General features: G+C 67.7%; 58 protein-coding genes, 2 tRNA genes, 1 other RNA gene and 1 pseudogene (1 of these 62 only partly in view). 43 read left to right on the top strand and 19 right to left on the bottom strand.

Annotated features, from left to right (window positions below; all coding sequences use genetic code 11):
• A partial coding sequence (locus tag VF651_10480; protein HEX7966130.1) for a hypothetical protein occupies positions 1-564 on the top strand: 564 nt, incomplete at its 5' end.
• Between the two features lie 262 nt (positions 565-826).
• Here VF651_10480 and VF651_10485 read toward each other — a convergent pair.
• Complete coding sequence (locus VF651_10485) at positions 827-1,534, bottom strand: putative 2OG-Fe(II) oxygenase (GenBank protein ID HEX7966131.1); 708 nt, start codon at positions 1,532-1,534, stop codon at positions 827-829.
• Positions 1,535-1,623: 89 nt separating this feature from the next.
• Between VF651_10485 and VF651_10490 the strand changes: the two genes are divergently transcribed.
• Entirely contained in the window at positions 1,624-2,181 is a 558-nt protein-coding gene (locus tag VF651_10490) for a 2OG-Fe(II) oxygenase (GenBank protein ID HEX7966132.1), read from the top strand.
• Between the two features lie 5 nt (positions 2,182-2,186).
• Here VF651_10490 and VF651_10495 read toward each other — a convergent pair whose 3' ends face one another.
• A complete protein-coding gene (locus VF651_10495) occupies positions 2,187-3,908 on the bottom strand; it encodes a sulfotransferase (GenBank protein ID HEX7966133.1) in 1,722 nt (573 codons plus the stop codon).
• Entirely contained in the window at positions 3,905-5,728 is a 1,824-nt protein-coding gene (locus VF651_10500) for a sulfotransferase (GenBank protein ID HEX7966134.1), read from the bottom strand. The genes VF651_10495 and VF651_10500 overlap by 4 nt, the downstream gene beginning before the upstream one ends.
• A 46-nt stretch (positions 5,729-5,774) precedes the next feature.
• On the opposite strand from VF651_10500, the gene VF651_10505 reads away from it, so the two are divergent.
• Entirely contained in the window at positions 5,775-6,419 is a 645-nt protein-coding gene (locus tag VF651_10505; protein ID HEX7966135.1) for an aspartyl/asparaginyl beta-hydroxylase domain-containing protein, read from the top strand.
• Between the two features lie 36 nt (positions 6,420-6,455).
• On the opposite strand, the gene VF651_10510 is transcribed toward VF651_10505, so the two are convergent.
• The 3 genes from VF651_10510 to VF651_10520 are packed head-to-tail and all read right to left on the bottom strand — an operon-like array spanning position 6,456 to position 9,618.
• Positions 6,456-7,160 carry a hypothetical protein gene (locus tag VF651_10510; GenBank protein HEX7966136.1) on the bottom strand — a complete coding sequence of 235 codons (705 nt, stop codon included), beginning with the start codon at positions 7,158-7,160 and terminating at the stop codon, positions 6,456-6,458.
• A gap of 22 nt (positions 7,161-7,182) precedes the next feature.
• Entirely contained in the window at positions 7,183-8,499 is a 1,317-nt protein-coding gene (locus tag VF651_10515; protein HEX7966137.1) for an aspartyl/asparaginyl beta-hydroxylase domain-containing protein, read from the bottom strand.
• Between the two features lie 57 nt (positions 8,500-8,556).
• Positions 8,557-9,618, bottom strand: coding sequence for a hypothetical protein (locus VF651_10520; protein ID HEX7966138.1), 1,062 nt, complete (start codon positions 9,616-9,618; stop codon positions 8,557-8,559).
• Between the two features lie 83 nt (positions 9,619-9,701).
• Here VF651_10520 and VF651_10525 point away from each other — a divergent pair, with 83 nt between their 5' ends.
• From VF651_10525 to VF651_10545, 5 genes are all read left to right on the top strand, one after another.
• The gene (locus VF651_10525; protein HEX7966139.1) at positions 9,702-10,949 is read left to right on the top strand and encodes a 2OG-Fe(II) oxygenase; all 1,248 of its coding nucleotides are present in this window, start codon (positions 9,702-9,704) and stop codon (positions 10,947-10,949) included.
• A 191-nt stretch (positions 10,950-11,140) separates the two neighbouring features.
• A complete protein-coding gene (locus VF651_10530; protein ID HEX7966140.1) occupies positions 11,141-14,020 on the top strand; it encodes a 2-oxoglutarate dehydrogenase E1 component in 2,880 nt (959 codons plus the stop codon).
• On the top strand, positions 14,017-15,258 hold the full coding sequence (gene odhB, locus VF651_10535) for a 2-oxoglutarate dehydrogenase complex dihydrolipoyllysine-residue succinyltransferase (protein HEX7966141.1): 1,242 nt from the start codon (positions 14,017-14,019) through the stop codon (positions 15,256-15,258). Before VF651_10530 ends, odhB begins: the two co-directional genes overlap by 4 nt.
• A 102-nt stretch (positions 15,259-15,360) precedes the next feature.
• A complete protein-coding gene (gene lpdA, locus VF651_10540; GenBank protein HEX7966142.1) occupies positions 15,361-16,794 on the top strand; it encodes a dihydrolipoyl dehydrogenase in 1,434 nt (477 codons plus the stop codon).
• Between the two features lie 77 nt (positions 16,795-16,871).
• Positions 16,872-17,924, top strand: a complete 1,053-nt coding sequence (locus tag VF651_10545; protein ID HEX7966143.1) for a polysaccharide deacetylase family protein — start codon at positions 16,872-16,874, stop codon at positions 17,922-17,924.
• A gap of 9 nt (positions 17,925-17,933) precedes the next feature.
• On the opposite strand, the gene VF651_10550 is transcribed toward VF651_10545, so the two are convergent.
• Complete coding sequence (locus VF651_10550; GenBank protein HEX7966144.1) at positions 17,934-18,905, bottom strand: glucosaminidase domain-containing protein; 972 nt, start codon at positions 18,903-18,905, stop codon at positions 17,934-17,936.
• Positions 18,906-18,949: 44 nt separating this feature from the next.
• Positions 18,950-21,046, bottom strand: a complete 2,097-nt coding sequence (locus VF651_10555) for a bifunctional (p)ppGpp synthetase/guanosine-3',5'-bis(diphosphate) 3'-pyrophosphohydrolase (GenBank protein ID HEX7966145.1) — start codon at positions 21,044-21,046, stop codon at positions 18,950-18,952.
• Positions 21,047-21,144: 98 nt separating this feature from the next.
• Between VF651_10555 and VF651_10560 the strand changes: the two genes are divergently transcribed.
• The 21 genes from VF651_10560 to VF651_10660 all read left to right on the top strand — a co-directional run bounded on the left by VF651_10560 (position 21,145) and on the right by VF651_10660 (position 35,483).
• Entirely contained in the window at positions 21,145-21,711 is a 567-nt protein-coding gene (locus VF651_10560; protein HEX7966146.1) for a YfaZ family outer membrane protein, read from the top strand.
• A gap of 18 nt (positions 21,712-21,729) precedes the next feature.
• Positions 21,730-22,473: a YebC/PmpR family DNA-binding transcriptional regulator gene (locus VF651_10565; protein HEX7966147.1), complete on the top strand. Its 744-nt coding sequence runs from the start codon at positions 21,730-21,732 to the stop codon at positions 22,471-22,473.
• A gap of 10 nt (positions 22,474-22,483) precedes the next feature.
• The gene (ruvC, locus tag VF651_10570) at positions 22,484-22,996 is read left to right on the top strand and encodes a crossover junction endodeoxyribonuclease RuvC (GenBank protein ID HEX7966148.1); all 513 of its coding nucleotides are present in this window, start codon (positions 22,484-22,486) and stop codon (positions 22,994-22,996) included.
• Positions 22,993-23,580, top strand: a complete 588-nt coding sequence (ruvA, locus tag VF651_10575) for a Holliday junction branch migration protein RuvA (GenBank protein HEX7966149.1) — start codon at positions 22,993-22,995, stop codon at positions 23,578-23,580. The genes ruvC and ruvA overlap by 4 nt, the downstream gene beginning before the upstream one ends.
• A gap of 7 nt (positions 23,581-23,587) precedes the next feature.
• Positions 23,588-24,622 (top strand): Holliday junction branch migration DNA helicase RuvB, encoded by a 1,035-nt coding sequence (ruvB, locus tag VF651_10580; GenBank protein ID HEX7966150.1) that lies wholly within the window; start codon positions 23,588-23,590, stop codon positions 24,620-24,622.
• An 86-nt stretch (positions 24,623-24,708) separates the two neighbouring features.
• Positions 24,709-25,089 (top strand): tol-pal system-associated acyl-CoA thioesterase, encoded by a 381-nt coding sequence (gene ybgC, locus VF651_10585; GenBank protein ID HEX7966151.1) that lies wholly within the window; start codon positions 24,709-24,711, stop codon positions 25,087-25,089.
• Positions 25,086-25,775 (top strand): protein TolQ, encoded by a 690-nt coding sequence (tolQ, locus tag VF651_10590; protein HEX7966152.1) that lies wholly within the window; start codon positions 25,086-25,088, stop codon positions 25,773-25,775. The genes ybgC and tolQ overlap by 4 nt, the downstream gene beginning before the upstream one ends.
• A complete protein-coding gene (locus VF651_10595) occupies positions 25,772-26,221 on the top strand; it encodes an ExbD/TolR family protein (GenBank protein HEX7966153.1) in 450 nt (149 codons plus the stop codon). The genes tolQ and VF651_10595 overlap by 4 nt, the downstream gene beginning before the upstream one ends.
• 2 nt (positions 26,222-26,223) lie before the next feature.
• Positions 26,224-26,961: a cell envelope integrity protein TolA gene (locus tag VF651_10600; GenBank protein HEX7966154.1), complete on the top strand. Its 738-nt coding sequence runs from the start codon at positions 26,224-26,226 to the stop codon at positions 26,959-26,961.
• Between the two features lie 11 nt (positions 26,962-26,972).
• Positions 26,973-28,280 carry a Tol-Pal system beta propeller repeat protein TolB gene (tolB, locus tag VF651_10605; GenBank protein ID HEX7966155.1) on the top strand — a complete coding sequence of 436 codons (1,308 nt, stop codon included), beginning with the start codon at positions 26,973-26,975 and terminating at the stop codon, positions 28,278-28,280.
• 48 nt (positions 28,281-28,328) lie between these two features.
• Entirely contained in the window at positions 28,329-28,847 is a 519-nt protein-coding gene (gene pal / locus VF651_10610; GenBank protein HEX7966156.1) for a peptidoglycan-associated lipoprotein Pal, read from the top strand.
• Positions 28,844-29,614 (top strand): tol-pal system protein YbgF, encoded by a 771-nt coding sequence (gene ybgF, locus VF651_10615; GenBank protein HEX7966157.1) that lies wholly within the window; start codon positions 28,844-28,846, stop codon positions 29,612-29,614. Before pal ends, ybgF begins: the two co-directional genes overlap by 4 nt.
• A gap of 4 nt (positions 29,615-29,618) precedes the next feature.
• Complete coding sequence (gene queE / locus VF651_10620) at positions 29,619-30,314, top strand: 7-carboxy-7-deazaguanine synthase QueE (GenBank protein ID HEX7966158.1); 696 nt, start codon at positions 29,619-29,621, stop codon at positions 30,312-30,314.
• 12 nt (positions 30,315-30,326) lie between these two features.
• On the top strand, positions 30,327-30,995 hold the full coding sequence (gene queC / locus VF651_10625; protein HEX7966159.1) for a 7-cyano-7-deazaguanine synthase QueC: 669 nt from the start codon (positions 30,327-30,329) through the stop codon (positions 30,993-30,995).
• Between the two features lie 75 nt (positions 30,996-31,070).
• Positions 31,071-31,146 (top strand) — tRNA-Lys (locus VF651_10630).
• 97 nt (positions 31,147-31,243) lie between these two features.
• Positions 31,244-32,263 carry a class I fructose-bisphosphate aldolase gene (locus VF651_10635; GenBank protein ID HEX7966160.1) on the top strand — a complete coding sequence of 340 codons (1,020 nt, stop codon included), beginning with the start codon at positions 31,244-31,246 and terminating at the stop codon, positions 32,261-32,263.
• A 204-nt stretch (positions 32,264-32,467) separates the two neighbouring features.
• On the top strand, positions 32,468-33,289 hold the full coding sequence (locus VF651_10640; protein ID HEX7966161.1) for an ABC transporter ATP-binding protein: 822 nt from the start codon (positions 32,468-32,470) through the stop codon (positions 33,287-33,289).
• Positions 33,286-34,056, top strand: a complete 771-nt coding sequence (gene mlaE / locus VF651_10645; protein ID HEX7966162.1) for a lipid asymmetry maintenance ABC transporter permease subunit MlaE — start codon at positions 33,286-33,288, stop codon at positions 34,054-34,056. Before VF651_10640 ends, mlaE begins: the two co-directional genes overlap by 4 nt.
• 11 nt (positions 34,057-34,067) lie before the next feature.
• On the top strand, positions 34,068-34,538 hold the full coding sequence (gene mlaD, locus VF651_10650; GenBank protein HEX7966163.1) for an outer membrane lipid asymmetry maintenance protein MlaD: 471 nt from the start codon (positions 34,068-34,070) through the stop codon (positions 34,536-34,538).
• Between the two features lies 1 nt (position 34,539).
• Positions 34,540-35,184 carry an ABC transporter substrate-binding protein gene (locus tag VF651_10655; protein HEX7966164.1) on the top strand — a complete coding sequence of 215 codons (645 nt, stop codon included), beginning with the start codon at positions 34,540-34,542 and terminating at the stop codon, positions 35,182-35,184.
• Entirely contained in the window at positions 35,184-35,483 is a 300-nt protein-coding gene (locus VF651_10660) for an STAS domain-containing protein (GenBank protein HEX7966165.1), read from the top strand. Before VF651_10655 ends, VF651_10660 begins: the two co-directional genes overlap by 1 nt.
• Before the next feature lie 69 nt (positions 35,484-35,552).
• Here VF651_10660 and VF651_10665 read toward each other — a convergent pair whose 3' ends face one another.
• The 6 genes and pseudogenes from VF651_10665 to VF651_10690 form a co-directional block, all read right to left on the bottom strand.
• On the bottom strand, positions 35,553-36,434 hold the full coding sequence (locus tag VF651_10665) for a VacJ family lipoprotein (GenBank protein ID HEX7966166.1): 882 nt from the start codon (positions 36,432-36,434) through the stop codon (positions 35,553-35,555).
• 63 nt (positions 36,435-36,497) lie between these two features.
• Positions 36,498-38,057 carry a M48 family metalloprotease gene (locus VF651_10670; protein ID HEX7966167.1) on the bottom strand — a complete coding sequence of 520 codons (1,560 nt, stop codon included), beginning with the start codon at positions 38,055-38,057 and terminating at the stop codon, positions 36,498-36,500.
• A 124-nt stretch (positions 38,058-38,181) separates the two neighbouring features.
• Complete coding sequence (locus VF651_10675) at positions 38,182-39,579, bottom strand: outer membrane protein transport protein (protein ID HEX7966168.1); 1,398 nt, start codon at positions 39,577-39,579, stop codon at positions 38,182-38,184.
• A gap of 93 nt (positions 39,580-39,672) precedes the next feature.
• Entirely contained in the window at positions 39,673-41,025 is a 1,353-nt protein-coding gene (locus VF651_10680) for a PhoH family protein (GenBank protein ID HEX7966169.1), read from the bottom strand.
• Between the two features lie 182 nt (positions 41,026-41,207).
• Positions 41,208-41,669 (bottom strand): annotated as a pseudogene (locus tag VF651_10685) (peroxiredoxin).
• An 11-nt stretch (positions 41,670-41,680) separates the two neighbouring features.
• A complete protein-coding gene (locus VF651_10690; protein HEX7966170.1) occupies positions 41,681-42,211 on the bottom strand; it encodes a glycine cleavage system protein R in 531 nt (176 codons plus the stop codon).
• Between the two features lie 132 nt (positions 42,212-42,343).
• On the opposite strand from VF651_10690, the gene dapA reads away from it, so the two are divergent.
• The 9 genes from dapA to VF651_10735 all read left to right on the top strand — a co-directional run bounded on the left by dapA (position 42,344) and on the right by VF651_10735 (position 47,958).
• The gene (gene dapA / locus VF651_10695; protein ID HEX7966171.1) at positions 42,344-43,222 is read left to right on the top strand and encodes a 4-hydroxy-tetrahydrodipicolinate synthase; all 879 of its coding nucleotides are present in this window, start codon (positions 42,344-42,346) and stop codon (positions 43,220-43,222) included.
• A 37-nt stretch (positions 43,223-43,259) separates the two neighbouring features.
• Complete coding sequence (locus tag VF651_10700; GenBank protein ID HEX7966172.1) at positions 43,260-43,646, top strand: hypothetical protein; 387 nt, start codon at positions 43,260-43,262, stop codon at positions 43,644-43,646.
• Positions 43,647-43,701: 55 nt separating this feature from the next.
• Positions 43,702-43,792: transfer RNA gene (locus tag VF651_10705), tRNA-Ser, on the top strand.
• Positions 43,793-44,061: 269 nt separating this feature from the next.
• Positions 44,062-44,151: signal recognition particle sRNA small type (ffs, locus tag VF651_10710), an RNA gene on the top strand.
• A gap of 94 nt (positions 44,152-44,245) precedes the next feature.
• Positions 44,246-45,835 (top strand): DNA polymerase III subunit gamma/tau, encoded by a 1,590-nt coding sequence (gene dnaX / locus VF651_10715; GenBank protein HEX7966173.1) that lies wholly within the window; start codon positions 44,246-44,248, stop codon positions 45,833-45,835.
• 43 nt (positions 45,836-45,878) lie between these two features.
• Positions 45,879-46,190 carry a YbaB/EbfC family nucleoid-associated protein gene (locus VF651_10720; GenBank protein ID HEX7966174.1) on the top strand — a complete coding sequence of 104 codons (312 nt, stop codon included), beginning with the start codon at positions 45,879-45,881 and terminating at the stop codon, positions 46,188-46,190.
• A gap of 1 nt (position 46,191) precedes the next feature.
• Positions 46,192-46,791, top strand: a complete 600-nt coding sequence (recR, locus tag VF651_10725; protein HEX7966175.1) for a recombination mediator RecR — start codon at positions 46,192-46,194, stop codon at positions 46,789-46,791.
• Positions 46,791-47,603, top strand: a complete 813-nt coding sequence (locus tag VF651_10730) for an FkbM family methyltransferase (protein HEX7966176.1) — start codon at positions 46,791-46,793, stop codon at positions 47,601-47,603. Before recR ends, VF651_10730 begins: the two co-directional genes overlap by 1 nt.
• A 10-nt stretch (positions 47,604-47,613) precedes the next feature.
• Entirely contained in the window at positions 47,614-47,958 is a 345-nt protein-coding gene (locus VF651_10735) for a histidine triad nucleotide-binding protein (GenBank protein ID HEX7966177.1), read from the top strand.
• A gap of 65 nt (positions 47,959-48,023) precedes the next feature.
• On the opposite strand, the gene rsgA is transcribed toward VF651_10735, so the two are convergent.
• Positions 48,024-48,935 carry a ribosome small subunit-dependent GTPase A gene (rsgA, locus tag VF651_10740; GenBank protein ID HEX7966178.1) on the bottom strand — a complete coding sequence of 304 codons (912 nt, stop codon included), beginning with the start codon at positions 48,933-48,935 and terminating at the stop codon, positions 48,024-48,026.
• Between the two features lies 1 nt (position 48,936).
• The gene (locus VF651_10745) at positions 48,937-50,184 is read right to left on the bottom strand and encodes a M48 family metallopeptidase (protein HEX7966179.1); all 1,248 of its coding nucleotides are present in this window, start codon (positions 50,182-50,184) and stop codon (positions 48,937-48,939) included.
• A gap of 91 nt (positions 50,185-50,275) precedes the next feature.
• Here VF651_10745 and orn point away from each other — a divergent pair, with 91 nt between their 5' ends.
• Entirely contained in the window at positions 50,276-50,839 is a 564-nt protein-coding gene (gene orn / locus VF651_10750; GenBank protein HEX7966180.1) for an oligoribonuclease, read from the top strand.
• Here orn and VF651_10755 read toward each other — a convergent pair.
• On the bottom strand, positions 50,787-51,707 hold the full coding sequence (locus tag VF651_10755; GenBank protein ID HEX7966181.1) for a DMT family transporter: 921 nt from the start codon (positions 51,705-51,707) through the stop codon (positions 50,787-50,789). The two genes, orn and VF651_10755, sit on opposite strands and share 53 nt — an antisense overlap.
• Positions 51,708-51,790: 83 nt before the next feature.
• On the opposite strand from VF651_10755, the gene VF651_10760 reads away from it, so the two are divergent.
• From VF651_10760 to VF651_10775, 4 genes are all read left to right on the top strand, one after another.
• Positions 51,791-52,744, top strand: a complete 954-nt coding sequence (locus tag VF651_10760) for a pyridoxal-phosphate dependent enzyme (protein HEX7966182.1) — start codon at positions 51,791-51,793, stop codon at positions 52,742-52,744.
• Entirely contained in the window at positions 52,744-53,310 is a 567-nt protein-coding gene (locus VF651_10765) for a hypothetical protein (protein ID HEX7966183.1), read from the top strand. The genes VF651_10760 and VF651_10765 overlap by 1 nt, the downstream gene beginning before the upstream one ends.
• Positions 53,311-53,382: 72 nt before the next feature.
• On the top strand, positions 53,383-53,874 hold the full coding sequence (locus tag VF651_10770; protein HEX7966184.1) for a DUF2147 domain-containing protein: 492 nt from the start codon (positions 53,383-53,385) through the stop codon (positions 53,872-53,874).
• Positions 53,871-54,479, top strand: a complete 609-nt coding sequence (locus VF651_10775) for a DUF2238 domain-containing protein (protein HEX7966185.1) — start codon at positions 53,871-53,873, stop codon at positions 54,477-54,479. The genes VF651_10770 and VF651_10775 overlap by 4 nt, the downstream gene beginning before the upstream one ends.
• On the opposite strand, the gene VF651_10780 is transcribed toward VF651_10775, so the two are convergent.
• Positions 54,476-54,745: a hypothetical protein gene (locus VF651_10780; protein ID HEX7966186.1), complete on the bottom strand. Its 270-nt coding sequence runs from the start codon at positions 54,743-54,745 to the stop codon at positions 54,476-54,478. The two genes, VF651_10775 and VF651_10780, sit on opposite strands and share 4 nt — an antisense overlap.
• A 17-nt stretch (positions 54,746-54,762) precedes the next feature.
• A protein-coding gene (locus VF651_10785; GenBank protein ID HEX7966187.1) for a DUF3147 family protein crosses the window boundary here: on the bottom strand, positions 54,763-54,969 show its 3' portion. 147 nt of this gene lie beyond the right edge of the window; 207 of the gene's 354 nt are visible here — the last part of the coding sequence; the start codon falls outside the window, past its right edge; its stop codon occupies positions 54,763-54,765.

The raw sequence follows: 54,969 nt of genomic DNA on the forward strand, positions 1-54,969 counted from the left end.
GTCAATATCGGCGGCATCACCACCAACGGTATCGACCTGGCGACCCACTACAAGCTGCCCTCGACCTCCGTGGGCGACTTCAAGGTGGGCCTGGATTGGACGTTCCTGCGCAGCTTCGTGCAGGTCGTGCCGAACAGCGCCGATCCGACCGGCTTCACTCCCACGGAGTTGGCCGGCACCACGACGGCGTTCGGCGGGTTCCCGAAGCAGAAGGCGAACCTGAGCCTCAACTGGAACTACGGCGACTTCACCGCGGTGTGGAATGTGCAGTACATCTACTCCATGACCGAGGGTTGCCCGAAGGCCGGCTTCGCGGATGGCCTCTGCTCCAATGTGGGGCTGACGGCGGCCGATTCGTCGAACTACGTTGGCAAGACGATCTACCACGACTGGCAGGTTGGCTACCATGTGGACAGCTGGAACACCGACCTCACGTTCGGTATCCGGAACGTCTTCGATAAGCAGCCGCCGACCGCGCTGACGGCGTTCGCCAACAGCTTCCTGCCGGCGTTCTACCGTGTACCTGGCCGCGAGTTCTACGGCCGTGTCTCGGTGAAGTTCTAATAACGAACCGTCTAAACGGTCAATTGAGCGGCCCCGAAAGGGGCCGCTTTTTTTATGGGCTCTTGGATATCAGGAATGCGGGATGTCGGCGTGTCGCGGGGGATACGGAGTGCCAGGGGGCATCCTGGATCTCGTCAGCCCTCGCACGAGCCGGAGCGCGGTATATCACCCATACGCGCCCGGTGCGGGAAGCGGAGTCCGCTAAGCGATCCTATGTCGGCGCAGCGTGGCAGCGTGGGTTGCGCCCGATATCTGCGATGGGTCAGGTGCGCAGCCGCAATACCGGGTCATCGCCGCCGGTGCCTGCCTCGCGCACCCACGCATTGAATGCCACCGTGATACGCTCGCGCTGCCCATAGTAGGGCGCCACCTCGTGCATCAGGTAGGAGGGGAACAGCAGGAGCTGGCCCGCGCGCAGGTTGAAGGCGATGTCACCCATGCCGTAGGGCGGCTGCCAATGGGCGTTGCCGGGGTCCAGATACATGCCGGCGGTCGTCCGGGCCTCGGAGAAACGCAGGGCACCGCTGTTGGGCTTGTCCGGAACCGGCACCGAGTCACCCGGGTCCACGCAGTAGACACCAGACCAGGAGGCCATGGGATGGTTGTGCTGGGCGGTGTAGCCGCCGTGGCGCGTCAGGTGGTACCAGCTGTGGTGATGGATGCGCAGCTGCTGCATCTCTTCCATCTTGTAGCCATTCAGCTGCTGCACCACGTAGCCTACGTGCTGCAGGCAGAACTGAGCCAGCGCCTGGATCTCCGGTTCCGGGTTCTCGAACAGCGAGAAGTCGCTCTCGTACACCGCCACCTTCATGACGGCGGTAGGAGCTGAGCTGCGCCTGCGGCCCGGGTCGGCTTCCCAGCGCAGGAACAGCTCACGCAGGCGCGCGTTGAGCGCCCCCGGATCCGGCAGGGCGCTGTCCACGATCGGCGAGGCGAACGCCGGGAAGATGTTGATGCGCGGTTGTGCCATGGCTGACCTTCGCGTGCGGCTTGCAATGCCGTGCCGGGGTATTCATATTAAAGGGCGGAATCCAGGGGAACAACGGCTTCGGAGGCGGCATGCAGGCATCCCGCAGGCATCTCATCGACGGTCGGGAAGTGCGTGTCTACGACGGCCTCCTGTCCCAGCAGGACATCCTGCGCTTGACCGCCATGTTCGACGATGGCGCCTTCACCCGCACTGAATGGGCCCGGCCCGAGACAGCCGCGGTACGCCACTGGGCGCTGAACATCCCCCATGATACCGCCCTCAAGCTGCCGGTCTATGCGCCGACCCTGCAGGCCGCCCAGGATACGGTGCCCGGCGGGGCCTACAAGGTATACCGCTGCTACTGCAATCATGCCGCCTACGGCGACATGCTTTTCACCCACACCGACTGCGAACCGGGAGGCAAGGACCTCACGGCACTCTGGTACGTGGCGCCGCAATGGGACTTGGAGTGGGGTGGAGAGACACTGTTCTTCGACAAGGACCGGGACGCGGCAGCGGTGGTGAGCCCGCGGCCGGGGCGCCTGGTGATCTTCGATGGCACCATCCTGCATGCGGGCCGGCCGCCCAACCGGGCCTGCTACGCGCCGCGCTATACCCTGGCTTACAAACTCGAGCCGGCGGCCTAGCCGCCTCAGGCCTCGTAGCCGAAACGCTCGATGTAGGGCCTGAGGACCGGAAGCACCCTCTCCAGCTGCGAGCGGTAGCGGCGCCAGCGCTCGACCGCATCGGCATAGACGGGCTGGACGACCTGATGATAGCTCGGAGTGTAGATGCGGCCACGCTTCTTCGCATGCTGGATATGGTCCTGCATGGCCTCTTCCCATCCCAATCCCAGGAAAGCCAGCAGCCGCCGCAGCTCAGCGTCTTTGTCGGCGATAAGCGCCTCATAGCGGAGTTCATGCACCTCGAGGGGCAGCGCATCACGAAAGTGGATCCACAGGTCCATGACGCAGCTATACGTCAGCGCGGTATTTTCCAGGTCCCGGAAATTGTCCAACGCCGGATTGTTGCCGAAAGCCTGCATGAAACAAGACAGGGCCACATCGCACGGATGGCGCAGCGCAAATATGAAGCGGGCGCCCGGGAACAGGAGCTGGATGAAGGCCGCATGCGCCGAATAGAAAGGGTTCTTGTCCACCACCAGCATGTCATGCGCGACCGGCCCTAGCAGTTTGTCGGCCTCCTGCCAGTAGGCGGCGCGCAGATCCCTTATCTGGTCCGGCGTGAGCGCAGCCAGGGCCTGCGGATACCCGCCTGGGAGACGACGCACCTGCTCCAGCACCTTGTCGATGATCGGTTCTTCCTCGAGTACGTTGATGCCGGGGTGCGCGTCCAGCATCGTATCCAGCAAGGTGGTCCCCGATCGCGGGAAACCGACCAGGAACACCGGGCTCCGGCGGTCTTCGAGCGGGGGCTTCGGCCAGCCGCGGGGTGTGGCGCCGCTGAAGAACATCAGGCTCTTCTGCAGGGAGCTGACGAACTCGTCGGCGCCGCTTCGCAGATGAGGCCAGACCTCCTTGCTCAAGGCATTACCCGCCATGAAGTGCGCATAGGCGTCATCTTCGCGGCCTAGCTGGTCATAGTCACGGCCCAGCTCGAATTCCATGGAGCGCCGCACCACAGGGCTAAGGTCATCGCGCTTGAGCTGTGCTTCAAGCCGCGCCGCCGATCCGGCGTACTCTCCGCGACGCCGTTCGCAACGGGCCGCCACGAGGTGCAGGTTCTCCTGCCGCGGATCGGTCCCGAAACCTCTGGATAGGGCCCATTCAGCTTCGTCCAGGAGGTTGGTCTGTTCATAGAGAGTGGCGAGGTTCGACCAGACATCCGCATTGCCAGGGTCGAGTTCGGTCGAGCGACGATAGGCATCGATCGCGCCTACATAGTCATGCTTGCGATTCAGGGCTATCGCCAGGTTGTTGTGCACCACCGCCTCGGCGGGGGCGATGCGTATCGCTTCGTTGTAAGCGGCGATCGCTCCGTCGACGTCACCCATCTCCTTGAGTGCGAGGCCGAGGCTGTTCAGCAGGTTCGGGTCATGGCGTCCCGCCTGCTGTGCGGCTTGATAGGAGGAGATCGCTTCATGCCAGCGCTGGGATTGGAAATACGCGTTGCCCAGTGTCTCGAGCAGGCCGCCGTCGCGGGGCCAGCGGCGGACCGCGGCTTCAAGGCGCGGCAGAGCCCGCCCGGCGGCGCCCTGGTCAAGCAATAGGCGGCCGGTCATGTATAGGGCGCCGACGTGCTCCGGCTCGCGGCGCAACAGGTCTTCAGCCATGCCGAATGCGCCCGCGGCATCGCCCCTCTCATAGGCATCGACTGCCGCGTTGAACAGCTGCGCCGTGGAGACCTCGCTCACAGCCGGTTGTCCAATGAGCACAGCTGCGACTGCAGGGCACCGAGGCCCTCCAGCACTGGCTTGAGTGCTTGCTCATGCCGGCGCCACTTGTCCGGCATGGGCGCGCTCAGCGTATAACGCGAGGGCGGCAGGCCTCCCGCGAGGGAGCGCTGTAGTTCCGCCGGAGGCGGCAGGCCGATGAAGGCGGCGGCACGCTGCACCACGCCGGCGGGATCACGCACCAGCTCGGCGTAGTCCAGCACTCGCCAGCGTTCCCGCGGGAGTTTGGATAGTTCATCGACTATGGCTTGGTTCGCCGCGCGCCATTGCGCGGCTACTACGTCCGCGGGCGGCCTGCCGCGCAGTTCGCGCCAGCCGTGCGGCAACAGCAGGGACCAGGGCGGGCCCGGCCAGTCAGGCAGGTCCGGATAAGTGACGAAGCGGCCCGACTGCCATGCATCCAGCATGCTGCCCAGGTTCTCCGCGGCACTGCGGTGTATGAACAGGAACACCGCGTCCGGGAACAGCTCCTTCAGGAATGGGATGCGCAGCGCGTTCTTCGGCGTCTTCTCCAGGAGGCGCACGCCCGGTGGAGGCTCGTCCAGTGTCAGCCAGCGGCGCCCCTGGTGGTCGCGCAGCTGCAAAGTGAAGTTCCTGAGGACACCATCGCGGTTATCGGGCGTGGCATCCTCCCCGGTGAGCGAGTTGGAGGCGAAACCGCGGTTTCGGGGCGAGAGTGCGGCGATACTCTCGATCTCCGCATGGCTCTCATCGCCTAGATTCCACAACCCGGGGATGCGGGCGAGGGTCTCGAACAGCAGCGTGCTGCCGCTGCGCGGCGCAGCCACGACGATCACCGGCCGCGTGAATGCCGGCACCGGCGCGGCGGCGAGCCAGGCCTGGAAACCTTCGAACATGCCGGACAGGAACTTCTGCAGTACCACGTTCACCTGGGTGCTGTTGCTCGGCAAGCGCAGTCCGGCACCGAGCTGGCCGGCGCGCTTCAACGTATCCTCGATGAGCACGGCGTAATGGGCATGATGGCGCGGTTCACCGCCGAAGCGCGCCCACAGCGCCTGCCATTCGTTGGCGAAGTCCAGCATGGCGTTCTCGAGGCCGGCGTGTTGGGCAGTGCGGGCTGGGGCGCTCCGCAGGTCGCCTACCAGTTCATGCATCGTGCCCTTGACCGCGGCGGGGTGCGCCAGCGGCTCTGGGGCATGGGACTCGAACAGGAGAGGCGCGTCGGCGCCTTCCCGGTATTCCACCGGCTGGGTCGGCAACTGCGCCGCCGCGGAGGTCACCGCACCGGTGGACGCGAGCTGCCAGAAGGCGGCGCTGCCTACCGTATCCATCACCAGGTGCACGCGGCGGATGCCGCTGCGGTTGACCACATAGTGCGGACGCCAATTGTCGAAGATCCACGCCTCACCCTCGCCCATGTGGATTTCGACCCCATCGCAGTTGAAGCGCACGCTGGGGTCCGTGACGATCGGTACATGGATGCGGATGCGGTCGCGCCAGTAGAAGTCGATGTCGGTATGGGGCGTCACCTCTGCACCCGGTTCCAGGCGCATCAGGCGCGAACGGCCCAGCACGGTCTGGAAGCTCGCCATCACCTGGCGCAGGTAATCGCACTGGGCCAGACGCGGGGCGGGTGCCATGGCGCCGTGGGTATCGTCGTTCTCACCGCCGCGGTGGGAGACCAGCACCAGCGCCGAGTTCCCGGCGAAGCCCTGGGGATGGGCCCGCCACTCGCTCTCCGGGATGCGGTCCACCTCGGCCTTGAGGCGGGCCACGTCGAAGCGCAGCGGAAGCTTGATGAAAGGGGCGGGGAGACGCATGCGGGCCATTGTACCGGGGAGGGATGTCCCACGGTACACTTCGCGTATGGACCTTGGCTTCGACAAGCGAGCACACGTCACCACCTGCCGCAGGCTGCCGCTGCCGGTGGACAGCGCACGCTTGCAGCGTGAGGTGGCGGCGCTGCCGGCGGAACTGTGGGGCAACGTACGCGCACCGGTGCACCGCGAGACCCAGTCGTTGTTCCTCAAGGGCCATGCACCGGCATTGGGCATTCCGGAAGACCCAGAACAGCCGGCCCTGGCGGCCTGCCCCTACATCCGCGAGCTGCTCTACGGCCTCCTGCCGGGCGTGCCAGGCAAGTGCCTCCTCGCTGCGCTACGTCCCCGCGGCATCGTCTATCCCCACATGGACGTGGAGAACGACTATTTCGTCCACTCCTTCCGCGTGCACCTGCCGGTGTTCACCAACCCGCAGGTGCGCCTCTACTGCAACGGGCGTTTCTTCCGCATGGCAGCAGGCGAGGTCTGGACGCTGAACAACCTCGCGCCCCATGCGGTAGTGAATGATCATCCCGACGAAGCGCGGGTGCACCTCATCTTCGACGTCTTTCCGTCGCCGGAAGCGGTCGCGCGCGTGGATGCGGCGGGGGAGGCGGAAGGCATGGAGGAACCGGAGTTGTTCGCGCGGCTCTCGGGTACGCGGCCGGCCGGCGCGCAGGTGATGGACTAGATGCAAGACCCAAGATGGGCCTATCGCCTCTAGCTATCAGAATCCGTAACCGTAGCTCTCGATGATGGCCCAGTCCCGCTCCGCCACCAGTTCCTTCAGTTCCCCATCGTAGTAGTTGCGGTAGTCACGCCGCGGCGAGGCGTTGACCGCCGGTGCCTCGGCGATGGCTCGCGAGAGTTCCGGCGTCACCGTGGTGCCGCAGCTCTCCAACAGGCCGGGTAGCTCCTCCCGGAGCTGCTCCATGCGCCCCATGCGCAGGCCGGTGGGGGAGCCGCCGACGAAGCAGAGATACCGTGTGAGCCAAGTGAGATAACCGGCATCGGGGTCGGTGAAGCCGCGCATCACGGCGCGCGTGATGCCGCTGCCCTGGTTTCCTTCGCGGCTCTCGGGCAGCGACTGCGCGATCTCCTCGCGCATCGCCGCTTGCAGCGGGTGGCCGAGGTGCAGCAGGTTGTGGATGGTGTCGTGGAAGTCCGCTCGGCCCTGCTCCGAGACGGCGCGGAAGATAGGGTTACGCTGCGGATTCGCCAGGTTGAAGGCGTACCAGGACACATACCAGTCCCAGGGATTGCGGATGAAGGCGAAGGCAGGCAAGGCCTTCAGCTCCGCCGGCGCCTCGCTGCGCGGCAGGTGATAACCGATCATGCGCGCACCGGGCAGGTGAGCGAGCAGCAGGCGGTTCACGAACTGCCCGCCGGTCTTGTGCACGTGGATGAACAGGAACTTCGATGTCGCGATCATGCCGCGGCTCTTGCGCTGGACTTCAGGTCGCGCCGCCGTAGCTGCGGTTGAAAGCCGTGATGCCGGCCACCAGCGCGGTGATGCCCTCACGTTCCGCTGCCGTCACCGCCGGGTTCCATAGGTCCAGGATGAGCACGGCACGGGTGTCCGGGCTTCGGTTCCACGCTTCGTGCTGGAAGCTGTCGTCGAATATGAGGCACTCGCCCTCCTTCCAGCCGCGGGTCTCGTGACCCACGCGGATGGCGCAGTCGGGAGGCACGATCAGGGGGAGGTGGACCACCAGTTTGTAGTTGGCGAGCCCGAAATGCGGCGGGATGTGCGCGCCCGGTTGCAGGATGGAGAACAGCGCCTCCGGAGCATGCCCCGGTATCGCAGGCGAAGGCACGGCGGCCAGTGCTTTCAGGGTGGCGGGACAGCGTGCGGCGTTCGCCTCGACGCGCTGTCCGGCCTTGTATATATGGAAGGAGGTCCAGGCGGCGGACCCGTTCAGTGCGGCCCACTGCTGCGGAGGAGTGCCTTGGGGTATCTGCACGTACGGCGCCATGCCTTGCCCAGAGACCATCGCCGCCTCGAGTTCCTGGCGTATCGCGCCGGTCGCCGCTTCCAGCTCCGGTACCCACGGGAACTCGGTCCGGTCGAAGAAGGCGCGTGGCGGCACACCCGGCATGTAGATGTACGCCGGCTGTTGCAGCGAATGCTGGTGCTGTGGAGGACGGATGCCGGCGTAGATCTCCGCCGCTTCGCGAACCCGCACCAAGGCTTCAGGGCCGTGGCGTTCGAGCACCGGAGCCAGTTCGGCCTCGATGAGCATCAGTTGCGCCTTGCTGAGGCTCGCAGCCGCGTGCATCACCAACCGGCGGGTGGGGGAACTCGCATCGTCGTTGCGCAGCACCGCGTCCGGGTTCGGGAATTGGCGCCATGCCTGCCAGTATGCCGCCAAGGCTTCATCCTTCCGCCCCAACTCCTCCAGCACCACGCCCTTATGCATGGCGGCGGTCTTGTGATCCGGCTTGAGCGCGAGGGCGCGGTCGAGGCAGGTGAGCGCCTGCTGCAAGTCGCCGCGTTCCTTGAGCACCAAGCCGAGGTTCTGGTGCAGGATCGCGCGGTCAGGCGCCGCGCGCAGAGCCTGTTCCAGGTAAGCCTGGCTCTGATTCAGTTCTCCGCGCCCGAGCGCCTGCACCGCCAGGAAATTGAGCGCACGCACATGGTAGGGCGCGGCCTCCAGGATCTGGCGGTATATCTTCTCTGCTTCATGCAGGTCGCCACGCTCGGCCAGTTGTCTGGCGCTGTCGGCGAGCGTCTGTATCTGCCAAGCGGCTTCGGAGGCGGGCTGGTTCACTGATTGCGCCTTCAGGCGTTGGTAAAAGATGGGTATTCTTGCACATCCATGCGATTTTCAGGGCGTGAGGGCCTGTTCCCCGGCCAATCCCGGGGAAGCCGCCCGGAACAGCGTCTCCGACCAGAGCAGGGCGGCGCGGAGTTCCGGGCCGTGGCGCGCGACGATGTCACGGCCTTCCGCATCGCGCTGGGCGCTGTCATAGGCGGAGAAAGGATCCTTGGCGTGGGTGTTCCACACCGGCCCCGCCACTGACGCCTCCGCGTCGGCAGCCGTGAGCGGCAGCTCCAGGAAGCCGGCGGCGGCCTGCACCATGGCGGCAGGTTCCGCCAGCAGCCGGGCGCTGTCGAGGCTCCTCAGCCTCGCTCCTGCGGCCGAGGCAAGCAACTCCTGGAACTTCAGCATCTGCGCATGCCAGATCACCACGAGGGACTGCAGGTAGTCCAGGCGGTCCAGGGCGAGCGCGGGGAAGCGTCGCGCGTAACCCGTGTCCTGGTCGAAGAGCCGGAGCAGGGCCGGCGTCTTCTGCTTGGTGTCCTCGGTCTTCTTGAGGTTGGAGACCAGGAAGGTCTCCAGGTCCGAATGCAGCAACAGGCCCTTCGCGCGCGGGCGCAACTCCAGGGCCTCAGCCGCCAGGTTGTGGGCCACGTGGGTCGGCTTGATGAGCACCGACTCGGAGGGCTGCCAGGTCTTGGCCAGCAGCCTGAGCGCGAGGTCGAGCAGCTGCGGCCCCTGCGGGTACCAGGCCTGGCCGCGGGCCTGTACGCCGCGCTTGAGGTCCGCGATGCGGCGCAGCACCCAGGGTTCCCGGAGGGCCAGTACGCGTCCCTCCAGCTGCAGCGAACGCGCCAGCAGTGATGAGCAGCAGAAGGAGGAATGGAACAGGAAGGCGGGATCATGTTCCGGCGCCGGCTGGGCCGCGACGGCGCGGGCCACCGTGTCCAGCGGGAAGCCGTGCAGGCGGTCGCCGGTGTAGGCGATGCGGTTGTCCAGGAACGCCGAGATGCGGAAGGTCTCGGGTGTCGCCTCCAGGAAATGCAGCTCGCCGCGCTGCATGTCGATGTCATACAGGTGCCAGGCGGGGTTGCGGGCGATGTCGTCCGCGGTGACGTCGAGGGCCATGCCGGCTGCTCTGGGCGGCGGTGTTGGCATACTATATCAAGGAGTGTCACGCCTGATTTAGGGCAAGGGGCCGGCAGGGGAGCATGAGCGAGCCAAGCGCCAAAGCCGATGCGCGCCAGCTGTTCCAGCAGGGCGCCGCCGCGTTCACCCAGCGCCGCTATGCCGAGGCGGAGCCGCTGCTGGCGCGCGCCGCGGAGGCGAGCGACGGCGAGGCCCAGAACCTCCTGGGCGTGATGTGCCTGAACGGCATGGGCGTAGCGCTGGACATGCGCCGCGCCGCGGCGCTGTTCGCCGCCGCTGCCCAGGACGGGCTCAAGGAAGCCCACTACAACCTGGCGAACCTCCTGTTCCATGGCCTCGGCACTGCCCGCGACGAGGCCGCTGCGCAACGGCACCTCGTCGCTGCCGCGCGCGCGGGCCACAAGCCGGCGCTGCGCTCCCTGGCTCAGGTCTACCACGCCGCCGGCGATGCCGGCCGCTGGCCTGCGCTCGCCACACATTGTTTCCGCCTCGCCGCCGAGGCTGGCGATCCCCTGGCGCAGTACAGCTATGGCCTGCGCCTGCACCGCGGCCACGGCGTGGCGGCGGATCCTGCCGCCGCATCCTATTGGTTCGCCGCCGCCGCCCAGGCGGGCATCTATCTCGCCCGCGCGCGCCTCGCCGGGATGCGTCCTCCGGGCGCGGCGCCGGCTTCCGCATCCCAGGACATGGGGGAACTGGAGCCTTGTCCCTTACCGGAACTGCCGGAGCCCAGGCCGGTGCGGGAAGTGGCGTTCATGTCGGAGCACCGGGCGGCCCTGGATGAATATCTGGAAGATCACCTCATCAACGTGGCGGCACCCAGGCTGGCCCCCTCCGGCGTGGTGGATCCCCATACCGGCGCGGCGGTGCAGTCGGAACTGCGCACCAGCCACTCCATGCACTTCCAGCCCTCCATGTACGACGCGCCGGTCTATCTGGCGCTGCGGCGCATCGCCCGCATCGCCGGGCTGCCGGCCGGGCACGCGGAGCCCCTGGGCGTGCTGCGCTACGGCCCCGGCCAGGAGTACCGGCCGCACTACGACTACTACAGTGACGACCAGCATGAGGCGCAGCGCCTCGCCACCGTGTTCGTCTACCTCAACGACGTGGAGGAGGGCGGCGGCACCGACTTCCCGCGCCTCGCGGTGAAGGTGGACCCCGAACGGGGCAAGGCGGTGAAGTTCCTGAACTGCGATGCCGGCGGCAAGCCGAACCCCGACACGCTGCACGCCGGCCTGCCGGTGATCCGCGGCGAGAAGTGGCTCACCACCCTGTGGTTCTGGGACCGCCCCTTCCTCTGGTTTGGCTGAAATCCCCGGGGTTTCCCGCGCGGGGCACGCCGCGCCTTTCCTAGGCAAGGTCCATTGGGCTACACTATCCAACTGCGGCCTGAGCGGGTATCTCTTAGGGAGATTGCCGTAAGTCTCTTGAATACGTTGCCATTTTCATAGTCGTCGCGGGCGCGTCATCCGCTGGCCGTCCGCTGAACTGAATGGCGAAAATGAGCGAATCACTGCAAGCGCGCCTGAACACCACGCCTCTCTCCGGCGGCAACGCCCCCTACGTCGAAGCCCTCTACGAGCAATACCTGCAGGACCCGGTGTCCGTGCCGCAGGCCTGGGCCGACTATTTCCGCGGCCTGCAGTCCGGCGCGCGCGAGACCGCCCGCGGCCCCATCGAGGCCGAACTCCTGTCTCGCGCCCATGCGCCGCGTGCCGCTGCCGCAGGCGGCGGCCTGGATCCGCTGGCGGCGGAGAAGCAGGCGGCGGTGATCCGGCTGATAGAGGCCTACCGCGGCCGCGGCCACCTGCACGCGAAGCTGGACCCACTGGGCCTCACGGAGCCCGCCAGCGCGCCGGACCTCGAGCTCGAGTTCCATGGCCTGAGCCAGGCCGACATGGCGACCGTGTTCAGCACCGTCTCCCTCACCGGTCCGGACCGCCAGCCGCTCAAGGACATCTGGCAGATGATGCAGCAGGTCTACTGCGGCACCATCGGCTTCGAGTTCATGCACGTGACCAACGCCGAAGAGCGGCTCTGGCTCAAGAGCCGCATCGAGGGCAGCCGCGCGCGCGCGGCGCTGAGCGCTGACGAGCGCCTCACGGTGCTGCGCAACCTGACCGCCGCCGAAGGCCTCGAGAAGTACCTGCACACCAAGTACGTGGGGCAGAAGCGCTTCTCGCTGGAGGGCGGCGACTCGCTCATGCCGCTGCTGCACGACGTGGTGCAGAAGGGCGGCGCCGCCGGCATCCAGGAGATCGTGGTGGGCATGGCCCACCGCGGCCGCCTCAACGTGCTCATCAACCTCCTGGGCAAGTCCCCCAAGGAGCTGTTCCTCGAGTTCGAGGGCGTGCACGAGCACAAGGAAGGCGACGGCTCCGGCGACGTGAAATACCACATGGGCTTCTCCTCCGACATCAAGACGCCCGGCGGCAACGTGCACCTGGCGCTGGCCTTCAATCCCTCGCACCTCGAGATCGTGAACCCGGTGGTGGAGGGCTCGGTGCGCGCCCGCCAGGATCGCCGTGACGACGTGAAGGGCGAGAAGATCCTGCCGGTGCTGGTGCACGGCGACGCCGCCTTCGCGGGGCAGGGCGTGGGCATGGAGACGCTGCAGTTCTCCCAGACCCGCGGCTTCAGCACCGGCGGCACCTACCACGTGGTGCTCAACAACCAGGTCGGCTTCACCATCAGCGACCCGCGCGACTCGCGCTCGACGCAGTACTGCACCGACCTCGCCAAGATGCTCGAGGCGCCGGTGTTCCACGTCAACGGCGACGACCCGGAGGCGGTGATCTTCGTCTCGCGCCTCGCGCTCGACTACCGCCAGACCTTCCACAAGGACGTGTTCATCGACCTCGTGTGCTACCGCCGCCACGGCCACAACGAGGCCGACGAGCCCTCGGCCACCCAGCCGGTCATGTACCAGCACATCAAGAGCCACGCCACGCCGCGCGCGCTCTACGCCGCGTCGCTGGCGGGGTCGGGCGTGCTCGACGCTGCCGCGGCCGCCGCGCTCACCGAGCAGTACCGCAAGGACCTGGATGCCGGCAAGCTGGTGGCGCCGGGCATCACGCCCTACGTGGCGAACGAGTTCAGCGTCGACTGGTCGCGCTTCCAGAATCGCAGCATCAGCGAGCCGTTCGAGACGAAGATCGACAAGAAGCGCATGCAGCCGCTGATGGAGGCCATGAACGCGGTCCCCGCCGGTGTGGAGCTGCATCCGCGCGTCGCCAAGATCTATGACGACCGCCGCAAGATGGCGGCGGGCGAGCTGCCGATGGATTGGGGCTTCGCCGAGACCCTGGCCTACGCCAGCCTCGTCAGCGAGGGCTGCGCGGTGCGCCTCACCGGCCAGGACAGCGGCCGCGGCACCTTCTTCCACCGCCACGCGGTGCTGCACAACCAGAAGGACTACAGCACCTACACGCCGTTGCAGCACATCGCGCCCGCGCAGAAGCACTTCACGGTGGTGGATTCGCTGCTCTCGGAAGAGGCGGTGATGGGCTTCGAGTACGGCTACAGCACCGCCGACCCGGACGCGCTGGTGATATGGGAGGCGCAGTTCGGCGACTTCGCGAACGGCGCGCAGGTGGTGATCGACCAGTTCATGGCCGCGGGCGAGGCCAAGTGGGGGCGGCTGTGCGGGCTCACCCTGTTCCTGCCCCACGGCTACGAGGGCCAGGGCCCCGAGCATTCCTCGGCGCGCCTGGAGCGATACCTGCAGCTCTGCGCCGAGCACAACATGCAGGTATGCGTGCCCTCGAATCCCGCCCAGATGTTCCACATGATCCGCCGCCAGGCGCTCAGGCCTTTCCGCAAGCCGCTGGTGGTGATGACGCCCAAGAGCTTGCTGCGCCACAAGCTTTCGGTCTCGGCGCTCGCCGACCTCTCGGGCGGCGGCTTCCAGCCGCTCATCCCAGAGGCCGGGGACATCAAGGCCGCCAAGGTGCAGCGCGTGGTGTTCTGCTCCGGCAAGGTCTACTACGACCTCATCGAGGCGCGCCACGCCGCGGGCCTCGACGACACCGCCATCGTGCGCATCGAGCAGCTCTATCCCTTCCCGCAGGCGGAGTACGCCGAAGTGCTGGCCGGCTACCCGAACGCCCGCGACATCGTTTGGTGCCAGGAGGAGCCCGGCAACCAGGGCGCCTGGTACCAGATCCGCCACCGCCTGCAGGAGCCGCTCAAGCAGAAGCACGAGCTGCGATATGCCGGCCGGCCGCACGCCGCGTCCACCGCCGCGGGATACATGCAGCTGCACGTGCAGCAGCAGAAAGCGCTGATCCAGGACGCGCTCGGCACCGCCAATGAGGCGAAGCAGGGCGCCGCGGCCAAAGACAAGACCAAGCCTAATAAAATCTTGACGGAGAAGGCATGAGCATCGAAGTAAAGGTCCCCCAGCTGCCCGAGTCCGTGCAGGACGCGACCCTCGTCAGCTGGCACAAGAAGCCCGGCGATGCGGTGAACCGCGACGAGAACCTGGTGGACATCGAGACCGACAAGGTGGTGCTGGAAGTCCCGGCGCCGGTGTCGGGCGTGCTCAAGGAGATCCGCGTCAAGGACGGCACCACCGTCGGCGCGGGCCAGGTGCTCGCGATCCTGGAAGAGGGAGCCGGTGCCGCCGCGGCGCCTGCCGCCAAGGCCGCGCCCGCACCCGCTCCTGCCCCGGCACCTGCTGCCGCTCCGGCTCAGGCCAGCGCACCTGCCGGTGGCGCCGACATGCCCCTCAGCCCCTCGGTGCGCCGCCTCGTCGAAGAGAACAAGCTGGACCCGTCCCAGATCAGGGGCACGGCCCGTGACGGCCGCCTCACCAAGGGCGACGTGCTGGACTACATGGCGAACCGCGGCGGCGCGCAGCCTTCCGCTCCGGCCCCTGCCGCCTCGCCTGCGGCGCGCGCTCCGGCACGTAGCGGCGCCCGCGAGGACCGCCGCGTGCCCATGACGCGCATGCGTGCCCGCATCGCCGAGCGCCTGACCCAGTCCCAGACCAGCACCGTGATGCTCACCTCGTTCAACGAGGTGGACCTCTCGGCGGTGATGGCGCTGCGCGCCAAGTACAAGGACAAGTTCGAGAAGGAGCATGGCGTGAAGCTCGGCTTCATGTCCTTCTTCGTCAAGGCCGCCGTCGAGGCCCTCAAGAAGTACCCGGTGGTGAACGCCTCCGTGGAAGGCAACGACATCGTTTACCACGACTACTGGGACATCAGCGTCGCGGTCTCCACGCCCAAGGGCCTGGTGACCCCGGTGCTGCGCGACGCGGACCAGATGAGCTTCGCCGACGTGGAGAAGACCCTGGGCGACATGGCCGCGCGCGCCCGCGACGGCAAGATCGGCATCGAGGAACTCACCGGCGGCACCTTCACCATCACCAATGGCGGCGTGTTCGGCTCGCTGATGTCCACGCCCATCATCAATCCGCCCCAGAGCGCGATCCTCGGCATGCACGCCACCAAGGACCGGGCGGTGGTGGTGGACGGCCAGGTGGTGGCGCGCCCCATGATGTACATCGCGCTCACCTATGACCACCGCATCATCGACGGCAAGGAAGCGGTGCTCACCCTCGTGTCCATCAAGGAATCCCTGGAAGACCCGGCGCGCCTTGTGCTCGGGATCTGATGCCCATATCAAAGTGACGGCGACGGCCCCTGCCGAAAAATCCATCCTGGATTTTTCATATATCCAGCCAGCCGTTGTTTCTAGAAGACAAAGGAAAACGCCATGAGCCAGAGTTTCGATGTGGTCGTGATCGGCGGCGGTCCCGCGGGCTACGTGTCCGCGATCCGCGCCGCCCAGAACGGCCTCAAGACCGCCTGCGTGGACAACTGGAAGAACCCGGACGGCAAGCACGCCTTCGGCGGCACCTGCCTGAACGCCGGCTGCATCCCCTCCAAGGCGCTGCTCGAGTCCTCGGAGATGTACCACAAGGCCACCCACGAGTTCGCGTCCCACGGCGTGAAGGTGGGCACCGTCAGCATGGACATCGCCGCCATGCAGGCGCGCAAGGGCAAGATCACCTCGAGCCTGACGGGCGGCATCGCCCAGCTCTTCAAGTCCAACAACGTCACCGGCATCCGCGGCACCGGCCGTCTGCTCAAGGGCAACAAGGTGGAGGTCACGGACTTCGACGACCCCAAGAAGAAGGAGATCATCGAGGCCAAGACCGTGGTGCTGGCGGCGGGCTCCGAGCCCGTGGAGCTCAAAGTCGCAGCCTTCGACCGCAAGGACATCGTGGACTCCTGGGGAGCGCTGGAATTCTCCGAGGTCCCCAAGCGCCTCGGCGTGATCGGCGGCGGCGTCATCGGCCTCGAGCTCGGCAGCGTGTGGCAGCGCCTCGGCGCGCAGGTCACCATCCTGGAGGCGATGGACAGCTTCCTGTTCATGGCCGACCAGCAGATCGCCAAGGACGCGGAGCGCCAGTTCCGCAAGCAGGGCCTGGATATCCGCCTGGGCGCCAAGGTCACCGGCGCGGAGAAGGGCAAGTCCGGCATCAGCGTGAGCTACGACGACAAGGACGGCAAGCAGAAGCTCGAGGTAGACAAGCTCATCGTGGCGGTGGGCCGCCGCCCGGCGACGAAGAACCTGCTCGAGGACGGCACCGGCGTGCAGCTGGACGAGCGCGGCTTCATCAAGGTGGATCACGAATGCCGCACCGGCGTGCCCAACGTGTGGGCCATCGGCGACTGCGTGCGCGGCCCGATGCTGGCCCACAAGGGCTCGGAGGAGGGCGTGATGGTCGCGGACCTCATCGCCGGCAAGGTCTCGGAGATGAACTACGACGTGATCCCGTCCATCATCTACACCTGGCCGGAGATCGCCTGGGTCGGCAAGACCGAGGAGGAACTGAAGAAGAAGGGCACCCGCTACAAGGTGGGCACCTTCCCCTTCGCCGCCAACGGCCGCGCCAAGGCCATGGAGGCCGCCGCCGGCATGGTGAAGATGCTGGCCCACGCGGACACCGACGAGATCCTGGGCGTGCACATCGTGGGGCCCATGGCCTCGGAGATGCTCTCGGAAGCGGTGGTGGCCATGGAGTTCCGCGCCAGCGCCGAGGACCTGCAGCGCACCATCCATGCGCACCCGACCCTGTCGGAATCCATGCATGAAGCTTCCCTCTCGGTCGATAAGCGCGCCATCCACGCCATCAACAAATGAACATATCCATTTGACGATATTGAGAAGGCGCCGCGAGGCGCCTTCTTTTTATATAGGGGGCGGAGTAGGGTAGCGGCATGGGGAGACTGATCGCATCGCTGCTGTGCCTGCTCGCCTGCCTGCCTGTGCCCGCCGGGGCGGCGGAGGTGCCTTCCCATGCCGTGGTGTTCATCTACCACCGCTTCGGCGACGACCGCTACCCCAGCACCGACACCAAGGTCGGGCAGTTCCAGGCGCAACTCGATTGGCTGGCCGATAACCACTATGAGGTTTGGCCGCTGCCGCGCATCGTCACGGAGCTGCAGGCCGGCCACGCACTGCCGGACCACGTGGTGGCCATGACCGTGGACGACGCGTTCCAGTCCTTCTACGAGAACGCCTATCCCTTGCTCAAGTCTCGCGGCCTGCCCTTCACGGTGTTCGTCAGCACCGACGGTATCGACGCCAGACAGGCCGACTTCATGACCTGGGAAGAGTTGCGGGAACTGGCATCGAACGGCGGCACGCTGGCGAACCATACCGCCGATCATGGCCACCTGCCGTTCCGGCGCAAGGGCGAATCGGACCTGGCCTGGGCCGACCGGATGCGGGCCGACATCGGCAAGGCCGAGGGACGCCTCGAGGCGGAGTTGGGCAAGGACGTGAACCGGAGTCCCAAGCTCTTCGCCTACCCTTACGGCGAGTTCAACGAAGACCTGGTGAAGCTGGTGAACGGCATGGGCTACGTGGCCTTCGGCCAGCAGGCCGGCGTACTGGCGGCACCCCTGGATCCGCGCGCACTGCCGCGCTTCCCCATCAGCGAGCACTATGGGTCCGTGGACGAGTTCGCCATCAAGGCGGCGGCCCTGCCTTTACCCATCAAGTCCGTGACGCCCTGGGATCCCGAGATCCGCGGCAACAACCCGCCCAAGCTGGAGATGCAGTTGGAGCCCGGCATCGTGCCCGCCTCCGCGGTGCACTGCTACCAGAATGGGCCGGAGATGGTCTTGAGCTGGCTCGACGCTGAGAAGACCCGCTTCACGATCCAGGCGGACAAGCCCCTGGATCCGGGCCGCGACCGCTACAACTGCACCGCTTACCGGAAGGGCAGGTTCTTCTGGTATTCCCACATGTGGCTGCTTGCGCCCTAAGCCGAAAAATCAATTCGTGGGATCGAGAGTCAGCGCGCTGAGCTTGTCCAGCTCGTTGCTGTGCAGCATCTGGCGGATGTCGTTCACGTAGATGTCGCCCGCGGCGGAATAGCGGTCCAGGGTGCCGGCCAGGGCGAAGGGGTCCAGCGGCTTGCCGGCAGAGCGCATGTCGGCACGCAGGTCCCGGAAGTCGGTGTAGGCGAAGCCGATGTTGATGTTGTGCAGGTAGGCCCGCACCGAGGTCTCGATGTCGGGGTACACCCGCACCATGTGGGTGGCATCGGTGCGGCGGTTCAGCGGCACCGAGCCCGCATCCTCGTCCCAGGTCCAGATGCCGAACAGGTTGTTGGACTCCAGCGCGAAGCGCGAGGTGCCCCAGCCGCTCTCCTGCGCCGCCTGGGCCAGCACCAGCGTCACCGGCACCACGTCCACGCGCCTCAGCAGCGTATCGCGGCTGGCGGGCTCGTTGAGGTCTCCGTCCACCCGGTAGCGGTCGGCGATGCGCGCCACCTCGCGTCCGGCATCGCTCTGCACGTCCACCGCGCCTTGGCCGAACTGCTGCAGCAGGAACACCCGCTCGTTCCAGATGCGCGAGTTCTCGGCGAGCACGATGGGCAGCAGCGCGCGGTAGAACACCGTCTTCTTCTCGGCCTTGTCCAGCGTGTCCAGCCCGTAGGGCAGGGCCTGCACCGCGAAGGGCGGCACCGTGTCCTGCGGCGGCCAGTCGTAGTCCTCGCTGGAGAAGATGTTCTTGAGCGCCTCGGCGGACGGCGGCTTGATGGGGATGAGCTGGACGTTCTCGATGGAAGGCACCTGCGCGGCGCGGATGTGCTGGTACTGGCGTGCGATGAACCAGGCCACCGTGAGCGGCAGCAAGCCGAACAGCGTGTACAGCACCACGCGGCCCAGGCGGGCCAGCTTGGACGGAGCCGGTTTCTGCGGGGCCCGGCCCGGGCGGCGTCTCTTGCGGGTGGAACGCATGGCCGGACTGTATTACAGCCACGACCTTAAAGATATCTTGAAATTTAGCGGCCTTGCGCTACCCGCGCGGCGCGTTGCACGCCGGGTATCTGCGTGAGGCGCTGCAGGAGCCGCGAGAGCTGCGGCAGTCCGGGTACGCTCACGGTGAGTCGCAGGCGTAACATTCCTGCGTCCGCGTCGGGATGGGTGTCCAGCGTGATGAGCCTGAGCTGCTCGTCAGCCAGCAGTGCCATCACGTCGTTGAGCAGGCCGCGGCGGTCACGTGCCTCCAGCTCCAGTTCCGCCGGATGGCCCAGGGCGCTGTCCGCGCCCCAACGCAGGTCCGTGAGCCGCTGCGGCGCGCGCACCGTGAGGCGCGCCAGGCTCGCACAGTTCATGCGGTGCACGGTGATGCCGTGGCCCTGGGTGATGTAGCCGCGGATCGCCTCGCCCGGCACCGGGTGGCAGCAGCGTGCCAGCGACACCAGTACCGCACCCTCGACGCCTGGCAGCACCACCGCGGGACCGTGTGGCTTGCGCGTGCGCGGCACGCGCGTCGGGCGCGGCGGTGCCGGCGGGCGCTCCTGCGCGAGCTCGCGCTGGATCGCGCCGGCGATCTGGGCAGGGGAGAGGTCTCCCGCGCCGAGCGCCGCGAACAGGTCTTCCAGGCTCTCGAAGGGGAAATGCTTCAGCAGCCGGTCGTGGCGGAAGTCCCGCAGTGCGAGCCGGTCCAGCTCCCGTTCCAGGCTGTCGCGTCCATAGCTGACGTTGAGGCCGCGGTCCTGTTGGCGGAAGTAGGCGCGCAGCTTGTCACGGGCGCGCGGCGTGTTGAGGTACCCCGCCTGGGGGTTGAGCCAGTCGCGGCTCGGCTCGCCGTTTCGGGCGGTCTGGATGTCCACCTGGTCGCCGTCCGCCAGCACCTGGCTGATGGGCGCCATGCGGCCGTTGATGCGCGCACCGCGGCAGCGGTGGCCCACGTCGGTGTGCACGTAGTAGGCGAAGTCGAGGGCGGTGGCGCCCCTTGGCAGGTCGAACACGTCGCCCCGCGGCGTGAGCACGTAGACCCGCTCCTCCACGAGTTCGGTGCGGAAGCGCTCGATGAAGTCCTCGTCCGCCCCCGGCGCCAGCAGTTGGCGCATCCAGCCGATGCGGGTCTCCAGGGCCGGGTCGTAGCGCACGCCCTCTTTGTAGCGCCAGTGGGAGGCCACGCCGAATTCCGCATGGCGATGCATGTCGCGGGTGCGGATCTGGATCTCCAGGGCGCGCCCGCCCGGACCCAGCACCGCGGTGTGCAGCGAGCGGTAGAAGTTGTCCTTGGGGGCGGCGATGTAGTCGTCGAATTCCCGGGCGATGTGGCGCCACAGGCCGTGCACCGCGCCTAATGCGGCATAGCAGGCGGGCACGTCGTCCACCAGCACGCGCAGCGCGTTGAGGTCGTACATGTCCTCGAAGGAGAGGCCCTTGCGCTGCATCTTCCGCCAGATGCTGTAGATGTGCTTGGGCCGGCCCACCACCTCGGCGCCGATGCCGGCGGCGGCCAGCCGGGCGGCGAGCTCCTCCGAAGCGGCGGCGAGGTAAGCCTCCCGGTCGCTGCGCCGCTCCTTGAGCCAGGAGGCGATATCCCGGTATTGCTGCGGCTCGAGGTAGCGGAACGCCAGGTCCTCCAGCTCCCACTTGAGCTGCCAGATGCCGAGGCGGTTGGCGAGGGGCGCGTAGATGCCGCGGGTGGCGGCGGCCAGGCGCCGCTGCTCCGCCGCCGGCAGGGTCTTGGCCTCCCGTAGCGCGTGCAGCCGCTCCGCCAGGCGGATCACCATCACCCGGCCGTCGCGGATCACCGCCAAGAGCAGCTTGCGCAGGTTCTCCGCCTGGACGGAGGAGAGTGGTGCTTCCTGCCCGCCCACTGCATCCAGGCCGGGCAGGGCCAGCACCTCGCGCGCGAGCCGCGCCGCGTCGGGACCGATGTGCGTATCCAGGCTGTCGGCATCGAGCAGGCCCGTCTCCACCAGCGGCACAGCCATGCCCGCGTGCACGATGACGGGGTCGAGTTCCAGCGCCTGCAGGATCGCACCTATGCCCTGCGCGCGCGCATCCGACGCGGCCGGCCCGAAGGATCGCTCCAGCGGGGGCAGTGTGGGATTTCCGGGCGAGGAGCGTGAAGGCATGGTCGCAAGGCGCAAGTGCGCGGATGTCAGATTCGGCGTTTAACGGTATCATATAGATAGGTGCCTTTTGCACCGGAATTCCCAAGGGAGACCCGTCCATGAGGCTTCACCGTGCCGGCCTGTTCCTGGTCCTCGCCACCGCGGCCTTCGCCGCCCAGGGCGCCAACCTCGACTTCAACCTGGCCAGCAATGCCGTGGCCGTGGACTTCACCACCAACCTGACCGATTCCGGCCTCGAGGCCGGCCTCGGCTACCTGCACCATACCGACAAGGTGGACGTGCTGGACGCGAGCCTGGACCTCTCCGGCAACGCCAGCCCGGTGGGCTCGCCGCTGATCTTCGGCGTGGGGGGCAAGTTCTTCTTCATCAGCCCCAAGCAACCCGGCCTCGACAACGGCGAGGCGCTGGGCATCGGCGCCCACTTCCGCTACACCTGGCCCACCTTCAACCGCTTCGCTATCGGCGGCGAGCTGTACTACGCCCCCAGCATCGTCTCGTTCCAGAGCGTGGACCGCTACATGCAGGCGCGGGTGACCGGCAACTACCAGATCCTGCGCACCGCCGACGTGTACGTGGGCTACCGCTACGTGCAGGCCGCCTTCAACGGCAGCAACAACATCACGCTCGACAGCTCCATCATCGTGGGCATGTCTCTCACCTTCTGAGGCGCACGGGATCCGACGATGGCCGGGCACAGCAAATGGGCCAACATCCAGCACCGCAAGGGCGTCCAGGACGCCAAGCGCGGCAAGCTGTTCACACGCTTGATCCGTGAGATCACCACCGCGGCCAAGCGTGGCGACCCGGACCCGGCCAACAACCCGCGGCTGCGCCTCGCCATCGACCGGGCGCTTACCGCCAACATGACCCGGGACACCATCGAGCGCGCAGTGAAGCGCGGGGCCGGCGGCGAGGAAGGCGCGGCAATCGAGGACATACGCTACGAGGGCTACGGCCCCGGCGGTGTCGCCATCATCGTGGACTGCATGTCCGACAACCGCACCCGTACCGTGGCCGAGGTGCGCCACGCCTTCACCAAGCACGGCGGCAACCTGGGCGCGGACGGCTCCGTGAGCTACCTGTTCAACAAGTGCGGCGTGCTGGCTTTCCCCGAGAGCATCGGGGAGGACAAGGTCATGGAAGCCGCGCTCGAGGCAGGCGCCGAGGACGTGGTGAACGACGGCGGCATCGAGGTGCTGACCGATCCGGACGACTTCCTCAAGGTGAAGGATTCCATGGAGAAGGCGGGGCTCAAGCCCGAGTCCGCCGAGATCACGCTGCGTGCGTCCACCTCCGTGACCGTGGCCGGCGAGGCCGCCGAGTCCGTGATGGAACTCCTAGAGGCGCTCGAGAACCTGGACGACGTACAGACCGTCTATTCCAACGCCGATTTTCCCGACGAGGTCCTGCGGACCTTGGCCGGATGAGCCGGCGCCCGTGCCGCGCATCCTCGGCATCGATCCCGGCTCCATCTCGACCGGCTACGGCATCATCGAGAGCGAGGGGCAGAAGCTCAGCTACGTCGCCTGCGGCAACATCCGCACCGGCGGCGGCAGCTTCCCGGAACGGCTGGAGGAGATCTACTTCGCCGTGGCCGGGATCGTCGAGCAGTATTCCCCCGACGAGGTGGCGGTGGAGCGCGCCTTCGTGCACAAGAACGCGGACAGCGCCCTGAAGCTGGGCCAGGCCCGCGCCGCCGCCATCTGCGGCACGCTGGTGCGGCGCGTGCCGTTGCACGAATACACGCCACGCGCGGTGAAGCTCGCGGTGGTGGGCAAGGGCGGCGCTGGCAAGGAGCAGGTGCAGCACATGATGCGCGTCCTGCTCGGCCTCAAGGGCGAGCTGCAGGCGGACAGCGCCGATGCGCTCGCCATCGCCGTCTGCCACGCCCACAGCCGCGGCCTCAAGGCCGAGCTCGCCGCGCTGGTGCGCGCCGGGAGCCGGCGATGATCGGTCTCCTGCGCGGCACGCTCCTGCGCAAGCAGCCGCCGCACCTGCTCGTCGACGTGCACGGCGTCGGCTACGAGGTGGAGGCGCCCATGTCCACCTTCTACGACCTGCCGGAGGCGGGCGCCGAGGTCACGCTCTACACCCACCTCACGGTGCGCGAGGACGCGCACGTGCTATTCGGCTTCGGCAGCGAGGCGGAGCGGCGCTTCTTCCGCAGCCTGATCCGCGTCAACGGCGTCGGCCCCAAGCTCGCGCTCACCATCCTTTCCGGCATCAGCGCGGACGGCTTCGTGCGCTGCGTGCAGGAGAACGACACCGCCGCGCTGACGCGCCTGCCGGGCATCGGCAAGAAGACCGCCGAGCGGCTGGTGGTGGAGATGCGTGACCGGCTCGACGACATCGGCGGGGCCGCGGCCGCGGCCGGCGTCTCCGCCCACCCGCGCGACGAGGCCCTGAGCGCGCTGGTCTCGCTCGGCTACAAGCCGCAGGAGGCGGCGCAGATGCTGCGCGCCATCAAGGAAGACGGCCTGAGCAGCGAAGAGTTCATCCGCCGCGCGCTGCAGGGCGCGCTGCGCACCGGGTGAGGATCGCATGAACGAACGCATCATCGCCGCCCAGGGCAGCGCCGAAGACGAGGCACTGGACCGCGCCATCCGCCCGCGCTCGCTCGCCGACTACGTCGGCCAGCCGGCGGTGCGCGAGCAGATGGAGATCTTCATCGGTGCCGCCAAGAAGCGCGGTGAGGCGTTGGATCACGTGCTGATCTTCGGCCCACCGGGCCTCGGCAAGACCACGCTCGCCCACATCATCGCCCACGAGCTCGGGGTGAACCTGCGCCAGACCTCCGGCCCCGTGCTGGAGCGCCCGGGCGACCTCGCGGCGCTGCTCACCAACCTCGAGCCCCGCGACGTGCTGTTCGTGGACGAGATCCATCGCCTCTCGGCGGTGGTGGAGGAGGTGCTGTACCCGGCACTCGAGGACTACAAGCTCGACATCATGATCGGCGAGGGTCCCGCGGCGCGCTCCATCAAGCTGGAGCTGCCGCCGTTCACGCTGGTAGGTGCCACCACCCGGGCGGGGCTCCTGACCTCGCCGCTGCGGGACCGCTTCGGCATCGTGCAGCGCCTGGAGTTCTACAGCCTCGAGGACCTCACCCACATCGTGACCCGCTCGGCGCGCATCCTGGCGCTCAAGATCGACGCCGAGGGCGCCAGCGAGATCGCCTCGCGCTCGCGCGGCACGCCGCGCATCGCCAACCGCCTGCTGCGCCGGGTGCGCGACTACGCCGAGGTGAAGGCGGACGGCCGCATCAGCGCCGAGGTGGCGAAGAAGGCCATGGACCTCCTGGACGTGGACCAGAACGGCTTCGACATGCTGGACCGCAAGCTCCTGCTCGCCGTGATCGAGAAGTTCGACGGCGGGCCGGTGGGAGTGGACAGCCTGGCGGCCGCCATCGGCGAGGAGCGCGGAACCATCGAGGACGTGCTGGAGCCGTTCCTGATCCAGCAGGGCTTCCTGATGCGCACCGCCCGTGGCCGCATGGCCACCAAGACCGCTTACCAGCACTTCGGCTTCAATCCGCCGCGGCGCGAGCCGGCGGCGGACCTGTTCGACGACAAGGGCTAGGTGTGGAGCGTGTAAAGCGTGCGACCGGTCACGTTTCCGGCCGGCCAGGCGACATAAAATCCGACCACGCCGGGTTCACCTGGAAGGTGCGGGTCTATTATGAGGACACCGACCTCGGCGGCGTGGTATACCACGCCAACTACCTGCGCTTCATGGAGCGGGCGCGCACCGAATGGCTGCGTAGCCTGGGGTTCGAGCAGGACATGTTGAAGCACCATCACTCGGTGCAGTTCGTGGTGGTGGATGCGCAATTGAGCTTCCGTAAGCCGGCGCGGTTCAACGAGGAGCTCGAGGTCAGCGTGCGGGTCGGGCGCTTGGGGCGGGCCAGCCTGCTGTTCCACCAGGAGATACACGGGCCCGGCGGCGCCGGGCTCTGCACGGGCGAGATCAGGGTCGCCTGCATCGATTCGGACACCTTCAAGCCCAGGCCCCTGCCACGGGAGATCCTGAGGGAGTTAGCTGGATGAACGGAGGAGAATCCTTCCTGGCGATAGCCTTGCACGCCACCCTGGTGGTGAAGCTGGTGCTCTTGCTGCTGATCGGCGCGTCGCTCGCGTCCTGGGCGATGATCTTCCGCAAGCACCGCATGCTCAAGGAGGCGCGCAGCAGGGCCGAGGAGTTCGAGAAGCGCTTCTGGTCCGGCGGTGACCTGGCCGGCATGTACAAGGAGATCAGCGGCACCGGCGCCGAGAGCGGCATGGAGAGCCTCTTCGAGGCCGGCTTCGCCGAGTTCGCGCGCCTGCGCAAGCAGATCGATGCGGCAGCCCAGGTGGTGGAGGGGGCGCGACGCGCCATGCGCGTGGCGCAGATCCGCGAGGTGGACCGGCTGGAGGAGAACCTGGCGTTCCTGGCCACGGTCGGCTCCACCAGCCCCTACATCGGCCTGTTCGGCACGGTGTGGGGCATCATGAACGCGTTCCACGCCCTCGGTAACGTGCAGCACGCCACCATCTCGATGGTGGCGCCGGGCATCTCCGAGGCGCTCATCGCCACCGCCATGGGCCTGTTCGCCGCCATCCCGGCGGTGATCGCCTACAACCGCTTCGCCAACCAGGTGGAGCGGCTGGAGACGCGCTTCGACACCTTCCTGGAGGAGTTCTCCACCATCCTGCAGCGCCATACGGGCGGGCGCAGCACGAAGGCCGAGGCATGACACGCCGGCACAAGCGCCGCATGATGGGTGAGATCAACGTCGTGCCCTACATCGACGTCATGCTGGTGCTGCTCGTCATCTTCATGATCACCGCGCCGCTGCTCTCGGAGGGCGTCAAGGTGGACCTGCCGGCCGCCAACGCCAAGCCGCTCGACCTCAAGTCGGACGAGACGCCGGTGATCCTGACCGTGGACACCGCCGGCCAGTATTACCTCAACATCGGCACGCCTGCCGACAAACCCATCGATGCCAGCATGGTGGTGGCGCGGGTGACGGCGGTGCTCAAGCTGAACCCCAGCGTGCACCTCATCGTGCGCGGCGACAAGAACGCGCGCTACGAGCAGGTGCTGCGGGGCATGGTGCTGCTGCAGGCAGCCGGCGCCCCCAGCGTCGGGCTCGAGAGCGATTCCGACAACGCCCCGGTCGTGCAGTTCAACCGCAAGTAGCCATGCAGATTCGATCCCACCGCCTCAGACCCTGGGCCTACTCGCTGCTGCTGCACGCGGGCCTGGTGCTGTTCATGGTGCTCAGCTTCCGCTGGGGCAACTCGGTGGTGCCGGCGTTGAGCGGCCAGTCGCCTGAGGCCGAGCCGGTGAAGGCCACGGTGGTGGACCAGCACCTCATCGACCAGCAGCTCTCCATGCTCAAGGCCGAGCAGCAGAAGAAGCAGCAGGAGCGGCAGCAGCTGGAGCAGAACATCACGGACCTGCGTCAGCAGCAGGCCAGTGCCGAGCGGCAGATGAACCAGCAGGCGGCGGACATGAAGGCCCAGGCGGACAGGCTGGCCAAGCTCAAGGCCGAGGACGAGAAGCTGAGCCAGCAGAAGAAGACCCGGGACTCCGCGACCCGGCGGGCCCAGCTGCAGGCCGAGATCGCCAGCGAAGAACGGGCACGCAACTCGCGCTTGGCCTCCCTGGCCTCACAATATGTCGCCTTGATAAAGCAAAAAGTGACCAATAACTGGATTCGCCCCCCCAGCACCCCTGATAATCTCAATTGCGTGGTGCTGGTGAGCCAGGTCCAGGGCGGTACCGTCACCGACGTGAACTTCGGCGACTGTAACGGGGACGACGTGGTGCGGGAATCCATCCGCACTGCAGTCTACCGGGCATCGCCCCTCCCGGCACCGCCGGACCCCTCGCTGTTCGACAAGAACGTCAAGTTCATCTTCGATAAGAAAAACTGACCGGATACGACATGCGCGCAGCTTTCCTGACATCCCTCGCTCTGGTGCTATTGGCCTTGCCCATGGTGGCGCCGCAGGCGACCCTCGAGATCGAGATCACCAGCGGCGTGAACGCCGCCGTGCCGGTGGCGGTGGTGCCGTTCGGCTTCGACGGGCAGGGCCAGCCGCCGGTGGACATGGCGGATGTGATCGGCGCAGACCTCACCCGTAGCGGCCGCTTCCGTGCCATCGACCCCAAGGACATGCTGTCCAAGCCGACCCAGGCCTCGGCCATCAACTTCGCCGACTGGCAGGTGATCAAGGTCAACAACCTGGTCATCGGCCGCATCAAGGCCGTGGGCGGCGGCTACTCGGTCGAGTACCAGGTGTTCAACGTCTACACCCATCAGCAGATCATGGGCTACAGCGTCGCCACCAGCGCCGCGCGCCTGCGCTACACCGCGCACTTCATCAGCGACTCCATCTATCAGAAGCTCACCGGCCAGCGCGGCGCCTTCACCACCCGCATCGCCTACGTGGAAGTGGGGGCGGGCGAACGCTATTCGCTGATCGTGGCGGACGCGGACGGCTATAACGCCCAGCCGGTGGTGCCGGACGCCCGCCAGCCGCTGATCTCGCCCACCTGGTCGCCGGACGGCAGCAGGATCGCCTACGTGTCCTTCGAGGACATCCAGCCCGCGATCTACCTGCAGACCCTCGCCACCGGCCAACGCACCCTCATCTCCAAGCAGACCGGCGTCAACAGCGCGCCGGCCTTCTCGCCGGATGGCAAGTCCCTGGCGCTGGTGCTATCCACCACCCCCGGCAACCTCGACGTCTACGTGATGGACCTCGCGACCCGCAAGATGAAGCGCATCACCACCTCGGACGCAGCCGACACTGAGCCCGCCTGGGCGCCGGATGGCAGCAACCTGTACTTCACCTCCGACCGCGGCGGCGGACCGCAGATCTACAAGGTGGGCGCCCAGGGCGGCGATGCCCAGCGCATCACCTTCGACGGCGGCTACAACGCCAACCCCCATGTCTCGCCGGACGGCAAGTCGCTGGTGATGGTGCACCGGGTCGAGGGCCACCTGCGCATCGCGGTCATGGACCTGGCGAGCGGCACCCTCCAGACCCTTACCGACGGCGACCTGGACAAGTCGCCGAGCTTCGCGCCCAACGGCAGCATGATCATCTTCGAGGCCGACTACAACGAGCGCGGCGTGCTCGAGATGGTCTCGGTGGACGGGCAGGTGCGCGAACGCCTGTCCGAGCGCCAGAACGGCGTGGACGTCCATACCCCCGCGTGGGGGCCTTTCCTGGCTCCGGGGCAGTGACCCCGGGGCTCCAAGCGGTTAATCTATGCACCTCCAGAGGAGTCTCCCATGAAGATGTTCCGTAATGCCCTGATCCTCGCGGTCCTGGCGCTCAGCGCCGTGGCCTGCTCCAAGAACGTGAAGCCGACCGATGCCGGTGCCGCCGCCCCCGCGGCTGCGACCACCGTCGCCCCGGCTCCCACCACCGTCAACACCGCGCCCCAGGTCAGCCCGCTGGACGACCCGAACAGCCCGCTGGCGCAGCGCATCGTGTATTTCGACTTCGACAAGAGCGACGTGAAGCCGGAATACCTGGATACTCTCACGGCCCATGCCAAGTACCTGGTGGCCAACCCCAGCCAGAAGATCCGCATCGAGGGCTACACCGACGAGCGCGGCACCGTGGAGTACAACATCGCGCTGGGTGACCGCCGCGCCCAGGCCGTGCGCCGCTTCATGCTGTTCCAGGGCGTGAGCGCCGACCAGATCACCACCGTGAGCTACGGTGAGGCGCATCCCTCCGACTCCGGTCACGACGAGACCTCCTGGTCCAAGAACCGCCGCGCGGTCATCGTGTACCTGAGATGAGACGCTTAGGGCTCCTCTGCATCGCCGCCGGACTCGGCACCCTGCTCGCGGGGTGCCAGGTCCGGGACGACGACCCGTACGCGGTGCGGGTGCGCCAGCTGGAGCAGCGGCTTGACCAGCTCAACCAGAAGTCCGCGAACCAGGGCATCGGCCTCGACCAGCGCGTCAACACGCTGCAGGAGCAGGTGAAGCAGATGCAGGGCGACATCGAGGTCCTGCAGCATTCCAGCGATCTCGGCACCAGGCAGCAGCGGGACCTGTACCAGGACCTGGACAAGCGCCTGCAGAAGCTGGAGCAGGGCCTGAGCACGACCCAGGCGCCGTCGGCCGCCACCTTCGAGCCGCCGCCGGCCACCACCGCGGCGGCGACGCCGGGCGGCGGCATCGACGACGCCGTGTACCAGAAGGACTTCAACCTGCTGAAGCAGGGGCGCTTCAGCGAGGCCATCAAGGGCTTCCGCGCGTTCCAGAAGCAGTACCCGGACAGCCCGCTGCAGCCGAACGCGGTGTTCTGGACCGGCGAGGCCTACTACCAGACCGGCGACTTCGAGACGGCCCTCGCCACCTTCCGCAAGGTGGTGAAGCAGTATCCGAAGTCCAACAAGGTGGCCGATGCCACCCTCAAGGTCGGCTACTGCCAGTACGAGCTGCAGCAGTGGCAGAGCGCGCGCCAGACGCTCAACAGCGTGGTGCAGGATTTCCCCAACACCAGCGCCGCGGGTCTCGCGACCCAGCGTCTGCAGCGCATGCAGGACGAAGGGCACTGAGGACGTGAACGCGGTACGGCAACCCGGCCGCGCGGCGCGGCGGGATGACCTGCCCGCCGCCGAGCGCCTCAGGATCACCGAGATATTCCATTCCATCCAGGGCGAGGCGGACAGCGTGGGCTGGCCCACCGTGTTCGTGCGCCTCACCGGCTGCCCGCTGCGCTGCGGCTACTGCGACACCGCCTATGCCTTCCACGGCGGCGAGTGGTGGAGCATGGACGAGGTGCTGGCGGAGGTCGGCAAGCACGGCGCACGCCACGTCACCGTCACCGGCGGCGAGCCGCTGGCGCAGAAGAACTGCGCTGCACTGCTCACGCGCCTGTGCGATGCAGGCTATGCCGTCTCCCTCGAGACCAGCGGCGCGCTGCCCATCGCCGGCCTGGATGTCCGGGTCGCGCGGGTCATGGACCTCAAGACGCCGGGCTCCGGCGAGGCGGACCGCAACCTCCTGGAGAACATCCCGGCCCTGCGTGGCACCGACCAGGTGAAGTTCGTGATCTGCGGCCGGGCCGACTACGAGTGGGCACGCGCGCTCACCGCGGAGCACAAGCTCGCGGAGCGCTGCCAGGTGCTGTTCTCCCCGAGCCACGAGCAGGTGCACCCGAAGGACTTGGCGGAGTGGATCCTGGCGGACAAGCTGCCGGTGCGTCTGCAGGTCCAATTACACAAATATCTCTGGGGTAACGTGCCCGGTCATTGATCGGCGACGCACATGAAGAAAGCCGTGGTACTCCTCTCCGGCGGACTCGACTCCGCCACCACCCTCGCGGTCGCGCGCCGGGACGGCTACGCCTGCCATGCGCTGAGCTTCGCCTACGGCCAGCGCCACCGGGCAGAGCTCGATGCCGCCGCGAAAGTGGCGAAGGCGCAGGGCGCCGTGGAGCACAAGACCGTGGCGCTGGACCTCTCGGCCATCGGGGGCTCGGCCCTCACCGACGTCTCCATCCCGGTGCCGGATCACCCCAGCGAAGGTATCCCGGCCACCTATGTGCCGGCGCGCAACACCGTGTTCCTGGCGGTGGCCCTCGGCTGGGCCGAGGTGCTGGAGGCGGGAGACATCTTCATCGGCGTGAACGCGGTGGACTACTCGGGTTACCCCGACTGCCGGCCCGAGTTCATCCAGGCCTTCCAGCAGGTGGCCGATCTCGGTACCAAGGCGGGCGTGGAGGGCAGGGGCCCGAAGATCCACGCGCCGCTGGTGAACCTCACCAAGGCCCAGATCGTGAAGCTCGGCAGCGGCCTCGGCGTGGACTATGGGCTCACGGTGTCCTGCTACACGGCGGATGCCCAGGGCCATGCCTGCGGCGTCTGCGACAGCTGCCGCCTGCGCCGCCAGGGCTTCCTCGATGCGGGGCTGCCGGATCCCACTGTCTATCGCTGAAGCCCAAACCGCTCATTTCCCATGGATTTCCAGTAAAATAGCGCGATTTCGCGGTCTCAACTCCGTAGACGAACTGGGTCGTTAGCTCAGTCGGTAGAGCAGCTGGCTTTTAACCAGTTGGTCGACAGTTCGAATCTGTCACGACCCACCATCTACGGCTAAAATACGCGTCTTTTCCGAGGTTTACCCCCTCCCAGGGGTATGGGTGGTGGGCCTCTCAGTCAAAACATCGATAGAGGTCTCAAGCCATGAACCTGAACGAACTGCATAGCATCGCCGAGAAGCTGGTGGCGGACCATCGCGGCATCCTCGCCGCCGACGAGAGCACCAGCACCATCGAGAAGCGCTTCAAGTCCATCGGTGTCGAGAATACCGAGGAGCACCGCCGCGCCTACCGGGACATGCTGTTCAGCACCCCGGGCGCCGCGAAGTTCATCAGCGGCGTGATCATGTACGACGAGACCATCCGCCAGAAGCACAAGGACGGCATGTCCTTCGCCGAAGGGCAGGCGAAGCACGGCGTCATCCCCGGCATCAAGGTGGACAAGGGCGTGAAGGAGCTGCCGGGCAGCCCCCAGGAGAAGATCACCGAGGGCCTGGACGGCCTGCGTGAGCGACTGCAGGAGTACCACAAGCTGGGCGCCCGCTTCGCCAAGTGGCGCGCGGTGATCGACATCGGCCCCGGCATCCCCACGGACTACTGCATCCGCGCCAACGCCCAGGCCCTGGCCCGCTACGCGGCCCTGTGCCAGGTGGAGAACATCGTGCCGATCGTCGAGCCGGAAGTCCTCATGGACGGCGACCACGACATCGCCCGCTGCTTCGAAGTCACCTCCCGCACCCTCAAGGTGGTGTTCGAGGAGCTGGCCAACCACCGCGTGGCCCTGGAAGGCATGCTGCTCAAGCCCAACATGGTCATCTCCGGGAAGAAGTGCGCGAAGCAGGCTTCCGTGGAGGAGGTGGCCAAGGAGACCGTGAAGGTCCTGAAGCGCTACGTGCCGGCGGCGGTGCCGGGCATCGTGTTCCTGTCCGGCGGCCAGAGCGACGTGGTGGCCACCGAGCACCTGCACGCCATGAATGCCCTAGGTCCTATGCCCTGGAAGCTCAGCTTCTCCTATGGCCGCGCCCTCCAGGAGGCTGCGCTCAAGGCCTGGAGCGGCAAGGAAGCCAACCTGGCGGCGGGGCAGAAGGCTTTCCACCATCGCGCCAAGTGCAATAGCGCCGCCTGCGCGGCGACCTATAGCGCCCAGGTGGAGAAGGCGGCCTGAGCCTCATACAGGCCGTTTTAGGCCACAGGTAAGGTCATCCGCAGCCGTCGTCCCCCTGGGCGGCGGCTGCGTTATACAAAGGACGCCTCGGGTTTGCGGATCTGGCCGTAAGATTTGACGGGACGGTTCCGACATAAATAGACTAGACCGTCCAGTCCAAAATATCCGGGTCCGGACAGAACAAGAAGGAAGGCCGGCGGCAGCATGGCAGAGCACAAGCACATCGACCCCATCATCGACATCCGCGGGCTCAAGTACCGGCGCGGGGAGAAGATGATCTTCGACAACCTCGATGTCAGCATCGAGCGGGGCAAGATCACCGCCATCATGGGCCCTTCCGGCACCGGCAAGACCACGCTGTTGCGGATCATGACCGGCCAGGTGCTGCCGGACCGCGGCCACGTGCACGTGGACGGCAAGAACCTCCTCAAGCTCGACATCGACGGCCTGTTCGAGCTGCGCAAGCGCATGGGCTTCCTGTTCCAGAACGGGGCCCTGTTCACCGACTACAGCGTTTACGAGAACGTGGTGTTCCCCATCCGCGAACACACCGACCTGCCCGAGAGCCTGGTACGCCACATCGCGCTCATGAAGCTGCAGGCCGTGGGCCTGCGCGGCGCCGCCGAGCTCATGCCCACGGAGCTCTCCGGCGGCATGGCGCGGCGGGTGGCGCTGGCACGCGCCATCGCGCTCGACCCCAAGATCATCTTCTACGACGAGCCCTTCACCGGCCTCGACCCCATCTCCATGGGCGTGATCGTGCGGCTGATCCGCGAGCTCAACGACAGCCTGGGCCTCACCAGCATCATCGTATCCCACGACGTGGAGGAGGTGTCCTCCGTCTCCGACCACAGCTACCTCATCTCCGAGGGCAAGGTCGTCGCCTACGGCACGCCGCAGGAGCTGGAGCAGAACAAGTCCGCCTGGGTGCGGCAGTTCATGAAGGGCCTGTCCGACGGCCCGGTGCCGTTCCATTACCCGGCGCCGGACCTGGCGGCCCAGCTCCTCGGGGAGGAGTCGGAATGAAGCTCTTGCGCGAGCCCTACTACATCCTGCTGGATTTCCTGGAGATGCTGGGCGCCTCCGGCCTGTTCCTGCTGCACCTCCTGCGCTACACGCCCCATGCGCTGCGCCGGCCCGGGCTCATCTTCCAGCAGGTCTTCACCATCGGCGCCATGTCGCTGGTGCTGATCATGGTCTCGGGGCTGTTCGTGGGCATGGTGCTTGGCCTGCAGGGCTTCAACACCCTGAGCAAGTTCGCCTCCACCAGCATGGTCGGCACCCTGGTCGCGCTCGGCCTCTTGCGCGAGCTGGGACCCGTGATCACGGCCTTGCTCTTCGCGGGACGGGCCGGCACCGCGCTCACCTCCGAGATCGGCCTGATGCGCGCCACCGAGCAGCTCGCCGGCATGGAGATGATGGCCGTGGACCCCGTGCGCCGCATCGTGGTGCCGCGCTTCCTCGGCGGCGTGATCTCCATGCCGCTCCTGGTGGGCATCTTCAACGCCGTGGGCCTCCTGGGCGGCTACCTGGTCGGCGTGGTGCTGATGCACATCGACAAGGGCTCGTTCTGGTCCCAGATCCACGCCCACGTGGATTTCAAGGAAGACTTCCGCAGCGGCATCATCAAGAGCCTGGTGTTCGGCGCGGTCGCGACCCTGATCGCGGTGTTCGAGGGCTACTACGCGCAGCCCACCGCCGAGGGCGTCAGCCGCGCCACCACCCGCACCGTGGTCAACACCGCGCTGGCGGTGCTGGCCGTCGATTACCTCCTAACCGCATTCATGTACTGAAGGGCCACCCCATGAAGCAGACCCGAACCATCGAGATCGTCACCGGAGCCTTCATCATCTTGGGCTTCGTGGCGCTCTATGTGATCGCGACCAGCGCCACCAACATCGGCTCCTACGGCAATGCCAAGGGCTACGTGGTCACCGCCGAGTTCAACAACATCGGCGGCCTGAAGCCCCACGCCCAGGTCACCATGGCAGGCGTGGCCATCGGCCGCGTCAGCAGCATCAAGCTCGATCCCAAGAGCTTCAGCGCGGTGGTGACCCTGCAGATCGACGGCCACTACAACGAAGTGCCCGACGACTCCGCCGCCAGCATCCTCACCTCGGGCCTCCTCGGCGAGCAGTACATCGGCATCGACCCGGGCGGCTCCCCGGACTTCCTCAAGGACGGCAGCACCATCCAGTACACCCAGTCCGCGCTGGTGCTCGAGAAACTCATCGGACAATTCTTCTCCAAGGCCACAGCACCAGGTAGCAAGTAATATGCGTACTAAAATCCTCCTCGCCGCCGTGATTTCATTCGCGAGCTTCGCGGCCCTCGCCGACTCTCCCGCTCCCAGCTCCGCGCCCGACCAGGTGGTGGAGCAGACCGCCAAGGCCATGTTCGACATGGTCCACAGCAAGAAGGCGGAGCTGGAGAAGAACCCGCAGGAACTCTACGACCAGGTCGGAAAGATCCTGCTCCCGCACTTCGACTTCCAGCGCGCCTCGTTGCTGGTGCTGGGCCAGAACGCCCGCAGCGCCACCGACGCGCAGAAGAAGGCGTTCCAGGACGCCTTCTACCGCTACCTGGTGCATGGGTATTCCGACGCGCTGCTCAAGGGCAACTACTCCGAGCGCAACATACAGGTGGAGCCGTTCCGCGCCGGCAAGGATCCCAACCGCGCCTATGTGAAGACCAAGGTGCTGCGCGAGAGCGCGCCGCCGGTGCAGGTGGACTACTGGCTGCAGAACGAGAACGGCGACTGGAAGGCTTTCGACGTGGTGATCGAGGGCATCTCCTACGTGCTCAACTACCGCAACCAGTTCGGACCCGAGATCCAGAAGAACGGCCTGGATGCGCTCATCAAGCGCCTGAACAGCGACGCCGACAAGGGCGTGGTACAGGCGCCGGCGGGCAAGACCTGATGTCCGCGCTCACGTTCGAGCCGGCCGGCGCGGGCAAATTCCGCCTCAAGGGCCGGCTCGGCTTCGACACGGCGGCCCGGGCACTCGAGGAGAGCGAGACGCTGTTCGCCGGGCATCCCAAGCTCGAGCTCGACCTCACCGGAGTCGAGAGCACCGACAGCGCAGGGCTCGCGCTGCTGGTGGAGTGGGTGGCCCGCGCGCGGCGCGATAAGCGCAAGCTCAGCTTCCGGCAGGTGCCGGAGCAGGCGCTGGCGCTGGCGAAGATCAGCGAAGTGGACAAGATCCTGCCCATGAAGTGACGGGCAGCAGGCGGTGAAGACAGGCAACGGCGGGCACGAGCCCGCCGTTTTCCTTTAGCCGTCTCCCGGTCAGCGTGGGGGAGGCGGCGCGGTGGCCGGAGCCGGGGCGCTGGTCGCAGCGGGCGCAGTGGTGGCGCTGGGTGCCGCCGCAGTGCCGGCGCCGGGAGCCGGGCTCTCGCCCGCCGGCGCTTCGCCGGGCTCATCGTCCGGTAGGTCGTACATGGAGTCGTCCGGCGGCGGCTCGCCGTCATAGATCTTGAAGCGGCGGTTCTGCAGGTAGGCATCGCGCATGAAGGCGTAAGGATCGTAGGAGTTGTCCAGCGTCTCGTTGGTCTCCATCAGCCCCGCGCGGGTGTCGATGCCGTACACCACGAGCTCGGCGTTGCGCCAGCGCGGCTTGAGGTCGTGGCGCGGCGGATCGGTGTAGATGTCCGCCACGCGGCCGCCGGCATCGCGCACGGTGCTGGGCCCGATCACCGGCAGCACCAGGTAGGGCCCGGACGACACGCCCCAGGTGGCGAGGGTCTGGCCGAAGTCCTCGTCGTGGTGCGGCAGGCCCACGTGCTTCGCCACGTCGAACCAGCCCAGGATGCCGACGGTGCTGTTGATCACGAAGCGCCCCAGGTCCTGCAGCGTCTGCTTGAGCTTGCCCTGCAGCGCGTCGTTGACCACCGTGACCGGCTCCACCAGGTTGCTGACCACGTTGTGCACGCCGCTGCGGGCGGGGCCGGGCACCGCGCGCACGTAGGTGCGCGCCACCGGCCGCGCCACGTTCTTGTCGAGCGCGTCGTTGAAGGCATAGACCTTGCGGTTGAAGCCCTCCCAGGGGTCCTGGGTCTGGGTCACCCGTTCCGGCGGGGCGCCGGCGCAGCCGCCCAGCAGGGCGGAGGCGACGAGGGCGAGGGCAAGGAGCGGGGATTTCAGCGGGAGTCGCGCCGGGCCGGACAACATGGGCATTCCTTGGATGTCACGGTGCCGATTTTATCAGGCCGCCGGTGCGACCCCCAAGCGTGTTCAGGGCTGGCCGCCGTCCTGGCGCTCGGCCCGTGCCTCTTCCTCGACCCGGTGCAGGCGCGCCCGGTAGCGCTGCTTCTGCACGCTGTCCAAGCCGGGAGTGGCGAGCGCGATGCGCAGCTGGTCCACCGCCGCGGCCGGCAGGCCGTTCGCCAGGTAGTACTCGGACATGTAGTAGTGGGAGTCGGCGCTGTTGCCCTTCTTGTCATAAGCCTTGGCCAGGAGGTGCACGGCCTCCGGGTCACCGCGGGACTCCAGGCTGAGGGGCAGCAACAGGTCGATGGCGCGCTGCGGCTGGCCGGCGTCGATCAGGTCGTTGGCGTAGCTCAGGGTCAGCGGCGCGCTGTCCGGAAACAGGCGCATGGCATCGGTGTAGGCGGCGATGCCGGCCTGCACGCTGCCGGCATGGATCTCGGCGTCCGCCAAGCCGATGCGGAAGGCCACCACATCGGCGTTCTCCGCCGCCAGCTCCCGCATCGCCTTCACCGCGTCGGCGTAGCGGCCGGCCTTCTGGAACACCAGCGCCTGGCCGTAGCGGACCGCCACCTGATCCCAGCCCTTGGCCTGGTCCACCCGCGCCCGGAAATCGGTGAGCTGGCGTTCGATGCCGTCGTTGTTCTGCATGGCGAGCAGGCGCATGCGCATCAGGGCGAAGCTGCGGCTGGCGGGACGCGGCGGCACGTGCAGCTGGCTGGCGCGGCTCTGCGCCTCGCTCATGCGGTTGAGGTCGAGCGGATGGTCCAGCAGGAACTCCGGGATACGGTCGTAGCCGTTGAGCGAGGAGTTCTTCTGCATCACCGCGAAGAAGTCCACCATGCCCTGCGGCTGGAAGCCGGCGCGCGCCAGCGTGGCGATGCCGACCCGGTCCGCCTCGGCCTCGTCGGCGCGGGTGTAGTTGATCTGGTGCTGGATGAGCGAGGCCTGGGCACTGGCGAGCGCGCCGACCGCCACGTCCGGGTCGCTGGTGCGGGTCACCGCCACGATCGCCGCCAGCATGGTGGCGATGTTCACCAGGGCGTGGTCCTTCTGGTCCTCGAGCTGGCGCGCGAGGTGGCGCTGGGTGACGTGGCCCACCTCGTGCGCGATCACGCCCGCCAGCTCGTCTTCGGTGTCGGTGAGCAGCAGCAGGCCGCTGTTCACCACGATGAAGCCACCCGGCAGGGTGGTGGCGTTGATGGAATCGTCGTCGATGACGTAGAAGGCGAAGTGCAGTTGCGGGTTGTCGCTGTGGGAGGCGAGCTGGTTGCCGATGTCCTGGATGTACTGCTGCAGCTGCGGGTCATCCAGGATCGCACCCGAGTCGCGCAGCTGGCTCATGATCTGCAGCCCGATGTCGTACTCCTGCTGCTGCGTTATCACGTCCCCGCCGGCCTCGCCGATCTGCGGCAGGTTGAAGCCGCCGGCCTGGCTGCTGTAGTCGTTGGAGCGGGGCGTCGCGCCGATGGTCACGCTGCCGCTCGCCGCCGCGGGCGCCGGCTGCGGCCCGGTGGCGGCGAGCGCGGCCGCCGCGAACAGGGCGGAACCGAGGAGAGCCAGGCTGTGCTTCAGGAGTCGCGCCAAGTGCAGCAGGTCCGGAGCGGGATATATCCGTTAGACGCCATTATCGCATGGTCCGTTGACAGGGGGCCCCAAAGAAAAAAGCCCCTGCGATGCAGGGGCTTCTTCCGTCGTCGGATTGTCGTGTTCAGAACTTGTAGCGGTACGACACGCCCAGGATGTCCGCGTCCGCCTCGAAGGTGCCCACGATGTGGTCATGGCCGGCGGCGTTGGTCTGGTTGAAAGCGAGCCCGCTGCCCAGGAACAGGTGGGCGTAGCCCACGTCCCACTGGGAGTGCTCGCTCACGCGCCAGGTGGCGCCGAAGGCGATCCAGCGGCGGTCACCGTCCGGCAGGCGCGCGGTACGGCTGGCGCTGACGTCGTTGGTGCAGGCCGGGTTGAACGTGGTGCCCGTGCAGGCCGCCGAGGGATCCGGCACCGGCGAGAGGTCGAGCGCCAAGCCGCCGCGGAAGCTCCAGGCATCGCTGTAGCGGTAGTCCAGGCCCACGGCATAGCGGTTCACGTCGCTGAGGCCCTCGTCCACGATGGCGTGGTTGCCGGAGGTCTTGAACGCGATGTCGAGCTTGTCGAAGCTGCTCCAGTTGGCATGCGACCAGTCAGCGGTCAGCATCCACTGGTCGTTGAGTTCCTGCCGCCAGCTCAGGGACATGAGCGAAGGCGACTTGAAGCTCGCGTCCACGCTCTGCGCCTGGAAGTCGGGCAGGGCGGCGAACGCGGTCGGCACGTCGGTGAAGCTCGCGCCGCCGCTGAGGTCGTGCTTGATCTCAGAGCGGTAGGAGAAGCCGAGGTGCATGGTGTCGCTGATGTTCCACAGCGCGCCCACGTTCCAGCCGGTGCCGTTGCCGCTGGCGTTGGCCTCGAAGTGGCCGTCGTGGCCCTGCGGCGTCAGGCCGAGCGCGGTGCAGCTCACGGGGTTGAGTTCGCCGAAGCAGATGGCGCCGAAGTCCACCGCGTTGGTGAGCTTCACGGTCATGGTCTGATAGTCGATGCCGAAGCCCACCGAGAACTGGTCGTTGAACTTCCAGGCCAGGGTCGGGTTGTAGTTCACCACCGCCACGCTGCTGTAGATGGCCTGGTAGCGGAAGATCGAGTCATCGTCGTACTTGGTGGCGAGGCCGAACGGGGTGTTCACGCCGAAGCCGAAGGTGAGCTGGTCGTTGATCGGCCGCGAGTAGTACACGAACAGCGGGCCGCCGAGCTTGCCGACCTTGCCGCCCTCGCCGCCCGAGAGGGGCTGGCCGGTGGCGTCGGTGGCGGACTGCTTGGTGAAGTCCGCGTTGAGGCGGATCAGGCTGTAGCCGCCCAGGATCTCGGAGTCGCCGAGATAGGAGAGGCCGGCCGGGTTGTACCAGATGCTGGAAGCATCCTCGGCCATCGCGGCGCCGCCGGAGTGGGCGCGCCCGAGGCTGGTGACGCTCTGCTCGGTGAGCTGGAAGTTGGCAGCGGAAGCGGCCGCCGGCAGCAGCGCAGCCAGGACGGCGGCGGCCAGCGGAGCGGTCCACAGAGCGATGTGCTTATTCTTCATCGGTTTTTACCCCAGGGTGACGGCCGGATGACCGTCAAATTTAAGCATAGGCCGTCGGAAATTGTAAGCACCCAAGCGGCTTAGGCCGGGGTCTTAGAGGCTTTCCGAGGCGAAATCCGCGAGCCGCGAGCGCTCCCCGCGCAACAGGGTAAGGTGGCCGGAATGGGGCCACTGCTTGAACCTGTCCACCACGAAGGTGAGGCCTGAGGTGGTCTCGGTCAGGTAGGGCGTGTCGATCTGGGAGATGTTGCCGATGCACACCATCTTGGTGCCGGGGCCGGCGCGGGTGATGAGCGCCTTGAGCTGCTTGGGTGTGAGGTTCTGGGCCTCGTCCACGATGATGTAGCGGTTGAGGAAGGTGCGGCCGCGCATGAAGTTCATGGAGCGGATCTTGATGCGGTTGCGCAGGAGGTCGGCGGTGGCCGCGCGGCCCCACTCGCCGCCCTCGCCGGACTGGGTCAGCACCTCCAGGTTGTCCATGAGCGCGCCCATCCAGGGCGTCATCTTCTCCTCCTCGGTGCCGGGCAGGAAGCCGATGTCCTCGCCCAGCGGGACCGTGACGCGGGTCATGATGATCTCGCGGTAGCGGTTCTGCTCCAGGGTCTGGGCCAGGCCCGCGGCGAGCGCCAGCAGCGTCTTGCCGGTGCCGGCCGAGCCCAGCAGCGAGACGAAGTCGATGCCCGGATCCAGCAGCATGTTGAGGGCGAAGTTCTGCTCGCGGTTGCGGGCGTTGATGCCCCACACCGTGTGGCGGATGCCCCGGTAATCGCGGGTGAGCTCGAGCAGCGCACCGCGGTCGTCGATGCCGCGCACCAGTGCCTCGAAGTTGTCGGCCTCGCTGTACAGGCACTGGTTCGGATGCCAGTCCTTCACCAGCGGTCCCTGGATGCGGTACCAGGTACGGCCCTCCTGCTGCCAGGACTCCATGTCCTTGCTGTGCCTGTCCCAGAAGTCCTTGGGCAGCTCCTGCATGCCGGTGAACAGGAGGTCCAGGTCGTCCAGCGCCTTGTCGCTGTAGTAGTCCTCGGCGTGGATGCCGAGCACCGAGGCCTTGATGCGCAGGTTGATGTCCTTGGACACCAGGGTCACGCGCGTGCCGGCGTGCTTCTGCTGCAGGGCGAGGGTGGTGGCGAGGATGTAGTTGTCCGGCTTGTTGCCGGGCAGGCTGTCGGGCAGCGCCCCGGGCAGGGACTCCGTCTGGAAGTAGAGGCGCCCGCCGGTGACGGCGGCGCCGGTGGGGTTCTGCAGGTTCTGGATCACGATGCCGGCGTCGATCTCTTGCTTGCTGACATCGCGCATCATGTCGTCGAGGAAGCGGCTCACCTGGCGCACGTTGCGCGAGGCCTCGGACATGCCCTTCTTGCCCGCGTCCAACTCCTCCAGCACCACCATGGGCAGGAAGATGTCGTGCTCTTGGAAGCGGAAGATGGCCGTAGGGTCGTGCATCAGCACATTGGTGTCGAGCACGTAGAGGCGCCGGCCGGCGGCGCTGCGCTTGGCCTTGCTCACTTCTTCTTGCCCTTCTTCCTGCGCGGGGCGGCCTTGCGGGCCGGCTTCTTCTTCGCCTTCTTCTTCGGCTTGGAAGTCCTCTTGGCTTTCGGCTTGGCGGCGCCGGGAGCGGAGTCCGGGGAAGTCACCGCGTCCAGCACCTCGGCGGCGTGGCCCTCAACCTTCACCTTGCGCCACTCGCGGCGCAGCACGCCGTCCTTGCCGATCAGGAAGGTGCTGCGTTCGATGCCGCGCACCTTCTTCCCGTACATGTTCTTCATCTTGATGACGCCGAACAGCTTGCAGAGCTTCTCGTCCTCGTCCGAGAGCAGGTCGAAGTCGAGGCCGTACTTCTGGCAGAACCTGTCGTGGGACCTCAGGCTGTCGCGGGACACGCCGAGGATCACCGCGCCCAGTGCCTTGAAGCGGGCATGCAGGTCGCGGAAGTCCTTGCCCTCCAGGGTGCAGCCCGGCGTGTCGTCCTTGGGGTAGAAGTACAGCACCACGTCGTGCCCGCGCAGGGACGACAAGCTCAGGTCCCTGCCGCCGGTGGCGGGCAGGCTGAAGTCAGGTACCTTCTTGCCGGGGGCGATCTTGGCCATGTGTCTCCCGTTCAGCCCTTGATGGGCTCCATGATGGCGTCGAGGTTGAGGTTGTCGCAGAACTCCATGAAGTCCTCGCGCAGCCGGCCGACGTGGGTATCGGCGGGGATGTTGACGGACATCTGCACCGCGAACATCGGCGCGCCGGTGTGGGCGGCGGTGTAGCTGCGGGTGCTGAGTTCGGCCACGCCGATGTTGCGCTCGGCGAAGAAGTTGGCGAGGTTGAAGATGATGCCGGGCTGGTCCAGGCAGACCACGTCCACCGCGTAGGGCAGGAGGTCCTCGCGCGGCGCGCGCTCGCCGGTGCGGCGGCAGGACAGGGTGAGCCCCAGGGTCTTCTCCAGCTTGGGCAGCGTGCTCTCGAGCTTGGTGACGGTGTTCCAGTTGCCGGACACCAGGAGCAGCATGGAGAACTCGCTGCCCAGCACCGTCATGCGGCTCTCGACCACGTTGCAGCCGCAGTCGCGGACCACCCGCGCGAGGTCGTGGAGGATGCCGGGCCGGTCCTGCGCCAGCACCGATACCACCAGGAACTGTTTCATTCGGGCTCGCAGCGGGCTAACCGGCCGGCGGAGGAGGGTGGCAGCAGTGTAACGGGTTTCCGTGGCGCTGCAACCGTGCTGGCGGCGGCGGCGGACGGCCGTTAAAATGGCGTTTTCCCGTGAGGCTTTCCGATGTTCAAGGGCAGCATGGTGGCGCTGGTCACGCCCATGGCCGGTGACGGCCGGGTGGACCTCGAAGCCCTGGACGCGCTCGTGGAATGGCACGTGGCCGAGGGCACCGACGCCATCGTCGCCATCGGCACCACCGGCGAGGCCTCCACCCTAGAGGGCGACGAGCAGCTCGAGGTGGTGGCGCGCTGCGTGCGTGCCGCCGCCGGACGCGTCCCGGTGATCGCGGGCGCCACCTCCAACGCCACCGCCCACGCGGTGCAGCTCTCGCGCCGGGCCGAGGCGCTGGGCGCCGACGCCGTGCTGAGCGCGGCCCCGTACTACAACAAGCCGGGACAGGAAGGCCTGTACCGGCACTTTTGCGCGGTGGCCGAGGCGGTCTCGGTGCCGGTGCTGCTCTACAACGTGCCGAGCCGCACCATCACGGACATCCTGCCGGAGACGGTGGAGCGGCTGGCGAAGCTCCCGAACGTGGTGGGCATCAAGGAGGCCACCGGGGACCTCAAGCGCGCGGCCGACATCCAGCGGCGCTGCGGCAAGGATTTCCTGCTCATCAGCGGCGACGACGCCACCGCCCGCGAATGCATGCTGCAGGGCGGGCGCGGCGTGATCACCGTCACCGCCAACGTGGCGCCCCGGCTCATGCATGAGATGTGCATGGCGGCGCTGGCGGGCGACGCGGCCAAGGCCGCGGCCCTGGATGGGCAGCTCGCGCCGCTGCACAAGGCACTGTTCGTGGAGAGCAACCCGATTCCGGTAAAATGGGCGCTGGCCGAGATGCGGCGCATCCCTCCCGGCATCCGCCTGCCCCTGACCCCCCTCACGGTGGAGCACCAGCCGGCGGTGCGGGCAGCCCTCGAGGCGGCGCGGGCGCTGGCCTGACCCATCCATATAGATAGAAGAACCCCCAAGGCACACGATGACACACCGTCCCCTGGCTCCCCTGGCATTGCTCGGCCTGACCGGCTTGCTCACCTCCTGCAGCACCGAGCTCGCCTGCGGGAACTCGCACCCCTACGCCGGCTACACGGCGCGTGCGCCGCTTGCGGCCCCCGCGGGCGTGACTGTCCCGAAGCCCGATGCGGCCTACCTCATCCCCGCCGCAGGCACCGGCAAGGCACCTGCAGCCGCCAACATCGGCGTGGCCCAGCCCTGCCTCGTGACCCCGCCCGAGGTGCTCACGCCGGCGGACCTCAACCCGGCCAGGCCCAAGGCGGCTCCGGCGGCGTCTACCGGCGCGCCGGCCACGCCGGCTCCTGCCGCCGGAACACGGCCGAATCTTGCGGACAAAGGGTCCTTGGAGTAACCTGCCGCGCCTTTTGCCCCGCCACTCGGGTGGAAGAGCGATGATTTCGGAATACGGAGAGGTGTCCGAGTGGTTTAAGGAGCACGCCTGGAAAGTGTGTATACGGTAACCCCGTATCGCGGGTTCGAATCCCGCCCTCTCCGCCACTAGCCAATGAAAAGGGGACCTTCTGAGGTCCCCTTTTCATTGGCTCAGAGGTGCACAGAGGCGGGATTCGAACCCGCGATTCAAAGGTGGTTCGACAGATTCGCTTGGAGCGAATCTGGACCCCGCGAAGCGGGGGCCCCCGAAGGGGGCGAGCCCCAGGGATGGGGCGAGCAATCCCGCCCTCTCCAAATCTCTTTTTCTAGTTCTGCAAAATCTTCTTGAAGCTCTTGTTCCCAACCCCCATCATTACCAAGTCAATGGCAGCCTGCGCCGGCTCCCCGGCCGCGACGCGCTGCAAACCCCGCCAGGCCCGGAAGGGAGCAACGGTAGCAGAGGCTGCGCGGGCCGGATCTGGCCGGCGCGGGCGCCACCTATTCCACATATATGCCGTTGGTCGGGTCTGTTAAAGTACCCACTGAAGGCTTTTTTGCCCCGGAAACCCCCGAGCGCGCATGTCTTATCAGGTCCTGGCGAGAAAGTGGCGGCCCCGCAACTTCGGGGAGATGGTGGGTCAGGAGCACGTGCTGCGCGCCCTGATCAACGCCCTGGACAATGACCGGCTGCACCATGCCTTCCTGTTCACCGGCACCCGCGGGGTAGGCAAGACCACCATCGCGCGCATCCTCGCCAAGTCCCTCAACTGCGAGACCGGCGTCACCTCGCGTCCCTGCGGCCAGTGCAGCGCCTGCCAGGAGATCGATGCCGGCCGCTTCGTGGACCTCATCGAGGTGGACGCGGCCTCCCGCACCGGCGTGGACGACACCCGCGAGCTCCTGGACAACGTGCAGTACGCCCCCAGCCGCGGGCGCTACAAGGTGTACCTCATCGACGAGGTGCACATGCTCTCCAAGAGCGCGTTCAACGCGCTGCTCAAGACCCTGGAAGAGCCGCCGCCCCACGTGAAGTTCCTGCTCGCCACCACCGATCCGCAGAAGATCCCGGTCACGGTGCTGTCGCGCTGCCTGCAGTTCAACCTCAAGCGCCTGCCGGAGAACCTCATCGCCGGGCGCATCACCCACATCCTCGACGCCGAGAAGATCGGCTACGAGGCGCCGGCGGCGGCGCTGCTGGCCCACGCGGCCGACGGCAGCCTGCGCGACGCCCTGAGCCTCCTGGACCAGTCCATCGCCTTCGGCGGCGGCGAGGTCAAGGACGCGGACGTGCGCAGCATGCTCGGCACCATCGAGCGCACCCACGTGAAGGCGCTCCTGGAGGCGCTGGCCTCGCGCAACGGCGCGGCGGTGCTGGCGGCGGTGGCGCAGCTCGATGAGCGCGCGCCGGACTACGAGCTGGTGCTGGACGAGCTGGCCTCGGCGCTGCAGCGCATCGCCATCGCCCAGGCGGTGCCCGCGGCGGCGGCGGAGTTCGACGACGCGGAGACGCTGAAGGCCCTGGCGGCGCGGCTCGAGCCCGCCGACGTGCAGCTCTATTACCAGATCGCGCTGCTCGGCAAGCGCGACCTCGGCCTCGCGCCGTCGCCGCGCGCCGGCTTCGAGATGGCGCTGCTGCGCATGCTGGCGTTCCAGCCCCTGGATGGCGCATCCGCCGTCGCCTCGGGCAACACACAGGCACAGGCCGCTCACGCGCCGGCAGCCCCGGCGGTCAAGCCGGCACCGGCGCCCGCAGCGGGTGCCGCACCGGCGGCAGGCCCGACACCCTGGCGTGAACCCGATTGGAACGCGCTGGTGGAAGCCCTGGCGCTGAAGGGCTCGGTGCAGCTCCTGGCGGCGAACTGCGTCTACCGGCGGCGCGAGGGCGGCACGCTGCATCTGGTGATCGACGCGGCTCACCAGCAGATGGTCACGAGCCAGCTGCAGGGCCGCCTGGAGGAGGCGCTGTCGCGCCACTACGGCGAGCCACTCAAGGTGCGCATCACGGTGGGCGAGGGCGCGCTGGAGACCCCGGCGAAGCGTGACGAGCAGCGCGAGGCGGACAAGCTGGCGGCGGCGCGTAGCGCCATCGCCGCGGACCCGGCCATGCGCGAGCTCTGCGAGACCTTCGGCTCCGAGGTGAATCCGGAGCTGGTGAAGCCCGCCGACTGAGCCCGGCGGCGATTTTCCACCTATATATATGGAGTGACGGCAGATGCGTGGCGGCTTGGGCAACATGATGAAGCAGGCGCAGCAGCTGCAGGAGAACATGCGCCGCGCCCAGGAGGAACTGGAGCGGCTCGAGGTCACCGGCAGCGCCGGCGGCGGCAAGGTGACGGTCACCATGACCGGCAAGCACGCGGTGCGGCGGGTGCAGATCGCCCCCGAGCTCCTGGGCGGCGACGCCGAGATGCTGGAGGACCTCGTCACCGTGGCCTGCAACGACGCCGCTTCCAAGGTGGAGGCGGCCATGCGCGAGCGCTTCTCGAACCTTGGCCTTCCCGCCGGACTCAAGCTGCCCTTCTGACATGGCCTATTCCCCCTTACTGCAGAAGCTGGTGGACGCGCTGCGCTGCCTGCCGGGCGTTGGGCCCAAGTCCGCCCAGCGCATGGCGTTCCACCTCCTGGAGCGCAACCGGCCGGGCGCGCTGGCGCTGGCCCAGGCGCTGCAGGCGGCGATGCAGGGCATCGGCCACTGCGAGCGCTGCCGCAACTTCACCGAGGCGAAGCTCTGCGACATCTGCGCCAGCGCCAAGCGCGACGCCGCGGTGGTCTGCGTGGTGGAGACGCCGGCGGACGTGAGCGCGCTGGAGGCCGCCACCGGCTACCGCGGCCAGTACTTCGTGCTCATGGGCCATCTCTCGCCCCTGGACGGCATCGGGCCGGAGGAACTCGGCCTCGGCCTCCTGGAGAGGCGCCTGGACGAAGGCGGCATCGGCGAACTCATCCTCGCCACCAACCCCACCGTGGAGGGCGAGGCCACCGCCCACTACCTCGCCGAGCTCGCGCAGCGGCGCGGCATCCGCGCCACCCGCATCGCCCACGGCGTGCCCATCGGCGGCGAGCTGGAGTACATCGACGGCGGCACGCTCTCCCATGCCTTCAGCGGGCGCCAGGAAGTGCGCTGATGAAGCTCAAGGAAGTCCTCTATGGTTTCAGGCTGAAGCCCGCCCCGCGCGAGTACGGCTACACGCTGCAGGATTTCGACCTCGCGCGCGAGGGCAGGGTGCAGTACGCCTCCTGGGACCATCCCAAGGAATCCCCCAAGCGCTTCGACCAGGACTACGTGGACGTGCTGCGGGAGTTCCTGAAGCCCGGCGACTACGCGGTGGACATCGGCGCCCATTCCGGCGACACCACGCTGCCCATGGCGCTGGCGGTGGGAGCGGAGGGCGGCGTGTTCGCGCTGGAACCGAACCCCCATGTGTTCAAGGTGCTGGCGGCGAACGCCGCGCTCAACCCCGGCAAGGCGCGCATCTTCCCGCTCATGTTCGCCGCCACCGACGTGGACGGCGAGTACGAGTTCGAGTATTCCGATCCCGGCTTCAGCAACGGCGGGTTGCACCAGGGCATCAGCCCCTGGCGGCACGGCCACTTCTTCAAGCTCAAGGTGCAGGGGCGCAACCTGCTGAACTTCCTCGAGCGCGAGTACCCGCGGGAGCTCAGGCGCATCCGCTACCTCAAGGTCGACGCGGAAGGCCACGACCCAGCCATCGTGCGCTCGTTGCGGGCGCTGGTGGCGGCGAACCGGCCCTACCTGCGCACGGAGGTCTACAAGCACCTGCCGGAGGAGGCGCGCCGCGCCTACTTCCGCGAGCTGCTGGAGATGGGCTACACGCCGTACAGGTTCGAGGACGAGAAGAACTACCGCGGCGCGCGCCTGCGCGAGTCCATGCTCATGGACTGGGAGCACTTCGACATCTTCGCGGTGCCGGGTTGAGGAGGGAGCGGTGAAGGACTGCCTGTTCTGCAAGATGGTGGCCGGCGAGATCAAGCCCGACATGGTGCATGAGGACGCTGACCTGATCGCGTTCCGCGACATCGCGCCCCAGGCGCCTACCCATGTGCTGATCGTGCCGCGCCGGCACATCGCGAGCCTGGATGCGGCGAAGCCGGAGGACGCGGAGCTGCTGGGCAGATTGCTGCTGGCTGCACAGAAGATCGCGCGCCAGGAAGGCATCGCGGCGTCGGGTTATCGTACGGTGAACAACTGCAACGCCGACGCGGGACAGACCGTCTTCCACATCCACGTACATCTTTTGGGTGGAAAGAAGCTCACCACGCCGTTCGGTTAGAAGCCGCTGCGCCTCGCATAGCGTCGTTGTGCTTCGGGCTCGCGACGCTTTCAACCTTCTTTTCTCTAGTCATACTTTCTATCTTTGGCCTGCTGCATCGTCGTCATCAGCCATTTGTAGCTGGTGTAGCGGCTCCGCGGCATGGTTCCGGCTTCCACCGCTTCTTTCACGGCGCAACCCGGCTCCTGCAGGTGCAGGCAGTTTGCGAAACGGCAGTGCGGCGCCGCGGCGCGGATGTCCCTGAACAGCGGGCCGATCTCGCCGGGATCACGCACGCTGAGTTCCAGGTCGCGCACGCCGGGAGAATCCACCAGCGCGCCGCCGCCGGGCAGGGGGTGCAGGGTGGTGGCAGTGGTGGTGTGGCGGCCCTCGTCGGTGGCGGCGGAGAGCTCGTCGATGCGGTGCCCGGCTTCCGGCACCAATGCGTTCAGGAGCGAGGACTTGCCCACGCCGGACTGGCCTACCAGCATGCTGTCGTGCCCCCGGGACGCCGTGGCCAAGGCCTCCAGGCCCAGCCCGTCGCGGGTGCTCAGCTTGTATACGGGATAGCCGAGTCCGCCGAGATAGGCGAGGCGCCGGCTTAAGCCGCCGTCGTCTTCCTCATCCACCAGGTCCATCTTGTTGAGCACGATGCCCGCCGCGATGTGCATGCCCTCGATGGCGGCGAGGTATTTGTCCATGAGGAAGAGTTCGGGCGCCGGTATCGGCGCCAGCACCATGAAGACCCGGTCCAGGTTGGCCACCGCCGGCACCGCTCGGCCGCGGCCATCCGCCTTGCTGAACAGGGAGTGGCGCGGCTGGATCGCCAGGATGCGCGGCTCCGCAGCGTCGGTGCCGTCGATCTCCACCCGGTCGCCGCAGATCACCTGCAGGCCCCGGCCCGCGGTGAGGCAGGTGAAGCGTGCGCCATCGGTGGTCTCCACCACGAAGCGGCGGCCATGGCCTGCCACCACGCGCGCGTTGCGGGCGTCCCCCACCTCAGCCCGCTCCGGGGGCTTGCAGGCGCGCGATGCGGCTCAAGGCGGGTGGGTGGGAATCGTAGAACGCCGAGTGCAGCGGGTCCGGCGTGAGGGTGGAGGCGTTATCCCGGTACAGCTTGACGAGCGCCCGCACCAGCGCGGCGCCGTCGGCCTGCTTGCGTGCGTAAGCGTCCGCCTCGAACTCGTGGCGGCGTGACCAGGCGGAGGCGAAGGGCTCAAGCACCAGCAGGAACGGCGGCAAGAGCAGCATGAAGAGCAGCAATGCCGCGTAGGAGGAGGGCGCCGCCACGCCGAGGCCCGTGTAGAAGCCGTCCTGCCGCGCGAGCCAGCCCAGGAGCGCGAGGCCGAGGAGGCCCAGCACCGCGCTCAGCACCAGCCGCTGCAGCACGTGGCGCAGGCGGAAGTGGCCGAGCTCGTGGGCCAGCACCGCCTCGATCTCCTCGGGCTGCAGGGTCGCCATGAGGGTGTCGAAGAACACGATGCGCTTGTTGGCGCCGAATCCCGTGAAGTACGCGTTGCCGTGGGCCGACCGCGTGGAGCCGTCCATCACGAACACGCCCTGGCTGGTGAAGCCGCAACGCGCCAGGAGCTCCTCGAGCCGCGCCTTCAGTCCCGCGTCGGCGAGGGGCGAGAACTTGTTGAAGAGCGGCGCGATGAACTTCGGGTAAGCCCAGGTGAGTACCAGGCTGAAGCCGAACCAGAGGGCCCACACGTACAGCCACCAGCTCGCGCCGGCGCCGTGCATCAGCGCCAGCGCGGCGTACAGCAGGGGCAGGCCGAGCAGCGTCCCCAGCAGCAGCGTCTTGAGGAGGTCCATCACGTAGGTGCGCGGCGTGGTGCGGTTGAAGCCGAAGTCCGCCTCCAGGCCGAAGGTGGAGTAGAGGCTCAAGGGCAGGCCGATGAGGCCGTTCACCAGCACGAAGCTCGCCACCACCAGCACGCCGGTATGGAGCGGGCCGAGCCCGAGGCCGCGCCAGGCATCGTCCAGCGCAGCAAGGCCGCCGCCTAAGGTCCACACCAGCACCACCAGGGTGTCCAGGACGAGCCCGATGCGGCCGAGCCGGCCCTTCGCGGCGGTGTAATCGGCGGCCTTGCGGTGCGCGTCGAGGCCGATGTCGGAGGCGAAGGGCGCCGGCACCGCGTCGCGGTGCGCGAGCACGTACCGGGTCTGGCGCAGGCTGAGCCACATGCGCAGCAGCAGCGATGCGGCGAGGGCGAGCCCGAAAGCCAGAGTGAGCATGTTCATCGCGCTATTTTATGCCAAGCCCGCGGCGAGTGGGCACGGCGGCGGCGGGCGCGCTAGACTAACGCATCGCAACACCGCAAGCCGGAAGACCATGGCGCTGGACGCTGACAACCTCATCTGGATCGACCTGGAGATGACCGGGCTCGACCCCGCCGCCGACCACATCCTCGAGATCGCCACGCTGGTCACCGACAAGCAGCTCAACCTGCTGGCGGAAGGGCCGTCCCTCGCCGTGCACCAGCCCGATGCGGTGCTGGCGGCCATGGGGGAGTGGTGCACGCGGCAGCACGGCCAGTCGGGCCTGACGGAGCGGGTACGCCAGAGCCGGGTCTCCCTGGCGGAGGCGGAGCGCGCGACCCTGGAGTTCCTGCGGCAGCACGTGCCGCCCAACGCCTCGCCCATGTGTGGCAACAGCATCTGCCAGGACCGGCGCTTCCTCGCGCGCGAGATGCCGGAACTGGAGCGTTTCTTCCATTACCGCAACCTGGACGTGAGCACGCTCAAGGAACTGGCCAAGCGCTGGGCGCCGGGCGCCGCCGCCGGCCTCACCAAGAGCAGCACCCATCTCGCCCTGGACGACATCCGGGACTCGGTGGCCGAGCTCAGGCACTATCGCGAGCGCCTGTTCCGCCCGGAGTTCGGCCCGCCGGCCTGATCCCGAACAGCTCGCCGCGCAGGGCGGTGATGCCGCCCAGCGCGATCAGCGCCGCCCCGCACCAGAACAGGAGGCGCGGCGTCTCCCCCCACACGAACCATCCCGCCATCACGCTGAACACGATGGTGCTGTAGCCGAACGGACCCACCTGCGCCGCGGGCGCGTACGCGTAGCCGCGTGTCATCAGGAGCTGGCCGAGCGCTGCCAGCGCGCCGATCACCACCAGCAGCGGCCACTCACCCGGCGCGGGTGTCACCCATATCCAGGGCAGCGGCAGCGCCGAGCCCAGCATCGCGTACAGGCAGAAGTAGAACACGATGCGGGTGGTGGGCTCGGTGCGGGAAGAGTAGCGCACCGTCACCACCGAGAAGGCGGCGGTGAAGCCGGAGGCGAGTCCCACCAGCGCCGCCCAGGACACGATGCCGCGTCCCGGCGGCAGCACCAGCAGCACGCCGGCGAAACCGATCAGGATCGCCCAGCGCACCTTCGGCGCCACCGGCTCGTGCAGCCACAGCAGTCCCAGGAACGGCACGAACAGCGTGGCGGTCTGGTTGAGCAGCATGGCTTCGGCGATGGGCAGGTGCCCGAGGGCGAAGAACAGGCAGTACATGGAGAGCAGGCCCGAGACCGCGCGCACCACGTGCAGGTGCATGCGCTCGCTCTTGAGATGCGTCCATGAGAGCCTGAACAGGAGCGGGGTGAGGAACACCAGGGAGAACAGGCTGCGCCAGAACACCAGCACGCCGTCGGGGATGTGACCCGAGAGGTAGCGGATGAGGGCCGCCATGGTGGAGAAGGCGATCGCCGCGCCGATGATGCAGGCGGCGCCGCGGGCCGGGTGCTCGCCGGGAGGCGCGGGGAGGTTCACGGCTGTCGTTCGCACATGGTCGGATGGGCGTCCCGGGCGCGGTCGGGTATTATCCCCCGGGCCTTACCCACGCGGAAGCCCGCATGCAGGACATCCTGAGGTTCGACGACATCCGCGCCGCTGCCGCGCGCATCGCGCGGCAGGTGCGGCGCACGCCGGTGCTGCGCTGCCCGGAGCTCGAGGCCGAGCTCGGCGCCGAGCTGCACTTCAAGTGCGAGAACTTCCAGGAGATGGGCGCGTTCAAGCTGCGTGGCGCCAGCAACGCGGTGTTCAGCCTGCCGGCCGATGCGCTGGCGCGGGGCGTCGCGACCCATTCCTCCGGCAACCACGGCACCGCGCTCGCGCTGGCGGCGAAGCGCCGCGGCGTGAAGTGCTGCGTGGTGATGCCGGAGAACGCCAGTGCCTACAAGAAGCGGGCGGTGGCGGCCTACGGCGCCGAGATCATCTACTGCGAGCCCACCCAGGCGGGCCGCGAGGCGGCGCTCGAGCGCTACGTGGATGCCACCGGCGCCGCGGTGGTGCATCCCTACAACGACGCCACGGTGATGGCGGGGCAGGGCACTGCCGCGCTGGAGCTGCACGAGGAGGCGCCGGGGCTGGACCTGGTGCTGGCACCCCTCGGCGGCGGCGGTCTCCTGTCCGGCACCGCCGTGGCCACCCGCGCGCTCTGCCCGGGCGCGAGGATCGTCGGCGCCGAACCCCTGGGCGCGGATGACGCCTGGCGCTCGCTCCAGGCCGGGCAGATCGTGCCCGTGCCGCACCCGGATACCATCGCCGACGGCCTGCGCGCCACCATCGGCCCGCTCACCTTCGCGGTGCTGCGGGACACGGTGGACGAGGTGGTGCGGGTGGAGGAGCAGGATATCCTGGAGGCCATGCGCTACGTGTGGGAACGCATGAAGCTCGTCATCGAGCCTTCCTCGGCGGTGCCGGTGGCCGCCCTGCGCCGGGGCCTGGTGCCGGTGCGCGGCCGGCGGGCTGGTATCATCCTGAGCGGGGGCAACGTGGACCTGGACAACCTCAAGTGGAGCCTTTGATGAGACCGAAGAGCCTTGTCTTCCTTTTCGCGTCGCTCGCCTTCGGCGCCGTACAGGCGGCGGACAAGCCCCTGGACGTGCGCGACGCCATGACCGCCACGCAGTTCCACGCCACCGGCCTCGACAAGCTCTCGCCCCAGGAACTCGCCGCGTTCAACGCCTGGCTCGCGGGCTATACGCACGCGCCCTCCGCCGCCACGGCGGGCGCGCCCACGGCCATGGTCGCGCCGTTGCCCGCGCCGGTCCCGGCCACACCCGCAGCTTCCATGGCGGCGACGCCGGCCCCGGCCGCCGCCAGCACCGCCAGTTTCGGCAAGGAGATGCTCTCATCGGAGCAGCGCGGCGAGCCCGCGCGCATCGAGAGCCGCATCGTCGGCACTTTCACCGGCTGGAACGGCCGCACCCTGTTCAAGCTCGAGAACGGCCAGGTCTGGAAGCAGGCGGATTCCAGCACCTACGAGACCCGCCTCGACAACCCGCCGGTGGTGATCAAACGCATGAGCTTCGGCTACCTGCTGTCCCTCACGGGCCACGGTGCCACCGTGTTCGTGAAGCGGGTGCAGTGAGGGTGCCGTATGACACCGCGGCTTGCTGCTGGCGCTGACCTCGCCGCTCACCGAAGATCCTGGGAGACCGCCATGCGCCTGATCCGGTTCTTGTCCCTTTGCCTGTTGTCCCTGTGCCTCGCCGCGCCCGTGTGGGCGGCGGACGATGCCGACGCGGTGCTGGGCAGCTGGCTCACGGCCGGCGGCAAGGCCAGGGTATCGATCGAGAAGCACGACGGCGTCTACGGCGGGCGCATCGTGTGGCTGAAGGAGCCGGATTACCCGGCGGACGACAAGACCATGCCGGGCCAGCCCAAGGTGGACCGGGAGAATCCGGACAAGGCGCTGCAGTCGCGGCCCATCATCGGCCTGTCCCTGATCCAGGGCTTCAAGTACGCCGGCGACAACGTGTGGGCGGACGGCAAGATCTACGACCCGGAGAGCGGCAAGCTCTACAGCTGCAAGATGACGCTGATGATGGACGGCAGCCTCGAGGTGCGCGGCTACGTGGGCATCTCGCTGTTCGGCCGCACCGAGATCTGGACCCGGCCGCCGGCCGATGTCCCGGCGCCGCCCGCGCCGTGAAGCCGCGGCGTGCGCATCTAGCCTTGCTCGCGGCCTGCGCCGCGGTCTTCCTCTGGTCCGCGATCCGGCCCCATGACTACTTCACCTGGGCGCTGGAGACCTTCCCGATGATGATCGGCGTGCCGGTGCTGGTCGCGGTCTATCCGCGCTTCCGCTTCACCACCCTGTGTTACACGCTGGTGCTGCTGCACGCCTGCATCCTGATGGTAGGCGGCCACTACACCTACGCCGAGGTGCCGCTGTTCAGCTGGCTGCGGGACCAGCACTGGGGCTTCGCCCGCAATGACTTCGACCGCGTCGGCCACTTCGCCCAGGGCTTCGTGCCGGCCATGCTCGCGCGGGAAGTGCTGCTGCGCCGCTCACCCCTCAAGCGGGGCGGCTGGCTCACGTTCACGGTGATGTGCTTCTGCATCGCCCTCAGCGCCTGCTATGAGCTCCTGGAGTGGGCGGTGGCGGAGGCAAGCGGGACGGCGGCAGACGCCTTCCTCGCCACCCAGGGCGACGTGTGGGATACCCAATGGGACATGCTCACCGCGACGGTGGGCGCCGCCTTGAGCCTCCTGCTGCTGTCCCGCTGGCAGGACCGCCAGCTCGCGCGGCTCTAGCGCGGCTGTTCCGCGGTCGAGCCCGCCGGGGCGGACTGGGACTCGATGGCATCGTCGGTGGCCTGGCCCTGCGCCTGCACCTTGCCGTTCACCGCCTTGGCCTTGTTGAGGTCCTGCACCAGCGGGCTGAACGCGTTGCCGCTGGATATCTTCACCGGGCCGGTGCCGGGCGGCGGCGCGGGCGTGGCGGCCTCGTCAGGCTGCTTGGAGCCGCAGGCGGCGAGTGCGAGCAGGCAGGCGAGGGCGATAGCGTGACGTCTCTCCATGGTCATCCCCTTCAGTTTCATGTCAGGTCCACGCCGAAGCGCTTCAGCCCGGACAGCATGAGCGCATAGGCGCCCATTGTCACCAGCGCGGCGAGCGCGAGCGAGGCGGTGAAGCCGAGTCCCTGGCGCAGGAGCAGCGGCAGCGCCAGGAAGAACGCCAGGGACGGCAGCACCAGCCAGAAGATGCTGAGGGAGAGGGCCGACACCTGGCCCGTGTCGCGGGT

The organism is Gammaproteobacteria bacterium (genome assembly GCA_036383255.1).
In the GTDB taxonomy this organism is placed as follows: domain Bacteria; phylum Pseudomonadota; class Gammaproteobacteria; order Natronospirales; family REEB76; genus DASUBN01.

What these genes read in the sequence shown, in the direction of transcription:
- VF651_10485 (HEX7966131.1), bottom strand. Translation starts at nt 1,534, where the DNA reads ATGGCACAACCGCGCATCAACATCTTCCCGGCGTTCGCCTCGCCGATC.
- VF651_10490 (HEX7966132.1), top strand. Translation starts at nt 1,624, where the DNA reads ATGCAGGCATCCCGCAGGCATCTCATCGACGGTCGGGAAGTGCGTGTC.
- VF651_10500 (HEX7966134.1), bottom strand. Translation starts at nt 5,728, where the DNA reads ATGCGTCTCCCCGCCCCTTTCATCAAGCTTCCGCTGCGCTTCGACGTG.
- VF651_10505 (HEX7966135.1), top strand. Translation starts at nt 5,775, where the DNA reads ATGGACCTTGGCTTCGACAAGCGAGCACACGTCACCACCTGCCGCAGG.
- VF651_10510 (HEX7966136.1), bottom strand. Translation starts at nt 7,160, where the DNA reads ATGATCGCGACATCGAAGTTCCTGTTCATCCACGTGCACAAGACCGGC.
- VF651_10520 (HEX7966138.1), bottom strand. Translation starts at nt 9,618, where the DNA reads ATGGCCCTCGACGTCACCGCGGACGACATCGCCCGCAACCCCGCCTGG.
- VF651_10525 (HEX7966139.1), top strand. Translation starts at nt 9,702, where the DNA reads ATGAGCGAGCCAAGCGCCAAAGCCGATGCGCGCCAGCTGTTCCAGCAG.
- VF651_10530 (HEX7966140.1), top strand. Translation starts at nt 11,141, where the DNA reads ATGAGCGAATCACTGCAAGCGCGCCTGAACACCACGCCTCTCTCCGGC.
- odhB (HEX7966141.1), top strand. Translation starts at nt 14,017, where the DNA reads ATGAGCATCGAAGTAAAGGTCCCCCAGCTGCCCGAGTCCGTGCAGGAC.
- lpdA (HEX7966142.1), top strand. Translation starts at nt 15,361, where the DNA reads ATGAGCCAGAGTTTCGATGTGGTCGTGATCGGCGGCGGTCCCGCGGGC.
- VF651_10545 (HEX7966143.1), top strand. Translation starts at nt 16,872, where the DNA reads ATGGGGAGACTGATCGCATCGCTGCTGTGCCTGCTCGCCTGCCTGCCT.
- VF651_10550 (HEX7966144.1), bottom strand. Translation starts at nt 18,905, where the DNA reads ATGCGTTCCACCCGCAAGAGACGCCGCCCGGGCCGGGCCCCGCAGAAA.
- VF651_10555 (HEX7966145.1), bottom strand. Translation starts at nt 21,046, where the DNA reads ATGCCTTCACGCTCCTCGCCCGGAAATCCCACACTGCCCCCGCTGGAG.
- VF651_10560 (HEX7966146.1), top strand. Translation starts at nt 21,145, where the DNA reads ATGAGGCTTCACCGTGCCGGCCTGTTCCTGGTCCTCGCCACCGCGGCC.
- VF651_10565 (HEX7966147.1), top strand. Translation starts at nt 21,730, where the DNA reads ATGGCCGGGCACAGCAAATGGGCCAACATCCAGCACCGCAAGGGCGTC.
- ruvA (HEX7966149.1), top strand. Translation starts at nt 22,993, where the DNA reads ATGATCGGTCTCCTGCGCGGCACGCTCCTGCGCAAGCAGCCGCCGCAC.
- ruvB (HEX7966150.1), top strand. Translation starts at nt 23,588, where the DNA reads ATGAACGAACGCATCATCGCCGCCCAGGGCAGCGCCGAAGACGAGGCA.
- tolQ (HEX7966152.1), top strand. Translation starts at nt 25,086, where the DNA reads ATGAACGGAGGAGAATCCTTCCTGGCGATAGCCTTGCACGCCACCCTG.
- VF651_10595 (HEX7966153.1), top strand. Translation starts at nt 25,772, where the DNA reads ATGACACGCCGGCACAAGCGCCGCATGATGGGTGAGATCAACGTCGTG.
- VF651_10600 (HEX7966154.1), top strand. Translation starts at nt 26,224, where the DNA reads ATGCAGATTCGATCCCACCGCCTCAGACCCTGGGCCTACTCGCTGCTG.
- tolB (HEX7966155.1), top strand. Translation starts at nt 26,973, where the DNA reads ATGCGCGCAGCTTTCCTGACATCCCTCGCTCTGGTGCTATTGGCCTTG.
- pal (HEX7966156.1), top strand. Translation starts at nt 28,329, where the DNA reads ATGAAGATGTTCCGTAATGCCCTGATCCTCGCGGTCCTGGCGCTCAGC.
- ybgF (HEX7966157.1), top strand. Translation starts at nt 28,844, where the DNA reads ATGAGACGCTTAGGGCTCCTCTGCATCGCCGCCGGACTCGGCACCCTG.
- queC (HEX7966159.1), top strand. Translation starts at nt 30,327, where the DNA reads ATGAAGAAAGCCGTGGTACTCCTCTCCGGCGGACTCGACTCCGCCACC.
- VF651_10635 (HEX7966160.1), top strand. Translation starts at nt 31,244, where the DNA reads ATGAACCTGAACGAACTGCATAGCATCGCCGAGAAGCTGGTGGCGGAC.
- VF651_10640 (HEX7966161.1), top strand. Translation starts at nt 32,468, where the DNA reads ATGGCAGAGCACAAGCACATCGACCCCATCATCGACATCCGCGGGCTC.
- mlaE (HEX7966162.1), top strand. Translation starts at nt 33,286, where the DNA reads ATGAAGCTCTTGCGCGAGCCCTACTACATCCTGCTGGATTTCCTGGAG.
- mlaD (HEX7966163.1), top strand. Translation starts at nt 34,068, where the DNA reads ATGAAGCAGACCCGAACCATCGAGATCGTCACCGGAGCCTTCATCATC.
- VF651_10655 (HEX7966164.1), top strand. Translation starts at nt 34,540, where the DNA reads ATGCGTACTAAAATCCTCCTCGCCGCCGTGATTTCATTCGCGAGCTTC.
- VF651_10660 (HEX7966165.1), top strand. Translation starts at nt 35,184, where the DNA reads ATGTCCGCGCTCACGTTCGAGCCGGCCGGCGCGGGCAAATTCCGCCTC.
- VF651_10665 (HEX7966166.1), bottom strand. Translation starts at nt 36,434, where the DNA reads ATGTTGTCCGGCCCGGCGCGACTCCCGCTGAAATCCCCGCTCCTTGCC.
- VF651_10675 (HEX7966168.1), bottom strand. Translation starts at nt 39,579, where the DNA reads ATGAAGAATAAGCACATCGCTCTGTGGACCGCTCCGCTGGCCGCCGCC.
- VF651_10680 (HEX7966169.1), bottom strand. Translation starts at nt 41,025, where the DNA reads ATGCACGACCCTACGGCCATCTTCCGCTTCCAAGAGCACGACATCTTC.
- VF651_10690 (HEX7966170.1), bottom strand. Translation starts at nt 42,211, where the DNA reads ATGAAACAGTTCCTGGTGGTATCGGTGCTGGCGCAGGACCGGCCCGGC.
- dapA (HEX7966171.1), top strand. Translation starts at nt 42,344, where the DNA reads ATGTTCAAGGGCAGCATGGTGGCGCTGGTCACGCCCATGGCCGGTGAC.
- VF651_10700 (HEX7966172.1), top strand. Translation starts at nt 43,260, where the DNA reads ATGACACACCGTCCCCTGGCTCCCCTGGCATTGCTCGGCCTGACCGGC.
- dnaX (HEX7966173.1), top strand. Translation starts at nt 44,246, where the DNA reads ATGTCTTATCAGGTCCTGGCGAGAAAGTGGCGGCCCCGCAACTTCGGG.
- VF651_10720 (HEX7966174.1), top strand. Translation starts at nt 45,879, where the DNA reads ATGCGTGGCGGCTTGGGCAACATGATGAAGCAGGCGCAGCAGCTGCAG.
- recR (HEX7966175.1), top strand. Translation starts at nt 46,192, where the DNA reads ATGGCCTATTCCCCCTTACTGCAGAAGCTGGTGGACGCGCTGCGCTGC.
- VF651_10730 (HEX7966176.1), top strand. Translation starts at nt 46,791, where the DNA reads ATGAAGCTCAAGGAAGTCCTCTATGGTTTCAGGCTGAAGCCCGCCCCG.
- VF651_10745 (HEX7966179.1), bottom strand. Translation starts at nt 50,184, where the DNA reads ATGAACATGCTCACTCTGGCTTTCGGGCTCGCCCTCGCCGCATCGCTG.
- orn (HEX7966180.1), top strand. Translation starts at nt 50,276, where the DNA reads ATGGCGCTGGACGCTGACAACCTCATCTGGATCGACCTGGAGATGACC.
- VF651_10760 (HEX7966182.1), top strand. Translation starts at nt 51,791, where the DNA reads ATGCAGGACATCCTGAGGTTCGACGACATCCGCGCCGCTGCCGCGCGC.
- VF651_10765 (HEX7966183.1), top strand. Translation starts at nt 52,744, where the DNA reads ATGAGACCGAAGAGCCTTGTCTTCCTTTTCGCGTCGCTCGCCTTCGGC.
- VF651_10770 (HEX7966184.1), top strand. Translation starts at nt 53,383, where the DNA reads ATGCGCCTGATCCGGTTCTTGTCCCTTTGCCTGTTGTCCCTGTGCCTC.
- VF651_10780 (HEX7966186.1), bottom strand. Translation starts at nt 54,745, where the DNA reads ATGGAGAGACGTCACGCTATCGCCCTCGCCTGCCTGCTCGCACTCGCC.